This is a genomic window from Cohnella sp. AR92 (assembly GCF_003990975.1).
Taxonomy (GTDB): Bacteria; Bacillota; Bacilli; order Paenibacillales; family Paenibacillaceae; genus Cohnella.
The window spans coordinates 117844-173249 of record NZ_RZJR01000005.1; the positions used below are offsets into that span (position 1 = coordinate 117844).

At 56.5% G+C, this 55406-nt stretch carries 59 protein-coding genes, 1 pseudogene and 1 other annotated feature (2 of these 61 only partly in view); of the genes and pseudogenes, 28 read left to right on the top strand and 32 right to left on the bottom strand.

Features of this window, described 5'->3' with window-relative positions; all coding sequences use genetic code 11:
• Positions 1-266 carry the final stretch of an MFS transporter gene (locus ELR57_RS09295; RefSeq protein WP_126958760.1) on the top strand. It extends 997 nt beyond the left edge of the window, so only the last 266 of its 1263 coding nucleotides appear in the window; the start codon falls outside the window, past its left edge; the stop codon is at positions 264-266.
• 46 nt (positions 267-312) lie between these two features.
• Here the strand turns inward: ELR57_RS09295 and ELR57_RS09300 are convergent, their stop codons facing one another.
• On the bottom strand, positions 313-1200 hold the full coding sequence (locus ELR57_RS09300) for an AraC family transcriptional regulator (RefSeq protein ID WP_126958761.1): 888 nt from the start codon (positions 1198-1200) through the stop codon (positions 313-315).
• 297 nt (positions 1201-1497) lie between these two features.
• Here ELR57_RS09300 and ELR57_RS28250 point away from each other — a divergent pair, with 297 nt between their 5' ends.
• The gene (locus ELR57_RS28250) at positions 1498-1593 is read left to right on the top strand and encodes a putative holin-like toxin (protein ID WP_370452235.1); all 96 of its coding nucleotides are present in this window, start codon (positions 1498-1500) and stop codon (positions 1591-1593) included.
• 291 nt (positions 1594-1884) lie between these two features.
• Here the strand turns inward: ELR57_RS28250 and ELR57_RS09305 are convergent, their stop codons facing one another.
• Together ELR57_RS09305 and ELR57_RS09310 are read right to left on the bottom strand one after the other, a co-directional pair.
• Positions 1885-2166, bottom strand: coding sequence for a hypothetical protein (locus ELR57_RS09305; RefSeq protein WP_126958762.1), 282 nt, complete (start codon positions 2164-2166; stop codon positions 1885-1887).
• Positions 2167-2265: 99 nt separating this feature from the next.
• Positions 2266-3126, bottom strand: coding sequence for a LysR family transcriptional regulator (locus ELR57_RS09310; RefSeq protein WP_126958763.1), 861 nt, complete (start codon positions 3124-3126; stop codon positions 2266-2268).
• A 136-nt stretch (positions 3127-3262) separates the two neighbouring features.
• Here ELR57_RS09310 and ELR57_RS09315 point away from each other — a divergent pair, with 136 nt between their 5' ends.
• Both ELR57_RS09315 and ELR57_RS09320 read left to right on the top strand, forming a co-directional pair.
• On the top strand, positions 3263-3763 hold the full coding sequence (locus ELR57_RS09315) for a GNAT family N-acetyltransferase (RefSeq protein WP_126958764.1): 501 nt from the start codon (positions 3263-3265) through the stop codon (positions 3761-3763).
• 479 nt (positions 3764-4242) lie between these two features.
• Positions 4243-6147, top strand: coding sequence for a sensor histidine kinase (locus ELR57_RS09320; RefSeq protein ID WP_126958765.1), 1905 nt, complete (start codon positions 4243-4245; stop codon positions 6145-6147).
• Here the strand turns inward: ELR57_RS09320 and ELR57_RS09325 are convergent.
• On the bottom strand, positions 6144-6371 hold the full coding sequence (locus ELR57_RS09325) for an NHLP leader peptide family RiPP precursor (protein ID WP_126958766.1): 228 nt from the start codon (positions 6369-6371) through the stop codon (positions 6144-6146). The two genes, ELR57_RS09320 and ELR57_RS09325, sit on opposite strands and share 4 nt — an antisense overlap.
• Positions 6372-6587: 216 nt before the next feature.
• Positions 6588-6854, top strand: a binding site (T-box leader).
• Between the two features lie 118 nt (positions 6855-6972).
• On the opposite strand from ELR57_RS09325, the gene asd reads away from it, so the two are divergent.
• Positions 6973-8061, top strand: coding sequence for an aspartate-semialdehyde dehydrogenase (gene asd / locus ELR57_RS09330; protein ID WP_126958767.1), 1089 nt, complete (start codon positions 6973-6975; stop codon positions 8059-8061).
• Positions 8062-8143: 82 nt separating this feature from the next.
• Here the strand turns inward: asd and ELR57_RS09335 are convergent, their stop codons facing one another.
• The 11 genes from ELR57_RS09335 to ELR57_RS09385 all read right to left on the bottom strand — a co-directional run bounded on the left by ELR57_RS09335 (position 8144) and on the right by ELR57_RS09385 (position 15238).
• Positions 8144-8938, bottom strand: a complete 795-nt coding sequence (locus ELR57_RS09335; protein WP_126958768.1) for an ABC transporter permease — start codon at positions 8936-8938, stop codon at positions 8144-8146.
• Positions 8935-9864, bottom strand: a complete 930-nt coding sequence (locus ELR57_RS09340; RefSeq protein WP_192896554.1) for an ABC transporter ATP-binding protein — start codon at positions 9862-9864, stop codon at positions 8935-8937. Before ELR57_RS09340 ends, ELR57_RS09335 begins: the two co-directional genes overlap by 4 nt.
• Before the next feature lie 2 nt (positions 9865-9866).
• Complete coding sequence (locus ELR57_RS09345; protein WP_126958770.1) at positions 9867-10070, bottom strand: PLD nuclease N-terminal domain-containing protein; 204 nt, start codon at positions 10068-10070, stop codon at positions 9867-9869.
• Positions 10071-10086: 16 nt separating this feature from the next.
• Positions 10087-10272, bottom strand: a complete 186-nt coding sequence (locus ELR57_RS09350) for a sigmaY antisigma factor component (protein WP_126958771.1) — start codon at positions 10270-10272, stop codon at positions 10087-10089.
• Positions 10260-10655 carry a DUF5345 family protein gene (locus ELR57_RS09355; protein ID WP_126958772.1) on the bottom strand — a complete coding sequence of 132 codons (396 nt, stop codon included), beginning with the start codon at positions 10653-10655 and terminating at the stop codon, positions 10260-10262. The genes ELR57_RS09350 and ELR57_RS09355 overlap by 13 nt, the downstream gene beginning before the upstream one ends.
• Positions 10609-11187, bottom strand: coding sequence for an RNA polymerase sigma factor SigY (sigY, locus tag ELR57_RS09360; protein ID WP_126958773.1), 579 nt, complete (start codon positions 11185-11187; stop codon positions 10609-10611). Before sigY ends, ELR57_RS09355 begins: the two co-directional genes overlap by 47 nt.
• Before the next feature lie 153 nt (positions 11188-11340).
• Positions 11341-11655 (bottom strand): hypothetical protein, encoded by a 315-nt coding sequence (locus tag ELR57_RS09365; RefSeq protein WP_126958774.1) that lies wholly within the window; start codon positions 11653-11655, stop codon positions 11341-11343.
• Positions 11652-12017: a DUF6864 domain-containing function gene (locus ELR57_RS09370; RefSeq protein ID WP_126958775.1), complete on the bottom strand. Its 366-nt coding sequence runs from the start codon at positions 12015-12017 to the stop codon at positions 11652-11654. Before ELR57_RS09370 ends, ELR57_RS09365 begins: the two co-directional genes overlap by 4 nt.
• A 105-nt stretch (positions 12018-12122) precedes the next feature.
• Positions 12123-12491 carry a VOC family protein gene (locus ELR57_RS09375; RefSeq protein ID WP_126958776.1) on the bottom strand — a complete coding sequence of 123 codons (369 nt, stop codon included), beginning with the start codon at positions 12489-12491 and terminating at the stop codon, positions 12123-12125.
• Positions 12492-12519: 28 nt separating this feature from the next.
• A complete protein-coding gene (locus tag ELR57_RS09380) occupies positions 12520-12969 on the bottom strand; it encodes a MarR family winged helix-turn-helix transcriptional regulator (protein ID WP_238162466.1) in 450 nt (149 codons plus the stop codon).
• A gap of 184 nt (positions 12970-13153) precedes the next feature.
• The gene (locus tag ELR57_RS09385) at positions 13154-15238 is read right to left on the bottom strand and encodes a WG repeat-containing protein (protein WP_126958777.1); all 2085 of its coding nucleotides are present in this window, start codon (positions 15236-15238) and stop codon (positions 13154-13156) included.
• 186 nt (positions 15239-15424) lie between these two features.
• Between ELR57_RS09385 and ELR57_RS09390 the strand changes: the two genes are divergently transcribed.
• The 3 genes from ELR57_RS09390 to ELR57_RS09400 all read left to right on the top strand — a co-directional run bounded on the left by ELR57_RS09390 (position 15425) and on the right by ELR57_RS09400 (position 19093).
• Positions 15425-16876, top strand: coding sequence for a GGDEF domain-containing protein (locus ELR57_RS09390; RefSeq protein WP_126958778.1), 1452 nt, complete (start codon positions 15425-15427; stop codon positions 16874-16876).
• 27 nt (positions 16877-16903) lie between these two features.
• Positions 16904-18091 (top strand): EAL domain-containing protein, encoded by a 1188-nt coding sequence (locus tag ELR57_RS09395; protein ID WP_126958779.1) that lies wholly within the window; start codon positions 16904-16906, stop codon positions 18089-18091.
• A gap of 300 nt (positions 18092-18391) precedes the next feature.
• A complete protein-coding gene (locus ELR57_RS09400; protein WP_126958780.1) occupies positions 18392-19093 on the top strand; it encodes a hypothetical protein in 702 nt (233 codons plus the stop codon).
• 333 nt (positions 19094-19426) lie between these two features.
• Here ELR57_RS09400 and ELR57_RS09405 read toward each other — a convergent pair whose 3' ends face one another.
• Positions 19427-20176 (bottom strand): HAD family hydrolase, encoded by a 750-nt coding sequence (locus tag ELR57_RS09405; protein WP_158629973.1) that lies wholly within the window; start codon positions 20174-20176, stop codon positions 19427-19429.
• Positions 20177-20344: 168 nt separating this feature from the next.
• Here ELR57_RS09405 and ELR57_RS09410 point away from each other — a divergent pair, with 168 nt between their 5' ends.
• Genes ELR57_RS09410 through ELR57_RS09420 form a run of 3 tightly spaced genes read left to right on the top strand, consistent with a single transcriptional unit; the run spans position 20345 to position 23502 of the window.
• Positions 20345-21346, top strand: coding sequence for an ABC transporter substrate-binding protein (locus tag ELR57_RS09410; RefSeq protein WP_126958995.1), 1002 nt, complete (start codon positions 20345-20347; stop codon positions 21344-21346).
• Between the two features lie 30 nt (positions 21347-21376).
• Complete coding sequence (locus ELR57_RS09415) at positions 21377-22300, top strand: ABC transporter substrate-binding protein (protein WP_126958782.1); 924 nt, start codon at positions 21377-21379, stop codon at positions 22298-22300.
• Positions 22297-23502, top strand: a complete 1206-nt coding sequence (locus ELR57_RS09420; protein WP_126958783.1) for a phosphotransferase enzyme family protein — start codon at positions 22297-22299, stop codon at positions 23500-23502. The genes ELR57_RS09415 and ELR57_RS09420 overlap by 4 nt, the downstream gene beginning before the upstream one ends.
• On the opposite strand, the gene ELR57_RS27830 is transcribed toward ELR57_RS09420, so the two are convergent.
• Positions 23493-23660, bottom strand: a complete 168-nt coding sequence (locus tag ELR57_RS27830) for a hypothetical protein (RefSeq protein ID WP_158629974.1) — start codon at positions 23658-23660, stop codon at positions 23493-23495. The two genes, ELR57_RS09420 and ELR57_RS27830, sit on opposite strands and share 10 nt — an antisense overlap.
• 68 nt (positions 23661-23728) lie before the next feature.
• Between ELR57_RS27830 and ELR57_RS09425 the strand changes: the two genes are divergently transcribed.
• From ELR57_RS09425 to ELR57_RS09455, 7 genes are all read left to right on the top strand, one after another.
• The gene (locus ELR57_RS09425; RefSeq protein ID WP_126958784.1) at positions 23729-24481 is read left to right on the top strand and encodes an ABC transporter permease; all 753 of its coding nucleotides are present in this window, start codon (positions 23729-23731) and stop codon (positions 24479-24481) included.
• 5 nt (positions 24482-24486) lie between these two features.
• Entirely contained in the window at positions 24487-25269 is a 783-nt protein-coding gene (locus tag ELR57_RS09430) for an ABC transporter ATP-binding protein (protein WP_126958785.1), read from the top strand.
• A 34-nt stretch (positions 25270-25303) separates the two neighbouring features.
• Complete coding sequence (locus ELR57_RS09435; RefSeq protein WP_126958786.1) at positions 25304-26155, top strand: MerR family transcriptional regulator; 852 nt, start codon at positions 25304-25306, stop codon at positions 26153-26155.
• On the top strand, positions 26148-26981 hold the full coding sequence (locus ELR57_RS09440) for a sulfurtransferase (RefSeq protein ID WP_126958788.1): 834 nt from the start codon (positions 26148-26150) through the stop codon (positions 26979-26981). The genes ELR57_RS09435 and ELR57_RS09440 overlap by 8 nt, the downstream gene beginning before the upstream one ends.
• A gap of 138 nt (positions 26982-27119) precedes the next feature.
• Positions 27120-28109, top strand: a complete 990-nt coding sequence (locus ELR57_RS09445; RefSeq protein WP_158629975.1) for a right-handed parallel beta-helix repeat-containing protein — start codon at positions 27120-27122, stop codon at positions 28107-28109.
• A gap of 186 nt (positions 28110-28295) precedes the next feature.
• Entirely contained in the window at positions 28296-28955 is a 660-nt protein-coding gene (catA, locus tag ELR57_RS09450; RefSeq protein ID WP_126958791.1) for a type A chloramphenicol O-acetyltransferase, read from the top strand.
• A gap of 168 nt (positions 28956-29123) precedes the next feature.
• Positions 29124-30185: a hypothetical protein gene (locus tag ELR57_RS09455; RefSeq protein WP_126958793.1), complete on the top strand. Its 1062-nt coding sequence runs from the start codon at positions 29124-29126 to the stop codon at positions 30183-30185.
• A gap of 65 nt (positions 30186-30250) precedes the next feature.
• On the opposite strand, the gene ELR57_RS09460 is transcribed toward ELR57_RS09455, so the two are convergent.
• Positions 30251-31177, bottom strand: coding sequence for a DMT family transporter (locus ELR57_RS09460; RefSeq protein WP_126958795.1), 927 nt, complete (start codon positions 31175-31177; stop codon positions 30251-30253).
• 117 nt (positions 31178-31294) lie between these two features.
• Here ELR57_RS09460 and ELR57_RS09465 point away from each other — a divergent pair, with 117 nt between their 5' ends.
• Together ELR57_RS09465 and ELR57_RS28485 are read left to right on the top strand one after the other, a co-directional pair.
• On the top strand, positions 31295-32737 hold the full coding sequence (locus ELR57_RS09465) for an aminotransferase-like domain-containing protein (RefSeq protein WP_126958996.1): 1443 nt from the start codon (positions 31295-31297) through the stop codon (positions 32735-32737).
• Between the two features lie 334 nt (positions 32738-33071).
• The gene (locus ELR57_RS28485) at positions 33072-34319 is read left to right on the top strand and encodes a hypothetical protein (RefSeq protein WP_158629976.1); all 1248 of its coding nucleotides are present in this window, start codon (positions 33072-33074) and stop codon (positions 34317-34319) included.
• Positions 34320-34481: 162 nt separating this feature from the next.
• On the opposite strand, the gene ELR57_RS09485 is transcribed toward ELR57_RS28485, so the two are convergent.
• The gene (locus ELR57_RS09485) at positions 34482-35153 is read right to left on the bottom strand and encodes a hypothetical protein (RefSeq protein ID WP_126958801.1); all 672 of its coding nucleotides are present in this window, start codon (positions 35151-35153) and stop codon (positions 34482-34484) included.
• A gap of 101 nt (positions 35154-35254) precedes the next feature.
• On the opposite strand from ELR57_RS09485, the gene ELR57_RS09490 reads away from it, so the two are divergent.
• The gene (locus tag ELR57_RS09490) at positions 35255-37498 is read left to right on the top strand and encodes a GAF domain-containing sensor histidine kinase (RefSeq protein WP_126958803.1); all 2244 of its coding nucleotides are present in this window, start codon (positions 35255-35257) and stop codon (positions 37496-37498) included.
• Complete coding sequence (locus ELR57_RS09495; protein ID WP_126958804.1) at positions 37495-38139, top strand: response regulator transcription factor; 645 nt, start codon at positions 37495-37497, stop codon at positions 38137-38139. The genes ELR57_RS09490 and ELR57_RS09495 overlap by 4 nt, the downstream gene beginning before the upstream one ends.
• A 149-nt stretch (positions 38140-38288) precedes the next feature.
• Here the strand turns inward: ELR57_RS09495 and ELR57_RS09500 are convergent, their stop codons facing one another.
• Positions 38289-38789: a MerR family transcriptional regulator gene (locus ELR57_RS09500; RefSeq protein ID WP_126958805.1), complete on the bottom strand. Its 501-nt coding sequence runs from the start codon at positions 38787-38789 to the stop codon at positions 38289-38291.
• A gap of 179 nt (positions 38790-38968) precedes the next feature.
• On the opposite strand from ELR57_RS09500, the gene ELR57_RS09505 reads away from it, so the two are divergent.
• Positions 38969-39829 carry an SDR family NAD(P)-dependent oxidoreductase gene (locus ELR57_RS09505; RefSeq protein WP_126958807.1) on the top strand — a complete coding sequence of 287 codons (861 nt, stop codon included), beginning with the start codon at positions 38969-38971 and terminating at the stop codon, positions 39827-39829.
• Positions 39830-40012: 183 nt separating this feature from the next.
• Here the strand turns inward: ELR57_RS09505 and ELR57_RS09510 are convergent, their stop codons facing one another.
• From ELR57_RS09510 to ELR57_RS09550, 9 genes are all read right to left on the bottom strand, one after another.
• Positions 40013-40861, bottom strand: coding sequence for a sulfurtransferase (locus ELR57_RS09510; RefSeq protein WP_370452236.1), 849 nt, complete (start codon positions 40859-40861; stop codon positions 40013-40015).
• Between the two features lie 61 nt (positions 40862-40922).
• Positions 40923-41696 carry an ABC transporter ATP-binding protein gene (locus ELR57_RS09515; protein WP_126958808.1) on the bottom strand — a complete coding sequence of 258 codons (774 nt, stop codon included), beginning with the start codon at positions 41694-41696 and terminating at the stop codon, positions 40923-40925.
• Between the two features lie 18 nt (positions 41697-41714).
• The gene (locus ELR57_RS09520) at positions 41715-42749 is read right to left on the bottom strand and encodes an ABC transporter substrate-binding protein (protein WP_238162468.1); all 1035 of its coding nucleotides are present in this window, start codon (positions 42747-42749) and stop codon (positions 41715-41717) included.
• A 35-nt stretch (positions 42750-42784) separates the two neighbouring features.
• Positions 42785-43567, bottom strand: coding sequence for an ABC transporter permease (locus ELR57_RS09525; protein WP_126958810.1), 783 nt, complete (start codon positions 43565-43567; stop codon positions 42785-42787).
• Between the two features lie 53 nt (positions 43568-43620).
• Positions 43621-44997 (bottom strand): LLM class flavin-dependent oxidoreductase, encoded by a 1377-nt coding sequence (locus tag ELR57_RS09530; protein WP_126958811.1) that lies wholly within the window; start codon positions 44995-44997, stop codon positions 43621-43623.
• A 52-nt stretch (positions 44998-45049) separates the two neighbouring features.
• Positions 45050-46039 (bottom strand): aldo/keto reductase, encoded by a 990-nt coding sequence (locus ELR57_RS09535; RefSeq protein WP_126958812.1) that lies wholly within the window; start codon positions 46037-46039, stop codon positions 45050-45052.
• A gap of 119 nt (positions 46040-46158) precedes the next feature.
• A complete protein-coding gene (locus tag ELR57_RS09540) occupies positions 46159-47019 on the bottom strand; it encodes an ankyrin repeat domain-containing protein (protein ID WP_126958814.1) in 861 nt (286 codons plus the stop codon).
• A gap of 193 nt (positions 47020-47212) precedes the next feature.
• A complete protein-coding gene (locus ELR57_RS09545; RefSeq protein WP_126958815.1) occupies positions 47213-48385 on the bottom strand; it encodes an acyl-CoA dehydrogenase family protein in 1173 nt (390 codons plus the stop codon).
• Between the two features lie 182 nt (positions 48386-48567).
• On the bottom strand, positions 48568-48951 hold the full coding sequence (locus ELR57_RS09550) for a hypothetical protein (RefSeq protein ID WP_126958817.1): 384 nt from the start codon (positions 48949-48951) through the stop codon (positions 48568-48570).
• A 155-nt stretch (positions 48952-49106) separates the two neighbouring features.
• On the opposite strand from ELR57_RS09550, the gene ELR57_RS09555 reads away from it, so the two are divergent.
• The 3 genes and pseudogenes from ELR57_RS09555 to ELR57_RS28490 all read left to right on the top strand — a co-directional run.
• Entirely contained in the window at positions 49107-49919 is an 813-nt protein-coding gene (locus tag ELR57_RS09555; RefSeq protein ID WP_126958818.1) for a methyltransferase domain-containing protein, read from the top strand.
• Between the two features lie 64 nt (positions 49920-49983).
• On the top strand, positions 49984-50319 hold the full coding sequence (locus ELR57_RS09560; RefSeq protein WP_202866406.1) for a DUF3139 domain-containing protein: 336 nt from the start codon (positions 49984-49986) through the stop codon (positions 50317-50319).
• 247 nt (positions 50320-50566) lie between these two features.
• A pseudogene (locus tag ELR57_RS28490) lies at positions 50567-50644 on the top strand (CapA family protein); the annotation flags it as partial.
• Between the two features lie 58 nt (positions 50645-50702).
• Here ELR57_RS28490 and ELR57_RS28270 read toward each other — a convergent pair.
• Positions 50703-50876 carry a hypothetical protein gene (locus ELR57_RS28270; protein ID WP_158629977.1) on the bottom strand — a complete coding sequence of 58 codons (174 nt, stop codon included), beginning with the start codon at positions 50874-50876 and terminating at the stop codon, positions 50703-50705.
• A 462-nt stretch (positions 50877-51338) separates the two neighbouring features.
• Here ELR57_RS28270 and ELR57_RS09570 point away from each other — a divergent pair, with 462 nt between their 5' ends.
• Both ELR57_RS09570 and ELR57_RS09575 read left to right on the top strand, forming a co-directional pair.
• Positions 51339-52352, top strand: a complete 1014-nt coding sequence (locus tag ELR57_RS09570; RefSeq protein WP_126958821.1) for a lysylphosphatidylglycerol synthase domain-containing protein — start codon at positions 51339-51341, stop codon at positions 52350-52352.
• On the top strand, positions 52342-53544 hold the full coding sequence (locus tag ELR57_RS09575) for a glycosyltransferase family 4 protein (RefSeq protein ID WP_126958823.1): 1203 nt from the start codon (positions 52342-52344) through the stop codon (positions 53542-53544). Before ELR57_RS09570 ends, ELR57_RS09575 begins: the two co-directional genes overlap by 11 nt.
• A gap of 515 nt (positions 53545-54059) precedes the next feature.
• Here the strand turns inward: ELR57_RS09575 and ELR57_RS09580 are convergent.
• Positions 54060-54668 carry a TetR/AcrR family transcriptional regulator gene (locus ELR57_RS09580; protein WP_126958825.1) on the bottom strand — a complete coding sequence of 203 codons (609 nt, stop codon included), beginning with the start codon at positions 54666-54668 and terminating at the stop codon, positions 54060-54062.
• Positions 54669-54819: 151 nt separating this feature from the next.
• A protein-coding gene (locus ELR57_RS09585) for a 3-hydroxyacyl-CoA dehydrogenase (protein ID WP_126958826.1) crosses the window boundary here: on the bottom strand, positions 54820-55406 show its 3' portion. The gene runs 313 nt beyond the window's last position; 587 of the gene's 900 nt are visible here — the last part of the coding sequence; its start codon lies beyond the right edge, outside the window; the stop codon is at positions 54820-54822.

Here is a 55406-nt window from a genome sequence, read left to right on the forward strand (position 1 = left end):
CCACGGGCATGACCTACATTCTGCAGAAGGAGACGCCGCCGGAATCGATCGGCCGGGTCAGCGGCATCTTCGACTCCTTGAACAGCGTCGTCTTCATCGTCGCTCCCTTAACGGGAGGCGTTCTAATCGGATGGCTGGGGGCTCCGAATACTTTTCTGGCTGCGGGATGGATGGTTGGGGGAATTGGCTTGTCAGGTATCTTCTTGCGGAGGCTGCTGTGGGGAGTGAAGAAGGGGGTAGAGAGTATGGCCGCGGATCAGCCATAAGGTCGCCCCAAGCACTCTGCCTAGTTGAGCAAACCGTTATCCTGCCTTATTTCACTTCGGAGAGCTTGCGCACGACCGGTATCCAGATCTCGCTTCGGTACGTTGGCGAAGACGTATCCCTCGATTCGTTCCAGAGAATCTCCGGCCCCGGCGCCAGCTCATATCCGGAGGTCGGGAACCACTCGGAGTAGATGCGTCCCCATACATTCTGCAACGTGCTTGGAAAAGGCCCGACTGCTTCGAACACGGCCCATGCGGATGGGGCAACCTCCAATTGCTTCAAGTGAGGAGGGCACTCTTCGGTCGTCGCTGCTCCGATATAATGGTCCAGCTCTCCCCGCTCCTCCATGCGGCCCTCGTCGAAGTTCACGGACGCGCTGACGATCCCGCTCGGCTCCGTGTTCGACAGCTCCTTGAGCAGTCTGATCGTGTCCATGTCCAGGCTCGCCCACAAGGCGGCTATCTCCGGATTGACCCCCTCGAAGACGATCGGTACTCTCCTCCCGATGCCGACGATCCTGAAGGCTCCCTTGTTCACCACGCGATAGTTCATTTCGCTTCCTCCCCGTATCGATAGTTGGAAGGTCATGGGCGGATAGGCCTTCAGCGAACGGCCGCTGCCGCGGGCTTCGGTCGGCGTCATGCCGTGCAGCAGCTGGAACGCCCTCGCGAACGAGTCAGGCGACTCGTACCCGTACTTCAGCGCCACGTCGATCACTTTAAGGCTGCTTCCCTGAAGCTCGAGCGCCGCGAGAGTCAGCCTTCGGCGGCGCACGTATTCCGACAATGGAATCCCGGCCAGGAACGAGAACATCCTCTTGAAGTGGTATTCGGAACAAAGCGCCCGCCTTGCAACCTCTTCATAATCGATCTCGCCAGCCAGGTTCTCTTCGATGTACCTCAGCGCGCCGTTCATATGCTTCAGCGAATCCATTATTCGACCTCCTCTACCCTTAGGGTAACGGTAATTCGAAGAGGCCGTCCTGCAATCCGTGCACCGATCTGCAGCCTGCCTTTATCGCAGTTATATCATCTAGATGCCTTCCGGCTTGCGGGCGGGCCTGGTTTATTCGTCAACGGGATCGGCTCATTGGCGTAATCTGTCGGAAGATGTTGCGGAGAAGAGTGGTTATTTCGAACGATTGAACGTTGGAAGCGTTAACGTTATGATTATTTTGTACAATTGAATGCCTTGGGTGGGCATGGTGTCCCTTCGAAAGGAGGTGATGCCATGGATCTAAAAGACGCAATCCTCATCATGATCAGTTTCGCATCCTTTGTTATTGCTCTTTTAACTTACATCGCTAACAACTATAAGCGAAAGTAAAAAACCCACCCCAAGGATTCCAGCCAAAGGTGGGTTCTTCGTTCCCTATCGCTTGAAGGGACATCCCATCCAAGCCGATTGTACGCGGGCCGAGTGTTACCAGCACTCGGTCTTTCTTTTGCCATTCTAGCATATGCGGGTAGCGGAAGACAATTGCCTGAGTCCCTTGAATGCAGGTTTTCATTTCGGGTAACATCGAATTTGCAACCCTTTCGGCCGTGATGGATCATTGGAACAGCGAAGCCCCCGGCATCCGGCGCCGGGGGCTTCGTTCGGTCTCCCAATCCTTATTTACAGCTTCGCGCGGATGTCCTTCAGGTACTTGATGACAACGGCCAGTGCCCCCAGGTAATAGCCGACCTTCACGATCCAGCCCGTCTCGTCCATAGACGATATCCCCGCCAGCACGAGCAGCGGCAGCACGCCATAAACGATGTCTTTCAAATAGCCCAGCACCGGTTCGTTCGTCAGCTTGCCCCCCTTCAGCACCAGGAACATATCGACCAGAAAGTCAACGGCCATCGCTCCCAGCACGATCCACAAGGCCACTTCCATCCAATGCGTCAGCATCATGAACGGATCCTCCTCCCCTCGTCGAGTAAATAACGTCCTATCCACAAGATATGCTGTCGAAGACAAGCCGGATACGGACAGACAAGGAGATGGAACCGCTTATTCTGCCGAGCCGATTCCCAGCAGTCGGAGTCCAAGCCGAACGCTTGCATGGTCTCTCTTCTCCGTCAGGTAGCTTGCGTATGCCTTAACGGGAGGAGGCGGCTCCTCCAGAGGCAGCCGGAACAGCCGCCGATCGTCCAAGTAAGGCTGAGCAATGGAGCGAGGCAGGAATCCGAATACGGACCCTTGCAGCAGCAGCGTCAGCAGGATCGTCGAATGGTCCAGGGCAAGCGAAGGAATGTAGCCGGAACCGACAATGCCCGCGAACCACTGCGGAAACGAAGCTCCCCACTCGATATGGCAGTAGTCGGGAGAATAGAAGTCCGCCTTCCCCGCCGCCCCCTTCTCCTCTGCCGACACCAGAAGGATCTCGTCCTCGTACAGCAGCTGCCGCGACACCTTCGGATGATCGGGAGGATCGTACCGAATCGCCACATGAACGGTTCCGTCCAGCAAGAGATCGTGGATCATATAACCCGGGTCGATATCGCTCAGGAATTTGATCGCGGTCTTCGGATGCTCCCGGCGAAAAGAAAGAAGGCGCTCCAGATAGCGGTAATGCCAGACGGCACCCGGTCCGCTCATGATCAGATAATCTTCATATTGCTCGGACAGCGTCGTCTTGCTCTCCTCGAACAAGCGCAGCATCCTCTCCGCGTAAGGCACAAAGGCGCTTCCCGCTTGAGTCAGGGAGACGTTCCGGTTGTCGCGATCGAACAGCGTTCTGCCGATCTCGGCCTCCAGCGCCTTGATTCTCGCCGTAACGGCGGACTGGGAGATATGCAGATGCTCGGCCGCTTTCGTGAAGTTAAGGGTATGGCATACCGCCAGGAAGGCTTCCAAGTGAGATAAATCCATTCGCCGCCCCCCCCAATCATTCGTATTTCGAATTAATCCAATAAATAAGATTCGTTATACAAATTATACTTCCGCCTTTATGATCGAGCTATACGGTTGTTTGAAGATCATCCGAATAAAGGCAGGGATTGCGAAAATGAATGAACTCGGGATCAGGGAAGTCACTTCTGTAGAGGAATATGTCGCGGAGCTCTCCGAGCTGTTGATCGCCGTCGTCGAGGACGGAGCGTCCATCGGGTTTCTTCCGCCGCTGAGCCGGGAGGATGCCGAAGCGTATTGGGCGGGCGTGCCCGATCCGAACGTGCGGCTATTTATCGCGGTCATCGATAACCGAATCGTCGGGACGGTTCAACTTCAACTGTGCGGCAAGGCGAACGGGCGACACCGGGCGGAGATCGCCAAGCTCATGGCTCACCCCGATTATCGCCGGAGAGGAATCGGCCGGGCATTGATGCAGGAAGCGGAGAAGAGCGCAAAGCAATCCGGCATCACGACGCTCGTTCTGGATACGAGAGACGGCGATCCGTCCAACCTGCTCTATGCCTCGCTCGGGTTCGTGCTGGCGGGAAGCATCCCGCAGTATGCCCGCTCCGCGGACGGCGAGCTTCATGCCACGAATTTGTATTATAAGCTTTAAGACTAGCGCGAGGGCTGTCCCGTCTACCAAGATTAAGGGGGGGCCGAAGGAGTATTTAACTGTAACGGAAGTGAGAGCCCTTATTCGGCTTCTAAAGCCGGATTTCAAAATTTAACGGAAATACGAGACGCTTAGCCGGGGATATATGGCCGAAAAGGCCGTTTCTCGTTAAATAAGAGCCTCTGGTTCCGTTGGATTCCCAGGAGGCCGATTTTCGGCAAAATAAGGGCTGTCAGTTCCGTTAGCCCCTCGACCGGGCGCTCGACCCTGAACCTCCAGCCGGTCATCCGCTATATTCCCCCGCTTGCGCTTATATCGAGACCGTCAATCATCTGGTTGACGGTCTATGTCTGTTAACCTATCCCCTCCGCCCCCAATGGACAGGAAAAATTTTCATCAAAACTAGCAATCGTGAAGGATTATGACGAAAATTGTCGAAGTTGTAACTCAAATACAAGTTCGTTTCATGAGGTGTAGGTATGAACGCAATCCGCTTAAAGGCGGCCGCTCTTCTTGTGCTCGTCCTAGTATCCTTCCTTGCTGCGCTTCCGGGAATCGGGCATGCCAAATCGGCTGAAGCAGCGGAATCCCAAGCGTCCACGATCTCAGGCTGGGAGATCCAGTGGATCGGCGAAGACGCTCCCATTGAGCAATCCCCCTCGCTTACCGAACCGTGGCACGCCTCTAACGCGAAGGATCCCTTGATCGCGATTCCGGAAGGGAGCCGCGGCGCCTGGGTACATCTGACTATCCCCCCTACCTCGGATTGGTCCGTTCCCGGGCTTCTTATTAAGCAAATATACGGGCTTGATCTGTCCGTTTATGAAAACAGCCGCTTAATTTACCATTCCGAACGAGACTTCTCTTTCGACCGGAATGTACTGCTTTTTGCACTGGAGAAAAGCTCCCAGCCCGAGGACCTCTATATCCGAATCGAATCATTGGATCGGGCCGGGCCGGTTCGAGCCGCTCAGATTGGGGAGTTCAACCAGTTATCCGAGTCCTTTACCCGCGGAGAACTTCCGAGCATCCTGCTCGGCGCCGCCATTGCTTTCCTTGCTCTGCTTATGCTTCTGATCTCCGGGTATCTGGACGCCCAGCAACGAAGAGCCTGGATAACCCTCAGTCTGATCGCGTTGACTTCGAGCGTCTTGATCCTTACATACTCTACGTTAACCTTTGTCATCTTCAAGGATTTCGGCAGCCTTCTGTTGTTTCTGTTCGATTCCTCCATGCTGGTGTTTTTCCCGGCCCTTCATTTCTATGTTGCTTCCGTCTTCGACGAAATCAAGCCGTTCTACCTTAAATTCGGCAAATGGTTCGCTGGCTATTCGGCTTTCTGCTTTGTCATCTTGATTCTGAACGAATGGATGGGCGATTCTTTCTTTTTCTACTACAAGCTCTTTACCTTCTGGCTGCTCGCGCCCATGATTCTGATCCACCTGGTTCTGGTCGTTAGCCAATCGATCGCGCACTCTTTCCGCGGCAATAGGGATAGTCTCATCGTTTCCTTGGGCTTGCTGTCTCTGGCGGTCGCCGGAATCATGGATTTAATGATGATCTATACGAGCGAGACCGTCCCCGTCTTCTACCGTTGGAAGTTCGGGATCGTTCTTCTGATCCTTGCCTTGGTGATCGTGCTGGCCAGAAAAATATCCTCGGGACACCATAAACTAATTGCTTATTCCAGGGAACTGGAGCTCCATAACCACCAATTGCAGCGCACGGAGAAACTGAAATTCGTCAGCGAGCTTGCCGCGTCGGTCGCCCATGAGGTTCGCAACCCGTTGCAGGTAACGCGAGGCTTCCTTCAGCTGATATCCAGCACCTCCGACCAGAAGAACAGGGATCACTTCTCGATGGCGATCAACGAATTAGACCGGGCTTCCCTCATCATCTCGGACTTCCTGACCTTCGCCAAGCCGGAGCTCGATACGATTGCCGAATTGAACATTCATGAGGAGCTCACCATCGTGGAGACGATCATGAGCCCTCTTGCCGCCATTAACGGGGCCGTCTTCCGAATGAAGGTTCCCGAGAACCTCCTGATCCTGGGCAATCCATCCAAGTTCAAGCAGGCCTTCATGAATCTATTGAAAAACAGCATAGAGGCGCTTAACGAGGACGGAATCATCGAGGTTGAAGCTGCGGTCGAGAACGAGAAGGTCCTGATCCGCATCTCGGATAACGGGGAAGGGATGGACGAGGAGCAAATCGTTCGATTGGGAGAACCGTACTACTCTACCAAATCAAAGGGCACCGGACTGGGCCTCATGGTCACTTTCCGGATCATCGAGGTCATGAAGGGTACGTTAGAATTCCGCAGCGTTAAAGGAAAAGGAACCGAAGCGTTCATTCGGTTCCCTCTCGTTAAAGCCGACTAGCTCCAAACATACTTCAGATTGTTCTCTGCGGTCGGCTCGGGAGGAAGCACCAGGTAGTAGGTCTCCGTCGTTTCTTCGACGACTTTCAGGTCGACGTCCGCCGGCAGGTCAATGCCGAATTCCTTCTTCAATGCGCTCTTAGGATCGGCCAACAGCAGCTTCTTGAATTCCGGATCTTCCCAAGCTTTCTTAATAATCTGCACTTTCAACGATTCTACGGACACTGGCTGCACGACCTTCCTAGGCAAATTGGATTACAAGCCCATTCTAGCACAAAAAGCCTATTATTCGACAATAATTTATATCTTTAGACATTGTTGGTACCGATTCGATCGAGCGGGGAACGGTCCGTTCCATCGATATAATTGATCGGGCGGGCGCGCATTTTTTTCGAGAAACGTATTTACCAGCCGCCTGGTTATCTGTTAGAATAATTCAAACTAAATGCGATGAAGAGAAGAGTAGATAAATGGATTCTTTCCCAGAGAGCTCCGGTTGCTGTGAAGGAGCAGAGAATCCCTTATCGAAAAAAGACTCTGAGCAGCGTGCCGGAACCGGTCTTCGGATACGGGGGTGGCGCGCCAGGAGCTCCTGTTACAGAGCTAGAGTATCATCCTGATCCGTTCAGGCCGTACTCGAAGAGGCGGACATGGCGACATCTCCGCGAATCTGGGGTGGTACCACGGGAATCCAATCTCGTCCCTAAGACTGTAGCCAGTCTTGGGGGTGGGATTTTTTTGTTGTTTCAAAAGCCGCTTGCCGGCATGTAATATCAGTAGTAGGAATGCTTTATCCGGCACAACAAACCCGAGAGGAGATTGACGAATGACGCAAGCACTGAAGGTCGGCATCGTTGGAGGAACGGGAATGGTGGGACAGCGGTTCATCCAACTGCTGGACGGACACCCTTGGTTTAAAGTAACGGCTATCGCGGCCAGCGCAGGCTCGGCCGGCAAGACATACGAGCAATCCGTGCAAGGCAGATGGAAGCTCTCCACTCCGATCCCGGAGGACGTGAAGTCCATCATGGTTCAGGATGCATCCAAAGTGGAAGAAGTCGCTTCCGGCGTCGATTTTATTTTCTGCGCGGTCGACATGAAGAAGGATGAGATCAAGGCGCTTGAGGAAGCCTACGCCAAGACGGGAACGCCTGTCGTCTCGAACAACTCGGCTCACCGCTGGACGGAAGACGTGCCGATGGTCATTCCGGAGATCAACCCGGGCCATCTCAAGGTAATCGAAGCGCAGCGCAAGCGTCTCGGCACCTCCACCGGCTTCATTGCCGTGAAGCCGAACTGCTCGATTCAGAGCTATGTGCCGATGCTGAACGCCCTGCAGGAATTCAAGCCGAAGACGGTTGTCGCGTCGACTTATCAAGCAATCTCCGGCGCCGGCAAGACCTTCGCCGACTGGCCGGAGATGCTGGACAACGTCATCCCGTACATCGGCGGAGAAGAAGAGAAGAGCGAGCAGGAGCCTCTTCGCATCTGGGGTACCGTAGAAGACGGGAAGATCGTGAAGGCGAGCGAGCCGGTTATTACGACCCAGTGCATTCGCGTACCGGTCTTGGATGGCCACCTCGCAACGGTGTTCGTCAACTTCGAGAAGAAGCCTTCTAAGGAGCAAATTCTAGAGGCTTGGAAGAACTTCAAGGGACGCCCGCAAGAACTAGAGCTGCCGAGCGCGCCCAAGCAGTTCATCACTTACTTCGAAGAAGAGAACCGTCCGCAGACGAATCTCGACCGCGACATCGAGGGCGGCATGGGCATCTCCGCCGGCCGTCTGCGCGAAGATTCCCTGTACGACTTCAAGTTCGTCGGCCTCTCGCACAACACGCTCCGCGGAGCGGCGGGCGGCGCCGTGCTGATCGCCGAGCTGCTGACGGCGGAAGGCTATATCAAGGCGAAGCAATAAGATCGGATTGGCCAAAAGCCGTAGTCCTCGCTGTCGAGGACTACGGCTTTTTCGGCTTTGCGGGGCCGCCGTCGCTAGGTCGCTAGGCTTCGGACGGCCTTCTCTTCATCGAACGTATGGCGACGAGAAGCGCGGCGGCGATAACGGCCGCCGTCACGGCCGCGGTCAGCCATACGGAGCCGATGCCGCCGCCGAGCGGCCTCGCGGCGGCGTTCAAGCTGCTCGCCGCAAGCGTCGATAAGCGGCCGGGGTTCCAGCTCTGCTCGAACGGAAGCGAGCCGGCCGCGACCGAGAGCAGTACGGCAACCGCCAGCGAGCTGAAAGCGGCCGCGGCGGCGCTCCGAAGGAGCGAGCTGAACAGGAGGGTCAGCGTGCTGACGAGGGTAAGCCATAGGGCGTATAGCAGGGCGCTTGCCCCGACCTCCCGCCACCCGACCGGCTCGAACAGCGCGCCCGTGTAGTACCAGGCGGCTCCATAGCCGACGGCGAACGAGACGATGGCGAGCAGCACGGCCGCCGCCCACTTGGCCGTGACGAACGAGGCGTAAGAAACGGGCTTGACGAGAATCATCGCCGCCGTGCCCGCGGATCGTTCTCCCGACAGGATCCCCATGCTGGAGAGCGCGACGAGCAGGAGGCCGATCACGCCGAATTGCGACAGGGCGCTCGCCAGAACCTCGAACGGCTCCGGCGTCGGGAACTGGAGGACCGCGCCCTCCGGGAGATTGCTCGCATTGGCGAGAATGTCGGGCATGAAGAAGGTCGTGACCGGCTGGGAAGCCCCAAGAAGGATAAAGCTGGCGGGAAGCCATAGAGTCCGGTGACTGCGAACCATCTCCAGCCATTCTTTCCGGAACAGGACAAGCCATTTCGTCATGAGCCCGACACCGCCTTCAGGAAGAGATCCTCCAGCGTCGTGTAGCCGATCTCCAGCTTCGATACGCGGACGTCCGCCGCGTTGTCGGCCAGCTCCCTAAGCACCGAGCGCCGGGCGGTTTCAAGGTCTCCGGCGAACAGCCGGACGCCCGTCTCCGTCGCCGAAGCGGCCTCGAGGCCGTCCGGCAGCCGCTTCAGCCATCCCGCCAGCCACTCCCGCGAACGAAGGTCGCCCTCGGTTTCCAGAGACAGCACCGGTTGGCGATTCGCTTCGCGAATGTCGCTGAGCGAGCCTCCCGTCGCCAGGCGCCCCTTGCTCAGAATGAGAATATCGTCGCACAGCTCCTCGGCGTCATGAAGCACGTGCGTCGAGAACAGCACGGTCGTCTCGCTCTTCAGCTCGCCGAGCAGGGTCATGACCTCGCGGCGGCCGATCGGATCGAGCGCGGACACCGGCTCGTCCAGCACGAGCAGCTTCGGCCGATGGATGAGCGCTTGCGCGAGACCGAGCCGCTGCTTCATGCCGCCGGAATACCCGGCGATCCGGCGCTTGCCGGCGGTGTCGATACCGACGCGCTTCAGCAGCATGTCGGCGCGCGAAGCGGCCTCCTTCGCGGACAAGCCGCATAGCTGTCCGGCGTAGACGAGGAATTCGCGCCCGGTCATCCAGCCGTAGAAGGCCGGCGTCTGCGGCAGATAGCCGATCCATTCCCGGCGATCCTGGCCGGGCTTCATCCCTTCGAAGCGAATGGTCCCCGAAGTCGGCGGCAGCAAGCCGGTCAGCATCCGGATCGTCGTCGTCTTCCCGGCTCCGTTCGGGCCGAGCAGCGCCACGCAGCGGCCTTCCCCGATGGCGAAGCCGATCCCGTCTACCGCCGTCTCTCTCTCGAACCGCTTCGTCAATTGGTCAACGGTAAGCAAGGCCATCGTCAATTCAACCTCCTGCCGAACAGGAAGAAGGAGATGGAGCCGAACAGGCTGAAGAACACGATGATAAGCGCCCACAACCACTTCGGTCCCCGCGTGCGTTCGGCTTTGACCAGCACGACAAGAGCGGTGATCATCAATATCGCTTGCAAGATCGCCAGAGGAACGATCAAGGAAATCAGCTGCGTATTCGTTAAATGATCCATATCGATTAGCTCCTTTTTAACTTCTCTTTCTGCGTACGATCAACCAGTAGAAGATCAGCGGCATCGGGCATTGGATCAATCCCCAGATCGCCCAGAACCAGGGATACCGGCTGCGATGCCGCGCGTCCATGTATAGCCAGGTGGATTGGCATAGCAGAATAAGAAAGACGCTGAAGAGAATGACGATGTCTAGTTCGTCCATCTGCGTTCCGCCTCCTTGTTCTTGCGGGTCAGGAATAGGAAGACGGCGGCGGCGGCTATGGCGGCGACTTGAACGACGGCGAACGCGAGGACGTTCCACTGGAGCAAGCCGAACAGCACGCCGATGACCAAGAGGCCGATCAGCCACAGCCTCGACAGCTCGCGCCACAGCTTGCGGCCGGTCTCCTCCCGATGCTGAACCACGAGCTTCTCCAACTCGAGAAGGTGGGGCGGCGGCGGGTCGATGCCGGCGTCCCAAGCGCGCAAGGAATCGCCGAACAGCGATTCAAACTCCTGCGCGTCTTCCGCTTCCGTCCTCGTTTGCTCGATCTCTCTCCTATTCGGCGGTACGCTGCTGCTCTGTCCCGTTCGGCTTCTCGCCATCTTCGTTCAACTCCTTTCGCAGTCGGTTCAACCCGTTGTGAAGCCTCGACTTCACCGTTCCCAGCGGGATGTCGAGCCATTGGGCGATCTCCTCGTAGGAATAACCGTAATAATACTTAAGCAGAATCGGCACGCGAGTATCCGGCGGCAGATCGGCCAACGCATCCAGCGCTCGCGGCCATTCCTCTTGGGACATAGCCGCTTCGAACCTTATCGCCTGCAGCGCTTGCTCATCGGTTCTCCACTTGCGTTCCCGCCCTTTGCGCCTCATCTCGTCCATGTACAGCCTTGTCCCGATCGAGATCAGCCAGGTCGAGAACTTGGCCTTGGCCCGGAACGTGCCGATTCGCTCAATCGCCTTCAGCATCGTCTCCTGCACGAGATCCTCCGCCAGCGATTTGTTCATCGTTACCTTCAGCATGTACCGATAGAGCACCGTATAATTCGCTTGCAGCAAGCTAGCCAGCGCCTTCTCATCGCCCCGGACGGCCAGCCGGATCGCGGTCGATGCTTCGGTTTCGTTCAGGATCATCGCTGCCGGGGCTCCTCTCAGGAAGTGGGTAGATGGATTGGATTCGGTCGTATGACGCTCGAAGACGTCGTTTTGTTCACGGTCGTTAAAAGTTATTTTTGCCCAACCATAACAAAAAACCGGGACGCCGCCAACTGGCGGTTCATCCCGGCCTTATTCCTTGCTCTCCTTCGATCGCGAGCCGATCAGATAACCGATGATCGTCGATTCGACCGGTAGGACGACCATCGTCCACATCTCCTTCAATCCGAAGTCCGCCGAACGGTACTTCGCGGGCGTCAACGTATAGACAAGCGCGATGATCAGGACCGCGAGCGCGATCGTCCCTACGATATACAGCCGGACGTTCTCGCCCGATCCGTAGAATTTGCCCAAGAAGCCCAGCTCGGCCTTGCGCTTCTCGCTCTCCGCGTTGGCCGCGATGATCCGGCTGACGACCTTCGGATCCTGCACCTCGAGTTTATTCACGCTCCGGGAACCCCCTCCCCGGCGAAGAACGTGAACGCCAGCATCCAAGTCGACAGGTCGTAATGGATGTTGACCTCGTAGCGCAGCGACAGCTTGCGGTTGTTCAGCACGCCGAGATGGATCAGGTCCCGGTTGCCGATCGGCTTGCCGCGCGGGAAGTTGACGCACGCGATCTGCACCTTGTCCTGGCGAATGAGCCGAACGTCCGTATCGAAGTCGTCCCGCTCCGGATCGTTCTCGATGCGGAACACGAAGGTGAGCGGGTCGCGCTCCTCCGACAGGACGATCTCGATCGGGTTCATGCCGTAGGCGAATACCCTGCCGTGGTACACGGCTTCGTAGCCTCCGGACGTAATGATCATGCCGCTCCCCTCCGTCTAGACCATTTGCGAACAAGCTCCCATGGTCTATTCTACGAAGAGAATCGCCTCCGAATGACTGAACGCAACACTTATCTTATTCTGCCTCTAGGCGCGATAGTAAGACAGCACCCAACACACGCCGTTCCGGTCCGACACGATGGCGAGCAGCCCGTTGAAGGGCGCCTCGTACGCTTCCGCTTTAATCGTTCCTCCCGTCGCCAATGCCTCGTATATGCTCCGGAACTCTTCCTCGGTCTCGATTCTCAGAAAGATCCGGACGAAGTCTCCTTTGAGCTCCGGCTTCGCCGCAGCCGTATCGGCGAACTTAAGGGTTGCCCCCTTCACATGCAAGTCCGCGTTCAGTACCACTTCCCCCTGCTTGCGCAGGATTTCGATCTCGCCGCCGAAGACATGCCGATAGAACTCGATCTCTTCCTTGCAGTTCTCCAATACGATAAACGGGGTCGCTATCATCCTTGTCTCCTCCTAAGGATTATTTGAATCATTCGGTCAGATTGCGAAGCACGATTTTCAGCAGGTCCAACAACAAGTCGTACTGCTCATCCGAAATTCCCTTGCGGGTCTTGCTTTTGACGCGCCGCAGCGCTTCCTGCACCTTCGGTACCGTCCCGCGTCCCGATTCGGTCAGATAAAGAAGCTGGTACCGGTTGTCGGCGGGATCGGGCTCGCGCCTTACGTATCCCTCCTCTTCCAGCTTGGAGATCGCCTTGGCCGTCGTCGTTTTGTCGATCAGCAGCTTCTCGCTAAGCGCCTTCTGCGTGATGGGCTGACCCGATGCGATCGCCATCAGGAAAATATATTGGCCGCTGCCGATCCGATAAGGCGCCAGCTCGGCGGAGATCAGCACCTGCATGTGCCGGTAGATAGCCGAGATATATTGGCCGTGCGATTCCGTTGTCCCGTCGTCCTTAGGCGTCCAATGCTCGCTCAACTCTTCACGCCCCTCAAATAGGATGGTATTGCAACTAATTTCAATTTACGCTCAATAGGATGGTATTGCAACTAATTTTGCCTATCTTTTTAGAATATTTTCAACAATAGCAAAGAGCACCTCATAAGGTGCTCTCTTTTGCCGTACCCTTCCGCATACCATTCCTGAATTCAGGAGGCAGATCTCACTTGGGAATCGCCGATTTATAATACCAGTTGCCCGTCGCGTCGATATATCCGTTCTCCGTCTTGGTGACGGCCCAGGCAAGCTTGTTTTTGTACGGTTGGATCTCGACATATTGGAATGCGGTCACTATCTTGCCCGTACTCTGAATGACCGCCCACAATCCGTTCTTTTTCACGCTTGCCAGACCTTCCTGATAAGTCTTGGCATCTTCATACTGTGCCGCGATCACCATCTTGTCAGACGTGTCAATATATCCCCATTTGCCCTTTAACTTGACCGGCGCCAGATTAGTTCCCGTAAATGCCCTGGCATCTTCGTACTTAGGCTTGATAACCCAAGTACCGCTTTTGTTGATATAGCCCCATTTGCCATTCTGCTTCGCCGCAGCCAGCGGATTCGAGAAAGAACCAACAGCCGCGAAGTTCGGCTTGATCACAAGCTTGCCCGCCGCATCAATGAATCCCCACTTGCCATTCACCTGTATGGCCGCCAAGCCTCCCTCGAAACGTTGGGCAGCCACATACTGAGGTTTGATTTTCAGTTTGCCGTCCAAGCCGATGTATCCCCACTTCTTGCCAACCTGAACAGGAGCAAGACCGCCCGAGAACGAATCGGCATTCTGATAGATGTCCTGACTAATGAATGCGCCTTGTGTATTGATAAATTGCCAGCCACCCTCCAGCTTGACCGCAGCTCGTCCCTGGCTGAAATCTTTAACAACGCTGAAGTCGCCAGCGAAAGCAGGTTTGCCTTGGAGATTGATAAAAGACCATAAGTTGTTCGAAGCTCGTTGGACAGCTGCGAACCCTTCGGAATACCCCTTGACTCGCAAGTATAATTGGTTGTCTTTGATGATTGCTGCTTTGTCGTCCAAGAATCCCCATGTGAAAATATTCTTCGGAATCGGCAATGCGTAAGTTACCGTCGGCAGCGTCAGCGGAACCGGTGTCGGAGGCAAGACATCCGCAGTGGAATTGGAGATCTCGCCGTTATGGTTATTCCCCCACTCGTAGAGCGTGCCGTCTTTCGTTAAAGCGACGGTTACTTCGAGCCCGCTCGCAATGTCTTTGATGTTCTTAATTCCCTTTAACATGACGGGCGTTCTTCTCGTCTCCGTAGTGCCATCGCCAACCTGACCGTAATCGTTCCGGCCCCACGCCCAGACAACCCCGTCTTTCGTAACCGCGTGGGTCTGGGAAACGGCAGTAATATCGGACAAGTCAGTCAACCGGAGAGGGTCAGGGGAATAGCCGTTCTCCGATAAGCCAACCCCTAAGTTGCCATAGTCGTTATAACCCCATTTGACGACCGTCCCGTCATTCTTGATGGCTATTTCGTCCGACAAGGCCACCACGTCGTCCAATCCCTCAAATAGAGTTGGCGTAGGGGTGGCATATCTCTGGCATGTCGCGCCGCTGCATGTTGTCCGATTCCCCCAAGTCCACACTTCGCCGTCATCCGTAAGAGCATAGCTGTCATAGAACGTCGCATAAATCGCTTTTATATGGCTTAAAGAAGGAATTTGAACGGGGACCGCTTCGTAATCGCTCATTCGCCCGATCCCAAGCTGACCGACATTATTCGAACCCCAGCCCCAGACCGTGCCATCCTTCTTAAGAGCTAAGGTGAAGTAGGCGCTGTCCGCAATGGCTACGACATCCATAATCCCCTTTACTTGAGTCGGCTTCCCGGGAATTCCCGCGCTTGAACTTGAACCAACGCCCATCATACCGAAAGAATTCGAGCCCCACTTCCACACGGTTCCATCCTCTTTAATAGCCGTCGAATGCGAATACCCGGCAGATATGAACTTCACATGATCGATCCCTTGAATCTGCTTGGGAGTAACGTAATAGCTCTGCAGGGTATCTCCTAATTGACCACTGATATTCGTTCCCCAGCCCCACACATTTCCGTTCGTGTCTAGAGCCAGGAAGTGGGAGTATTCCCCCGTCACGTCGGTAAATATCGGGCTCGAATCGCTCTGAGCCCCGACTTGGCCGGATACAAGGCCTGCGTTAATCAAGAACAGGCTGCAAAGCAGGAGTAGTAAAGGTTTAAAACGGATGGAAGCTGAACGCATATAGGCAATCTCCTAACTTGGGAAAATTTAGATTCTGTTCGAATTCGACGATCAGCCATCTATCCCTCCTTTTGTCCCTAATCATTTTTGACTAAAATCGATTATTTTTTGTTTTTGGGAGGGACAAATTACCTAGAGTTAACGTTTCGCCTCTACAATTAAGAGAGAGTTAGGAGGCGACTGCCGTTGGGCAAATGGATGAATAGTCTGCTGGACCAGGACGTCGTGCGAATCATCTCCGAAGGAGCGCGCAAAGGCGCCATCGGAGTGCTGATCGGACGATTGTCGCCGGAAGGGGCGTCCTGGTCGAAAAAGCAGCTGAAGACGTGGTCGGAGGGGCGTTCGGATTTGTTGTGGGCCTCGATAAGCGACCGGTTGCTGCTGCTTGCTCTCCGCCTGCCGGAGGACAAGCAGCGCTCGGAAGACCGGCTTGCCCAGATCGAGCTTCAACTGGGTCAGGTTGTTCGCGAGCACACGGGCGCCTACGTCCCGATCGGCTTCGGCTCTTCCTTGGTCCGAACGCATCCGCAGAACCGATATACCGAGCAGCAGCTGTTCGAGACGATCCTGGACGCGGCCATGCTCGCGCACAAGTCCCTGAACGCGGATGCCGTCAAGGTCGCCAAGCTGGAGGGGAGCGCCGGCGAAGCGCATGCGGACGAAGCTCTGGATCCCGAGACGGCCGGCATGGCGATAAGAAGGCTCGTATCGGCCCTTCCTACGATGGCCCCGAACATGCGGGTGTCGGCCGCCGCCGAATGGTTCGAAGCCCAGCCCGACTGCCACAGCATTGTCGTGGAATCGAACGGAACGCCGCAAGGCTTGATTACCCGGGAACGGCTTAACGGGATGCTGGCCTCCAAGTTCGGCGTTCCGCTCTACTGGAATCGGACTATCGACAAGATCATGGTGGCGAATCCCCTGGTCGCGGACGCATCCGCTCAGGTGGAAGCCGTCGCACGGCGCGCGATGAACCGGCCGGATTCCCAGCTGTACGACGCGGTCATCGTGACGGAAGGAAGCCGGTACCTAGGCGGTGTCACGGTCAAGGTGCTGCTGGAGTCCTTCGCTTCCCTGCAGGCGGAAGCGGCCCGCCGCGTGAACCCTCTCACGGGATTGCCCGGAGGGGACAGCATCCGCCGGGAGATCGAAGCCCTCGTCAAATCAAAGAAGCCGTTCAGCGTCTATTACGCGGATCTCGATTACTTCAAGTGGTTCAACGACAGCTACGGCTACAGCGCCGGGGACGACATGATCAAGTTCACCGCCTCCGTGCTGGGCTCCGTCCTGGAGGAATCGGAGGAAGCCTATTCATTCTTGGGACATATCGGCGGGGACGACTTTATCGCGATCAGCGACCGAACGGATCCCGACTCTTGCTGCCGATCGTTCATCGAGAGGTTCCATGAGGGCGTTGAGGCCTTCTACGGCTCCGCCCCTCCCGCTTCCGTGCTGAACCGGCATGGCGGAACGGTGGAGCAGCAGGGCGTGTCGCTCTCCATCGCGGTAGTCCGCTGGGACGGCACGCGGGCCGCGAGCCATGAACAGCTGTCGCAGTGGGCCGCGAAGGGCAAGAAGATCGCCAAGAACCGTCCGGGCAGCTCGTATGCGATATACGAGGCGTCATCCGAAGAGTAGCTTTATACACAGCGAGGAGGAAATGGAATGGCGCTGGGAACTTACCCTGGGCTGAATGCACCTCTGGTCCGAGATAGAGAGACGACCTTGATCTATTATTATTGGAGCGGCCATTCGAGAAGGGGCTCCCTTGCGGAGTCTAGGCTGAAGCAGCAAGCCGAGCGGCTCGTTCGGGAATGCTTCGGGGAGATGCATCTTCCTTATCGGCTGGAATGGGCGCATGACGACTTGATACTCTTCTTCGGCGCGCCTAAGGAGCTAACCCCCGCTCCATATAAGCGTTCGCTCCTAACAGCAGCTCTGGCCTATAAGAAGAAGCTTGAGGAGACGCTGGCGCGGCGAAGCATGTCCGAGGACGTTCGGCTTCATGCCGGATGCTCGTTCGGTCTCATCAAGAGAGGACAAGGCTCGGAGCGGAAGCGGCACGAGATGCTGCGGGAAGCGATGCAGAGCAGCAACCATCCGGATGCGCTGGAAGACGCGCTGCGTATGAGCGAGTTGGAGTCTCTGCTGGAAGCAAAGGCGCTGCGATGCGTGTACCAGCCGATCATGGATATCCGCCAAGGACGCCCGCTCGGCTACGAAGCGCTGTCCAGGCCGCAGAACTCTTCCGCGTTCGCCGGGCCTCTCCCCCTGTTCGAATTCGCGGAACGAGCCGGCATGGATTACGCCTTGGATCAATTGGCGCGGGAGCAAGCCATCTCCGGCAGCGCAGGCCTCCATTCCGGGGAGAAGCTGTTCTTGAATCTAACGCCGCAAATCATTAACGATCCTCAATTTACTCCATGGCAAACATTAGCGCTGCTCAAGAAACACCGGCTGACGCCGGATCAGGTCGTCTTCGAGATTACGGAACGATCCAGCATCCAGGATTTCGGCTCGGTAGAACGGGTGTTGGCGCATTATCGCAGCCAAGGCTACAAGATCGCCATCGACGACGTCGGAGCCGGCTACTCCTCGCTTCTCTCGATCGTCGAGCTGAAGCCGGACTACATCAAAGTGGATCGCTCGATCGTGAGCGGCCTGCACGCGGATACCTACAAGGCGCACATTCTCGAGACGCTTGTCCTGACGGCGACCCGGATGGGAATCGGCCTCATTGCGGAAGGAGTGGAGACGGAGGAAGAATTGAACAAGCTAAGGGAGATGGGGGTGCATTATGCCCAAGGCTACCTGCTGGGACGACCGGGAGAGATTCGCCAGCTCCGGGCATAATAATTCTCTGGCAGCCTGGGACGTTTGCGGCACTATTCGGGTAACAGGGTCAATAGCTGCGGGGCATTGAAGAAAACAAAAGCAGCAAAACCTTTGCCAGCATGAGGAGCTTGTGGCGCACTACGGGGATGAGATGCAGCGGTTGCGAAGCATAGAAGCAAAAAACTTGCCGGCCCGAGTGGGTTTGTGGCACACTAGGAGCATGAGACAATAGCTGCGAGGCAAAGAATGCCCCGTTTCCTTCCCATTGGGTTGGAGGCGGGGCTTTGTGCTTTTCGTGGCATGGGGAGGGATACGGGAATGAGTGCGGCAGCGGAACAAGAGAAATGGATTGAGGAGCATATGAAGCGGAGGAAGGGCGAGCGTCTGGACGCGTTAAGACGCGGACATGGGTTCGGAAACCGATTGTTCGCGGAGAAAATATGGTGGGCGCTGGTTGGGCATTTTAATGGGCTGCATCCGGAATATGAGGTCAAGGACTGGCGAGGGAGATCCTACTTCGTCGACTTCATGTGGATCGTGGGGGCTTGGCGCATCGTGTTCGAGATCATGGACTTCGGCTCGCACGGCACGGATCGCAGCAAATACCGCAGCGACCTGAACCGCGGGCTTTATTTGCAATCCCACGATTGTATCGTCTTCTATATCTCTCTGGACGAACTGAAGGAGAACCCGGATTTTATCCTTGCTGCCCTGCGGAACGCACTTGCTCCTTACCTGTTGGCGGAGCGCGGCGCGGCGATGAGCACTAAGGGCACGGAGAGCAAGGAGAACCGCTTCTCCAGAATCGAGAAGGAGCTGATGCGCTCGGCCGTTCGCCGCAATCGCATCCTGCGTCCCTCCGAGGCGGCCAAAGAGCTGGGGCTTCATACGATGACGGTCATCAAGCACTGCCGCATGCTTGTAGACAAGGGGAAGCTTCGCGCCGTGGAGCGAGGAGCCTCTCGTCGCGTCACGTTCTACGAGTACATCGGCGCCTTGCAGAGTCCGGATCTGGTTTGACAATTCTCCGGCCACCGCCCCAGCAATTCCTTTAAGCCAAGCTAATGGATAAGCGTCTCCGATGGACAAATGGGGCCAATGGATATGAAATTTCGAATACATTTTCCTAAGAAATAGCCCAAATCGGCAATTGTATATGAAAAATCATATACAATCTGCCCTAATCCCGGGACGACCTGGAATTGGATATGAAATTTCATATATAATCGTTCATTTCGCGTATTTCCCTCGAATTGTATTCGAAAAATCGAATACATTGTTCGGCGAGGGCCGGGGCGTGTCCTAATAGACCGGCAGCCTCTCTTTAAGAGCAGGTCCGCCGGTCTCTGGGCATTAGTCCGATCGGGAGTGCAGAGACGATTTGCCGTTGACGAAGGAAACGATTGTCCTGTCTTGAAGAGCCCCCGCCAACCGCCGCTCCAAGCCCGCAAGATCCCACTCCCGATCGAAGAAGCGAAGGGGCGCTGAGCCTGCCCTGAGCTCCAACCCGCCGCCTCCGACGATAATCGGAACGAGGCTGTTGTCGAGCAGAGGAACGTCCGCGACCGCATCGCCCATGCTGACCGCATGAATGGCCCCCGGAGCTCGGAATAACGGATGCCGCAGAATTCTCTCTTTTTCCGCGCCGTAATTGCATTCGACCCGGCCGGTCAGCCTCCCCTCCCGCTCCTCCAGCTCGAAGGCAAAGATGCCCTTGATGCCCAGCCTCTCTCCGTAAGCTCTCAACACTTCCGCGGGAGCCCCGCTGACGAGATAGATTTCGATCTCATATCGGTGCAGCAGCTCGAGCACGGGAATGACATCTTCGAAAAGAAAAGGCTCGTCCGCGGGAACAAAAGTGGAGACGCAAGCCCGGTAGTCGACAGACGGAACCCCCTCAAGCGCGGCCGCGAAAGCCTCGCACGTTCGTATCGTATATTCGGCATAGGCGATCTCTTTGGCCTTGTAGCTTTCTCTCAGCCGCTCGAATTCGGCAAGGATTGCTTCCCCCGCCAGTCCTTCCTTCAAGAGATGATCCGTCAGTCCATAGATCGTGTATCCCCGGTGAAGCGTATTGTCCCAATCTATCAGCGCGTATCGCACGGCCGTTCCTCCTCCTGTTGCTGCTCGCAATGCTCCCATAATCGCACATTCTCCAAACAATTACTTGACCCTCCAGCTAGGTGGAGGGTTATTATTTTTTCAAATCACTGTAATTCAATCGGAATTTAAAAATTAAGCTTTCGGAAAAGGGATGGGATGTCACCGATGATGAAAAGAGCTGCGAAAGTACTGGCAATCGGCGGGCTGGCTGCGGGACTGTTGACGGCATGCGGCAGCGATAACGAGGAAACAAGCGGAGCGAAGACGGAACCGGTTACCGTCATTCTCGATTGGACGCCGAACACGAACCACACCGGCCTATACGTTGCTTTGGAGAAAGGGTACTACAGCGCGGAAGGGTTAGACGTCCGTATCGTCCAGCCTTCCGAAGGAACGACCGCGACGCTGATCGCGGCCGGCAAGGGCGACTTCGGCGTGAGCTATCAAGAGGACGTCACCTATGCGCTGACGAGCAAGGATCCGCTGCCGATCAAAGCGGTCGCCACGCTGATCCAGCACAACACCTCGGGCTTCGCCTCCCCCAAGGATAAGAATATCGCGAGCCCCAAGGACTTCGAGGGCAAGGTGTACGGCGGTTGGGGTTCCCCTTCCGAAACGGCGGTGCTGCAAGCCGTCATGGAGAAAGCCGGGGCGGACTTCAGCAAGCTGAAGCAGGTCGATATCGGCAGCGACGACTTCTTCGCCGCTACTAGCAAGAACGTCGATTTCGCTTGGATTTTCGAAGGCTGGACGGGGATCGAAGCGAAGAACAAAGGCGTGGAAATCAACTACATCGCGGCCAAGGATCTCGACCCTGCCCTCGACTACTACACCCCGATCCTGATCGCGGGAACGAAGACGCTGAAGAACGATCCGGAGAAGGTTCGCAAGTTCCTGAAGGCGACGGAAGAAGGCTACCAATACGCCATTGACCATCCGGAGGAGAGCGCGGACATTCTGCTGAAGAATGCGCCGGAGATCGACAAGACGCTGGCCGTCGAGAGCCAGAAGTTCCTGGCTTCGCAGTACATCGCCGACGCGCCGGGCTGGGGGCAGATGAAGGAAGAGGTCTGGAACGCCTATGCGGGGTTCCTCAAGGAGAAGGGTCTTATCGAGAAGGATCTGGTCGCGTCCGACGCCTTCACGAACGAGTTCCTGCCTAAGAAATAACATCCTATTAAGAAGAGGGAAGACGACTTCATGAGAAACGTAAAGGTTATGCTCGAGTATTTCTACCCTTGGACGAACTCGGCGGGCTTCTATTATGCGAGAGAGCAAGGCTGGTACCGGGAGTCCGGCCTCGACGTCGAATTCACCGTGTACGACCCCGGGCGGGGAGACACGCTTGCTTATCTGGCTCGCGGAGAGGCGGACTTCGGAATCTTCCCGAGCAATCGGCTGCTTGTCCAGCGGGAGAACCAACCGGTCGTCGTCGGCATCGCGGCGATCAATCACCGGGGAATGGAGACGGTGCAGACGGTTCGAAGCACGGGCATCCGGCGGCCGGCCGATCTGGCCGGCAAGCGGCTCGCAATGAACCCGACGCCGCGCGGGCTTGCCATGATCCGGCAGCTAGTGAGCGCGGACGGCGGGGATCCCGACGCGGTCATCGTCGTCGACGCCGGAACCCGCGAGCTGACGCCGGACGCGATCGCCGCGGGAGAAGCGGACGCGACCTTCGGCAGCTACTGGGCTTGGGAGATTCTGATGGACACGGCGGTGCCGGAAGAAGAACGCATCGTCTGGCCGGTGGACGAGATCGGGGCTCCGCCCTACCACAGCTACCTGCTCGGAACGCAGGAGGAGCTGACCAAGCGGGAGCCGGACGTCGTTCGCCGCTTCCTGGAAGCGACGGATCGCGGCTACCGGGCGGTCGCCGCCGATCCGCTCGCCGCGGTGCCGATCTTCGAGAAGGTCGCGCCTTACTTCCCGAAGAGCCTGTTCGAACGCTCGCTGCCGCTCATCGCCCCGACCTGGCTGCATGACGGAGCCTGGGGCGTTCAGCGGGTTGAGCTGATCGAGCCTTACGCGGAATGGCTTGCCGAGCACGGCATTCTTCGCGATAAGGATGGCTGGAGAACGGCCTATACGAACGAGTTCCTTCCGCAAGAGGCCGCAAGATGAGCGCGCGAGTTCAAGCGACGGCGGCGACCTCGGTTCAAGCTGCTGAGAATGCAGCGACAACAAAGGCGGTTCAAGCTCACGGCATGGGCACGGAGCTTGTCCGCCCGGACTGGGCTCCGATCACGCTCGAGGAGACGAACCTGCTGTTCAGCCGCTACTCCAATATCGGAGAAGCGACGGCTCTCGTCTGGCACAGCCCTCGCCCCTTCTCCAGCGCGACGATCGCGGAGACGCCGGACGGCCGACTGTTCGTGAAGCGGCATCATCATACGATCCGGGACGTCGAAGGACTGGTCGAGGAGCATCTGTTCATTCGCCATTTGCGGATGGAGGGCTTCCCCGTCAGCGTCATCTTGGAAGGAATGGACGGGGCGACAGCCTACTCGATGGACGAGTGGACGTACGAGGTTCACCGGCTGGCGCAGGGGGATGACCTCTACCGGGACGCCGTCTCGTGGAGCCCCTTCCAGCGGGAGGCCCACGCTTATGCGTCCGGCGTAGCGCTCGCCCGGATGCATCTCGCGGCGGAACGCTTCGACGCTCCGGCCCGAGCGGTTCGTCCGCTCGTCTCCAGCTTCTCGATCTTCGGCTCCTCCGATCCGCGCGAGGCCTTGTCGGCTTATATCTCCCGGCGCGGCGCGCTCTCGAATTACTTGCGGGGACGCACTTGGGAACGGGACTTCGAGACGGTTCTATTGCCGTTCCATGACCGCCTCTCCCCGCTTCTCCCGGAGCTGAAGCCGCTCTGGACGCATAACGACTGGCACTCGTCGAACCTGCTCTGGCGCGAGAACGAGCAGGGAACGAAGGTGGCATCCGTGCTCGACTTCGGCCTCGCCGACCGCACTAACGCCGTCTATGACCTCGCAACGGCGATCGAACGCAACGTCATCGACTGGCTCTCGCTCCACGAAGGCAAACAGGACGGCCTCGTCGCCTACGCGGACCTAGAGGCGCTTCTGGCCGGCTATGAATCCGTTCGCCCTCTATGCGCGAATGAGCAAGCAGCTCTAGGAGCAATGCTCCCTATCGTGCATGCGGAGTTCGCCTTGTCCGAGATCGACTACTTCGCGGGCATCGTGAAGTCCGCCGGCAACGCGGACATGGCGTACGACCTCTTCCTGCTCGGACACGCGGAATGGTTCCGGGGAGAGCACGGGCGGGAGTTAATCGGGTATCTGCGGAATAGAAGCTATCGGTAAAGGGTTGCGACTGCCACGAGCATTCGGTAGCAATATCCCTGCAGCTTCCTCAAATGTTCGCCATACGTAACGTACGTCATCTCCGATCGCACTCGTCCGTCTTCGCTAAGCTCGGCCGTAACCGCGCTGCCTCCGCCCCCGCGGATTCGTGTTGACAAGAAATCGTCCTCTTGCTAATTTATAAGTAAGCTTATCGGAATTATAAAAATTTAAGGCGTGACAACCTATGAATAGACTCATTCGAGCGGATCAACGGCTCTACCCGATCGTTGCCCTTCTGGCAGCCGTCGTTCTCTGGCAGCTGGTCGTGTCCCTGGCCGACGTGCCGATGTATATTCTCCCCTCTCCTCTGGATACGGCGAACGCCCTGTTCGAGGACTTCGGCGTCATCGTCGGCCATGTCGGCACCACCTTGTATGAATCGGTCGTCGGCTTCCTGCTGTCCATCGCGCTGGCATTCGCTCTCGCCATCCTGATGGACAGCTTCGCCGTCGTGAAGAAGTCGCTCTATCCCATCCTCATCGTCTCCCAGACCATTCCGACGATCGTCATCACGCCGATCCTGATCATCTGGTTCGGCTTCGGCCTTCTTCCGAAGGTGCTCGTGATCGTGATGGTGTGCTTCTTCCCCATCTGCATCAGCTTGGTCGACGGCTTCGAGAAGGTCGATCGGGACTACGTGAACCTGTTCCGTTCCTTCAAGTCGAGCAAGTTGCAAACTTTCCTGCACTTGAAGCTGCCCTATGCCATGGTCAACTTCTTCTCGGGGCTGAAGATCGCCGCGACCTACCTGATCATGTCGGCCATCATCTCGGAGTGGCAGGGCGGGACGAAAGGCATCGGCGTCTACATGGTAAGAGCCAAGAGCGCCTATGCGCTCGACAAAGTGTTCGCTTCCATCCTGGTCATCGTCCTGATCAGCATCGTGCTGATCTCTCTGATCAACTGGATCGGCAGACGGGCAACTCATTGGAGATAGAGGTGATGGCGTTGCATGCGATACAAGCGGCGCAAGAGCAAGTTCGCGCGGAGAGCGCGGTCCTCCGCCATGTCGGCGAAACCCTGATCTCCCTGGACCGCGTAAGCAAGAGCTTCGGGGAAGCGGAGGTGCTGAGGGACGTCTCCCTTCGCGTTCGCAGAGGCGAGTTCGTCTCCATCCTGGGACCCAGCGGCTCCGGCAAAAGCACTCTTTTCAACCTGATTACGGGACTACTGAAGGAGGATAGCGGCGAGCTGTCGGCGAACGGGGAGATCGGCTACATGCAGCAGAAGGATCTGCTGCTCCCTTGGAAGACCGTCATGGACAACGTCACCCTCCCCCTTCGGTTGAAGGGAACCGACAAGAAGCTCGCTCGCGAGCGGGCGGATGCGCTGATCGATCGGGTCGGCCTGCGCGGTTATGAGGACCGTTACCCGAGCCAGCTGTCCGGGGGCATGAAGCAGCGGGCGAGCTTTCTGCGGACGTTCCTCGCTTCCGGCGAGATCATGCTGCTGGACGAACCGTTCGGGGCGCTCGATTCCATGACCAAGGGCGGCATGCAGACGTGGCTGCTGGAGGTCCAAGAGGCGTTCGGGGCGACGATTCTGTTCATTACGCACGATATCGAGGAAGCGATTCTGCTCTCGGACCGAATCTATGTGCTGTCTTCCCGGCCGGGCGTGGTCAAGGATGAGCTGACCGTCGGCTTCGGGCTCGGCGACAAGCGGGAACGGCTGCTCGACCCGGAGCTGCTGCGGATGAAGGAAGCGATCAAGAAGCTGCTATAACCGGTTGGAAAATACATCGTTAGGGGGAGCAAGCATGGCGGAATGGCATACGATCGGAGAAGTGTCGAAGCTGTGCCGGATTCCGATCCGCACGCTGCGCTATTATGACGAGATCGGGCTGCTGAAGCCGGATCGCCTATCGCCGGACAACAACTACCGCTACTATTCCAAGGAAGGCCTGCGCAAGATCCCCCTGATCAAGTATTACAAGCAGCTCGGCTTCAAGCTCGAGGACATCGGGCGCATGCTGGATCGCCAGAACTTCGACGTGCTGGAAGACTACATGGCGAAGGAGCTTCTTGTCGTCGAGCAGCAGATGGCGGAGCTTCAGAAGAAGCACTTCGCCATCAAGGAATGGCATCGGCTGCTCAAGCAAGGAGAATCGCTGCTGGCCGAACCGCCCAAGGAGAAGGAGATCCAGATCGCAAGGTTCCCCCTCTACCGCACGATGTCGTTCCGCTACGAGGTCAAGGAGCAGCAGGCCTCGGACATGGAGGTTCTGTACAGCAATCTTTTCGTCGAGTTGTGCCATCGCCATAACCTCTTCGCCTACGGCCCGTTCATGCTGTACTTCGAGGACTTCGGGCGGCGCGTGAACCATACGTTCACGGGCGTCGACTGCTACACCGCGGTCATCGACGACGAGTCGAACGCGGGCTTGACGACCGAGGTCGGCGGCTTCCAAGCCATCAGCGTCGTCCATCGCGGCGACTATCGGACGATCGGCCAGACCTATCGCGAGGTTCAAGAGTGGGCGGATCGGCAGGAAGTCGAGCTGCAGGGCGCATCTTACGAACGTTACATCATCGATCCATGGAGCACGGCGGACAGCGACAATTACGTCACGGAGCTGATCCTGCCGATCGGAGGGAATCCACATGTCTAACATCATCGCGGTATCAGAGGCAGCAACGCATCTTGGAAAATCGAACGTCGTCTTCGCCGACGTTCGTTTCGTGCTGGGGCAGCCGGAGGAGGGCCGAAGAGCATACGAGGAGAGCCATATTCCGGGCGCTGTCTTCTTCGACCTGGACGCGGACTTGTCCGGTCCGAAGCAGAAGCACGGCGGCGGCCGCCCCGTCCCGCCCCTGGACGAGCTCGCCCGCAAGCTGGGCGCGGCTGGAATCGGCGATGACACGGACGTCATCGTCTATGATGATCAAGGAGGAAGCATCGCCGGCCGGCTCTGGTGGACGCTCAAGTACCTCGGCCACGAGCGCGTCAGGCTGCTGGCGGAAGGCTTCTCCGGCTGGCGGGATGCGGGTCAGCCGGTGACGGATGAGCTTCCAGTTCCAGCGGGTAAGGAGTTCGTCGTTCGCACGAATGAAGCGATATTCGCGGACATTGAGGATGTGAAGGCTGGCGCAGGCAAAGAAGGTCACGTGCTGATCGATTCAAGGAAGCCCGACCACTTCACGGGTGAAGACACCAGTAAGTACGCCAAAGCCGGCCACATCCCCGGCGCGATAAACCGCTTCTGGGAAGCCGGCTCCCCCGGCGGCATCTTCCAGAGCGCAGAGGTTCAACGGGAGCGCTTTAAGGATCTGCCAGCCGAATCGGAGATCATCGTCTACTGCGGCGGCGGGGTAACGGCTACTCCTAATGTGCTGGCTCTGACGGAGGCTGGTTACAAGAATGTGAAGCTTTATGTCGGGAGCTGGAGCGACTGGACGTCGTATGACGAGAATCCGGTGGCGGTGGGGGAGGAGTAAATGACGGCGCAGGGCAATCCCCTGCGCCGTCTTTTTTTGTTCCGCAAGCGAGTCGCAAATAGGCGATTGTTCCATGCGATTCTTAACGCCTTTGAATTTATTATAGGCAGGAATGGATTTATGGAGGCGAAAGCGCGCATGGCGATTATCGACGTGTATCCCGGCAGTCCGACGGCCATACAGGACGCGGTTGCGGCGGCGAATCCGGGCGATGTGGTTCTGGTGCATAAAGGCGTTTATTCGGAACGCGTGCGGCTGTCGACCGACCAAAGCAATGTTCGCATCGTGTCCCATCGGAAGAATCTCGCGATTCTGGACGGAAGGCACGCCTTGTCTGAGGCATTCGCGTTAGACAACGTCTTTGGAGCCGAAATTTCCGGCTTTGCGATACGAAACTATCTGTCGAGCGGCATTACGATTGCTACCGGCAAGTCCAATCGCGTGATTCGCAATTGGATAAGCGCCATTAGCGGCGGCAGCAACCCGACTGGCCTATCCGTCGAGCAATCCGTCGGCAACCTGTTAGCGAGAAATACCGTAGTGCGAATCGGCAAAGCCGGATCGGGCATAGGTACGGGCATTCGGTTAAATGGGAGCACAGGGAACTGGACGATCGATAATTGGATTCGAAGAAACTCCGCCCATGGGATCGAAATAAGCGGCAGCGGCCATAACGCAATATCGGGCAACCGGATATTCGGCAACCGCGGCGAAGGCATTATGCTGAACGAGCTCGACAATACCTTGATCCTGGGCAACCGCCTCGTCCGCAACGGCAGCAATGGCGTTAACAGCCAGGGCACGAACAGTTTGATTTTGAATAGCACCATCATGGGTAACAGACAGAACGGCATCCTATGGAATTCGAACTACGGCTTTGCGGGATTCAACGAGATCACGGACCAGCGTCAAAGCGGGATCAACGTCAACTCGGATTTCAACGATATCCAGGCCAATCGCATGGTGCGGAACCGACTCTACGGCGTTTTTATCCGCTCCGCGCATAGGGCCAACTTCTTGTTCCGCAACCGATTTAAGAACAACAAGCCCCGCAATATCAAAGACGAGGGCGAGAACAATTCGATTATCCCAAACCGTTTACACGATGATCGAGCCGCCCGCCGATAAAATCGCCCTTCAAATACCTGGCTGGAAAATGATAAAATATGGACATGCAAGCCGCAATGCTCAGTCACGCCGGATCACCCCTTGAGGTGAGTGAGGTTTACAAAATAAACAAGGAACGTGATCGGGATATGGTTAAAGCAGTCGATTATCCCTCCTAGAATAATAAAATTTTAGGAGGGTAAAAAAATGAATTTTAATCGGATCGATATGGATAGTTGGGCCCGAAAGCCTTATTTCGAACATTATTTAAACCATGTTAGATGCACCTACAGCATGACCGCCGATCTCGATATCTCTTTGTTGCAGGCAGAACTGAAGCGCACGGGAATGAAGCTATATCCTGCTTTGATTTACATGATTACGACAGTGGTTAATCGCCATAACGAATTCCGAACGTGCTTTAATTCGGAGGGTTTGTTAGGCGTTTGGGATCGGATGTCTCCTAGCTTCACCATATTCCATGAGGAGAGCAAAACCTTCTCAAGCATATGGACTCCGTTCAGCGAGGAGTTTCAGACGTTCTACGGAAGTTACCTTCTAGAGACCGAAAAGCATAAGAATGCTAAGCAGCTTTTCCCTGACACGAACGAGCCTTCGAACACCTTTCCGATCTCCAGCATTCCGTGGGTTAGCTTTACTGGGTTCAACCTGAATGTTTACAGCGGAGGAGATTATTTGCTGCCCATATTCACGATTGGCAAGTACCATTGCCAAGATGAAAGGGTTTTGCTGCCGTTGTCGGTGCAATTCCATCATGCCGTTTGCGATGGTTACCATGCAGGCTTAATGTTTAATGAGCTTCAAGAATTGTCGGTGGATTGTAAGGGCTGGTTAACAGGTAAGTAAGCACACCAAATAAAACGTTCAACGGGATGCTAGTCACGTATCGTGGCTTCATCCCGTTTGTGTTTACGCCACTAACGGCGGCTTGAAGCACCATACCACCGTACATTATCTGCATTAATTTGTTAATATAATGAAATAACGCTGCTATTCTCTTGAGGAGAAATATAAATGCCGAAGTGGATCGTCCTTCTGTTAGCGGGAATTTTGCTTTTGTCGGGTTGCAAGGATTCTAATGTTCAAAAGGAAACGGCTGTGCAAGAGGAGACAGCTGCCCCAAGCGTTACGGCTGTCAGTCAATCAACACCGGAGCCAAGTGAGAGCCCGAATCCTGTGCCGACCGTGCCGGATTCTTTCCGGAAATACTACGATTTCGTAGATGGGGAACATTTAGGAAATCTTATTTTCCACGCAAAAGAAGACTTAGATGGGGATGGAACGGACGAGATTATACTCGCTTTCGGATGGATCAGCGAAGAAGACCCCCTGGACTCGTGGGTATCGGACCTGGTCTTCCTGAGAGAGACCGACGGGCAGCTCACGAAGCTTGGCGATAATTGGGCCGCTCAAGCCTATGGTATCTATAAGGTAGAATTGATTCGTTTGCAGGGCTCCAATAAGAAGTACCTTTGGTGCGGCCTCACGAACGGAGGATGGTTAAAGGGCGTTCAAATTATCGAATTCCAGAACAGCGAACCTCGGGAGCTCTTCTACATCGCGTCGGCAACCGGATCCGGAGAAGAAACGTTGACAGACGACAACCAAGACGGGTACTATGACGGCCTTATCAGCGACCGGAGCAGTTACGATGTTCTGTACTACGAAACCCAACGTTATTATCGGTGGACAGGCAAGGAATTCGTTTACGTCTCGACGCACACGGATGTTGGCGAATATCCGGGCTCCGTAAAAGAGACCATTCTGCAATATCTGGCACTTAGAGTTCTGAATATCGAGTATTCGCCCGAGATAGATGCAAGGTTAGCCGAGCTATGCACGGACACGGAAGCAGATCAAGCCGAAACCGCCCCAGACGTCTGGACGTCCTCTCTATTAGAGTCAATCCTCGAGATAGGCGACACGATCGATTTTCAGATCAAGGAGGCAGCCGATGCGGCGAATGCCATCGTGACTCTTAAGAGCGTCGAGTCCGATGAGCATATTGTCTTTACGTTTGATCTCCTCCATTCCGACGGGAAGTGGGTCATCGATCGTCTCGAACAATTGGAATGACTCTGAACGGGATGCTAGTCACGTATCGTGGCTGCATCCCGTTTTGTTTACGTCAATAATGGCAGCTAAAAATCTCGAGCCTCATAAAGCGCTTCCGTCCGCTTGCGAAGAAGCGGTCCCAAGCTGGACGCATTCGCGAGAATGGTGCCGATGATAACCGTCAACACTCCGGCAAGCGACAGCCACGTTAAGGATTCCCCATAGAACAGCGCTCCGATGGCAAGAGCGATGATGGGCGAAACGTACAGCCAGGTCGATGGAAAAACGGGATTCGTCTTCGAGACGAGCCAGTAGAACAGGCTGTGCCCCACCATCGAGCCGATGACGATCAGATAGAACAGCGGGCCGAGTCCCTTCCACGTGAACAGCGATTCCGCCCGGACATGCTCCGTAAAGGCAGACAACAGGAGCAGCAGCAGCCCGCCGTACATCATTTGGACCGCGTTGTGGGCGATCGGCGACTCCTTCGAATACCTCTGAGTGACGGGCTTGGAGTATAGCGTCCCCACGCAATAGGCCAGCTCGCCGACCAGGATTGCGGCGCAGCCGATCAACCACTTGGTCCCCGAAGATACCGTGAGGCTCGGAAGCATGATCAGCACGATGCCGGTGAAGCCGACCAGGCAGCCGATCGCGGTGATCCTTGACGGTCTCTGCCTCAGAACCAAGGCTTGGAGGACAAGAATAATAAGCGGACCCGTAGCGGACAAGACCGCCGCGATGCCGGATTCGACGAATTGCTCCGCCCAATACAACGCGGAGAACGTTCCGAACGTCATGCAAGCGCCGATAATCGCGAACTCTTTGCGCCACAGCAGCCTCCAATTTGCTTTTCCCCGCCCAATCATAAACAAGAACAGGATAGCGCCCGCTGCCAGAAAGCGGACTCCGGCCGAGAAGAAAGGCGGCACGGATGCATCGACGCCGATCCGGATCGCCAGGAAAGTCGTTCCGAAGATTAAGCAGATAAGCGAATAATTGAAGATGATCATGTTTATTTTCCTCCCCTATGCTGTATCATAATCGCAAGGGAATAGAACAGTTGACCGGGCATAGAACAGATGGCCGAGATATTCGGTAAACTATTCGTAGCTTAAGTGAGGGTGGGGATCGCGGTGAAGACTCTATCGGCTGATAGCCAGTCCGACAAATATGCCCAAGCGTATCATTACATAGCCGATCGGATCGATCGCGGCGAATGGGGCGCGCATGACAAGCTCCCTTCCGTCCGAATCCTCGCCCAAGAGTTGGGCATGCACCGGCTTACCGTTTTTCGCGCGTATCAGATGTTGAAGCAGAACGGAATCGTCTATGTGAAGGAGAAGTCCGGCTATTACGTCAGTCCTTCCGCCAAGCAGGGAGCCGATCCGTTCGAGACCCAAGCGAATCGGCCGGTCCCCTCCTCCAATCGGCTGAGCAACAGCATGGCCTCCATTCAGCAGAAGACGGCAGACTACCAGCTCTCCCAAGCGCTAATCGATCCCAATCTGCTGCCGAATGCGTATTTATCCGAATACGTGAAGCGAGTGTTCGACCTGTATCCGAAGATGATCGGTACCTACTCGACGCCCCAAGGCGACCAGGAGCTTCGCGAATCCCTCTGCACGCACATAAGCCGGCAGTTCGGCATCCCCGTAACGGCGGAGGCAATGACGATCACCACCGGAGCGCAGCAGGCGATCGACCTGCTTGCTCGTATCTTCGTGCGGCCGCTGGATGCCGTATTGATCGAACGCCCGACCTACAGCGCCGCGATCGATATCTTTCGCCAGCACGGAGCGCGGTTCCTGCCTGTCGAGATCGGCCCCGACGGGTACGACTTGGAACGGGTGCAGGAACTGATGGAACGATGCCGGCCCAAACTATTCTATTTGAACCCGACGTTCCATAATCCCACGGGCTTCACGGTACCCGCCGCCAACCGCAAACGCCTCGTCGAGCTGGCCGAACGATACCGATGCCTTCTGATCGAGGACGATGTGTTCCACGACATGTACTTCGGGCAGCCGCCTCCCCCGCCCCTTTACGCGTACGATACGGAAGGCTGGGTCGTTTACCTGCGCAGCTTCAGCAAGTACGTGGCTCCCGGTCTGCGCATATGCGGCGTCATCGGAAGCAAGGCCGTCACGGAGCAATTGGCGATCGCCAAGGCTCTGGCCGACAACGGCACTCCGCTCGTTAACCAGAAGCTGTTCCTGCATTACTTCCAATCCGAACGGATGATCCAGCACATCGAGAAGCTTCGTACGGCGCTGCAGCTCCGAAGAGACGTCATGGAGGCGGAATTAGCCGGAACCGGTTGGCAGTGGAGCAGCCCGAACGGCGGACTCAATCTGTGGATCCGCCTGCCCGATTCGCTGGACGGAAGCCGTCTACTTGAGGAGAGCCTTCGGCAATCCGTCTCCTTCGTTCCGGGAGAGATATGCGATCCCCTTGGACAAATGAAGTCTTTTATCCGGTTGAGCTTTTCTTACATGAATGAGATTCATATCAAGGAGGGGATTAGGCGGTTGCGGGAGGCGGCTAGCAAAGGAATGGACAGCGACAGATAACCTAGAAAGATTGGACATTTGACCGAAGGATATCCATCCAATCATGGGGACCTATCCACGTATACCCTATAAGGACAATAGTCGCGATAGGAGGGGCTGGGGTGGGTACGATTCGTAATAAGCGAAGAATTTGCCTCAAATCGCTGAATGCCTCCATCAGGGAAGTGCAGGAAGCCATTCGGTTCTTGGAACGCGCAAATACCGATCAAGCAGAAGCTGAAATCGGCGATTCGATTGTAGACATCTCAAGGACGCTCCGTTGTTTAAAGTTTAACGCGCCGCCTTCGAGGCCGAAGATACCGAAGAGGAAAATGGTCTTGAAGAGGCGATGCAGGTGAGCAGCCAGCTTACGAGCGTCCAGCAGCTTAAGCAAGCCCTTGTGGAGTTGAAGGAAGCAAGGTATCTCTTGCATCGCAACCGGGTAAGGCCGGCCGAGAGAGAGATTGTGGACTCCTTGGCCTTTCTCGGGAAGGCTCTGCGGTCCATTCAGCAGGAATTCGGAACAATCGTTACCGCCTTCCGGTTCACCGGAGGTCTTCAAACCTTCACCGCTCCTTCCGATGGCACCATCATCATCCAAGCTGTTGGAGCCGCTGGCGGCGGAATCGAGGATGAATACGGAAATATCGTGAAATCCGGCGCTTCCGGCGCTTCTCTGCAAGGCGACTATCCAATCTCAAGCGGAACAACGTTGGCCATACTGGTCGGCGGTTCGGGCGGTGCAAGTCGCAGCGCAGGCGGCGGGGGCGGCGGATCGTTCGTCTGGACGGGAACTTCATTTAGCGACCTTACTGAAGCCACATTGCTTATCGCCGCCGGCGGCGGAGGCGGCACTTCCGCTTCGGGTGGAACAGGAGTCAACGCAGTTGTAACCCTAGAAGGAACGGCTAGTACGGATGGAGATCCAGGAGGCACTCCTGGCAATGGCGGGAGTGCCGGTTCTGTTTTTCTAGACGAAGGCGGCGGGGGCGGCGGCGCTGGAATATTGACAAGCGGGGGTACTCCCGGCGGCCTCGAAGGCGGAACCGGCGGTACGGCTATAAACAGCGGCGGGGGCGGCGGAGGAGGAAGCGAACCAAGCGCCAGCGGCGGATTCGGCGGCGGGGGCGGAATGGGCGGCGGCGCTGGGGGCGGCGGCGGCTATAGCGGCGGCGGTGGAGGAGGTTCTGCCAAAGGCGGCGGCGGGGGCGGCGGGGGTTCATTCAATATCGGTGCTTCGCAGGCTAATGCCGTTGGTGTCGGGAACGCAGACGGGTTGGTCACGATAACATTCGTCCCCTGCAGCATTAAATTGACCATTACGAAGACGACCGCTTTAACTTATGCAATCAGCGGAACCGTGTCGGTATCGGGTGCTCCCATACCCGGAATGCCTGTAACCTTTACACCATTTCCGGGTTCATTCCTGCTATTGTCCATTGCCCCGAATCCAGCCATAACCGACGCTTCAGGGAACTTTGCGGCCACGATGACCTTCTCGAGCGTAGAGCCGAAATTATTCGGCTTTATCTCCTTGGAAGCCTCCGTATTGTTTGATGGCATAACCGTCTCCATTCGCCAGAACGCCAGTTCACCGGGGTAAGTGCGGGCGTAAATAGAACTATGGAAAAAGCGAACGTCCCTGAGCAAAGGCCAGATTTCCCAGACGGGGATTCTGGCCATGTTTTTACCCACTTGGCAATGTATAGACGGTGGAAACCATTGCTCGCGTTACGAGTTGGGCCATTCTGGGAGCAGCTTCTGTTTATGCCGCTAGCTGCTCTTCAGCCGGCACATCGGTCTTTTTCTCGAATGCAAGCTTCACGCCGAACATGACGAACACCAAATGAACCAGCGCAAAAGTTGGCAGATCAGGTGCGGACATACCGCCGCCCAGCAAGACCAACACAACGAGCGCGAAAATTCCATAACCCTTATGAAGCACTTTCGCTCGAATCGTTGCAATGCCCAATATCAATAAACCTAAGAAAATTCCTGGAATGATCGGGATAAACCAAGAATAGGCGGCCGGGTAATGCGCCATCTCCGTCATGTTCGACACCTGATCGTTCACGGTATTCAGCACGGCCTCATTACTAACCGAACTATAGATGATCGGATAGCCCATAACTTGCAAAGGACCATGGAATATCTCCAGCATCATTCCGACGAATAGCAGAGGAAAACCGATCCATCCCCATGTTTTTAGTTTAGCGGCCTGACGCAGATAGATCGCCGGCAGGCCCATCAACACGAATATGGACGCCCATGCCAATAAGACGTGTGTGTTTACCGCGATGTCAAGGAACCTCGGGATTTTATCCACCGATCCCGGCGTATCGCCAATATGAATCAACTGCCCTGCAAATCCCATCAAACCCCCGATTCCAAGCGACCATCCCGCAAACTTCAAATATCCTTTCGGAATACCAACCATCGTAATTCCTCCTCAAAAATTGTTTTGTGTTTCTCACATCCTTATCGTAAGGGTTGCGGCATTCCCGCCATAAGAGCGCAGCTTTCCCAAATGCCGGGAACATGCATTGGGAAAAACAGATTAACGGCTTTGCCGTGTTTACGCTGCGAAACAGCCTCTGTTATACTTTTGAGGAATCCTATGTAAAAAAATGGTTGGGTGGTAGCGCCATGTCCAAAATAAGTCGGTTGATTTCGGGATTCATATGCCTATGCGGTGTGGCGCTTTTTCTATATGCCATTTCAGATTATTATGTTCAACTGCGGGATCATTGCGTAGACCAAAGCTGCGAAGCATTCTACGATACGCCGCCAAGCTCCGAATGGCTGCAGGCACATGGGTTTAATGAAACTTGGTTCGCAGCCGCATATGCGGGCTTATACGGTTTGTTCGGAATCGTATATATCAGTGTCGGGCTGTTGATCTTTCGCAAAAAATCCAGTGAATTTATCGGCCAATTGACCTCCATCGCACTGGTTACACAAGCGTTTACGTTTAATGCGATTTCTTTTGGCATGCAAAATATCCATCCCGTTCTTACCTTTTGTCTCCAATTGTTCAACAATATATCCTTTGGCGCCTTATTTACATTATTTTTTGTTTTCCCGAACGGCAGGATTAATCCCGGCTGGAGTCGCTACGTCCTAGCGCTTATTCTGACGGTAGGCACGTTAAAGGGATTCTTTCCGGGCACTGCGGTGGATATCGAACAAATCCCTCCTTTGTTCGCCGCATGGACGGTCTTCTGGATGGTGTCTCTAATCGGGATTCAAATATACCGCTATCGCAAAGTGCTGGACGCTCTGGAACGCCAGCAGACAAAGTGGGCTGTATTCGGCATGGCCGTAGCCGTTTCGGGGCTGCTGCTAATCTCAATGATTCATATTTTTCAAGATGAGCTGCTGCAGAACAATCCCCTGTATCTCTACTTCTCGGATGTTGTGTTGTTGACGTGCATGATGGCCATACCGGTGGCCCTGCTTCTGGCTCTGATGCGACGCAGACTATGGGATATCGATCCGATCGTAAATCGCACGCTGCTTTACGGTTCTCTCAGTGCATTTGTCATCGTGATTTATATTGTTGTCGTTTGGTATATCGGCTTGATATTTCAATCGGGACCGCAGTGGCTCGCCTCTCTCATCGCTACCGGATTGGTAGCCGTACTGTTTGCACCCGTTAAAGAGAACATGCAGCGCCGTCTCAATCGCTTCATGTACGGTGATAATGAAGACCCTCTGCTTGTCCTGTCCCGGCTCGGCGAGAAGCTGGTGGATCGGCTTACTCCGCAAGATGCTTGGCAAGTCGTTGTTCACACGGTCAAGGAATCCTTGCGGCTGCCCTATGCCGGCCTGTCTCTCGTGCAGGACGGAGAAGCTCTGCTCGTGGCCAAGGAAGGAATCGTCCAAGAGCAGCTTGTTGAGCTTCCGCTCATCCACCGCGGCGATAAGATCGGGAATTTACTCGTATGCCCGCGCTCACCGGGTGAATCTTTTTCGCCTTCCGATCATCGTTTTCTGGAGATGCTGGTTCGCCAGGCGGCGGCGGTCGTGCAAAGTGCCAAGGCTTCGATTGATCTACAGAGGGTAGCGGAGGATTTGCGTGATTCGCGGGAACGGCTCGTCCTAGCCAGAGAAGAAGAACGTCGCAGACTTCGGCGGAATCTGCATGACGATTTGGCACCTCGTCTTGCCGCGCTTGCCTTCACCGCATCGGCGGCAGAGACGCTGCTGCAATCCGACCCCGCCAAAACCAAAGAAATTCTCATTGAGCTGCAGACCGTGATCCGCTCCAGCGTCGCTGATATCCGCACGCTTGTACATGATCTTCGGCCGCCTGCACTGGATGAATTAGGACTCATCGGGGCCGTCAACGAGCGCATTAACGACTTATGCCGTCCGGTAAATCCGCCGGTGGCAGGCAGCTCCTTAGCATCGCCGAACGGACTGCAGTTCTTTCTCCATGCTCCTGACCGGCTGCCGCAACTTCCCGCTGCAGTAGAGGTCGCTGCCTTTCGAATCATTACCGAGGCAATCGTCAATGTCGTCAAGCACTCGGGAGCAACCCGCTGTGACGTGCATCTGCGTGTGGACGGCCGGATTGAAATCGAAGTCACGGACGACGGACTGGGATTACGCGAGAAAACGGAGTGGCTTGGAAGCGGAGGGATCGGTTTAGGATCCATGCGCGAGAGAGCGGAGGAACTTGGGGGATTCTGCCGCATTGAGTCCTTACAGCCTAGAGGAACAAGGGTTCTGGCATACCTGCCGATTATTGAGGCGAATCAAGGGAGCGTGAGTGCATGAACCAGATTCGAATCGTCATCGTAGACGATCATCCGTTATTCCGTCATGGCGTACGTACCCTATTGTCGACCACATCGGATGTAGAGGTTGTAGGCGAGGCGTCGAACGGGGAAGAAGCGATCGAGCTGGCCCGGAGTCTGGCTCCGGATGTCATGCTCATGGACATTCGGATGCCCGGGGCAAGCGGGATCGAAGCAACTCGGGAAATCACATCCAAGATCCCTGGCATTCGGATATTGATCTTAACGATGTTCGAAGACGATTCGTTTGTCTTCACCGCCATGCGCAATGGAGCCAAAGGATACGTCCTCAAAGATGCAAACAAGGATGAGCTTCTAAGAGCCATTCGCGCCATTGCGAACGGAGAGGCCATTTTCAGTCCGGGCATCGCATCCAGGATGATTGAATATTTCGGAATGGCGCGGCCGGCAGCCAAGGAAGAAGCCTTCCCTGACCTGGCGGGAAGGGAACGCGAAGTACTGTACCTCATGACAGGCGGGGCTTCGAATGCCGATATCGCTCGTAAGCTGGGTATTAGCGGCAAGACGGTTGCCAACTACATTACCAATATTCTGAACAAGCTCCAGGTTGCCGATCGGCAGGAAGCGGTTCGCCTCGCCCGCGAGTCCAGGAGAGAATGAATTCTTGGACGTTCACAAAAGGTCAGTAAGCTGCAAGCTGGCATCGGTCACCCGACCGGTGCCAGCTTCTTTCAGTATTTGGTTGTCTCTCCTCCGTCCATGGGTCGGTCTCGATTTGGGGTTGCACCAAATATTCTTCATTTGTTAATTCAAACGGAAGCCGACTTGGCCGATTTGGCAGATACGGAAAAATAACTCATCTCGACGGGTGAGACGGACTTTGGCTTCGGTTCCCCCATTATTTTCCCTGAAACGCCGTCCTGGCTCTCATCTGAGCAGTCCCGGCGGTATCTCCCCTCCTCCAGCTTCATGTCGATAAAATCGACAACCTGTTGCAGCGAGGCGATTTGGCTGACGATATTTTCCCGATGGCTCCTTAATTGCTCCACCAACTCGGGATATTCCGCAGGATCGGCGTCGGCGGAGACCGCCAAAAACGGCCGCATTTCCTCTAGTGGCATCCCCGTTTTTTTCAGGCATGATATCAGCCGGATCTTATTGATATCCTCCTGATGGTAGACGCGATGCCCGTTGTCTTTCCGGTCCGCTCGGGGAAGCAGCGCGATCTTTTCGTAATAACGGATCGTATCCTCGGAAATTCCGGTTTTATCGGCGGTTTGCTTTATCGTAAAAATTTGCTCTGCCTTCATCCTGATCCCCTCCCAGAATTTGCTATTTGGTGCATTATACATCTTGGAGCTGACTCCAAGTCAAGTCTTTTATACTTGGGTCAAAATCATTGATTCCGCCCCTTGACTTGGAGTCGACTCCAACTTATAGACTGTACGCTATCAAGGGAAAAAATCCCGAATTCAGGAGGAGACGTACAATGAATACGAACCAACGCGACAATATCGCACTGGTTACGGGCGCAAGCGCCGGGATCGGGTTGGAATTAACCAGAAAGTTGCTGTCGGAGGACTGGCAGGTGGTTGCATTGAACCGTTCCGATTTTCCGGCGGATGATTTGAGAATTCAAAAAGCCGTCATGAACGGATGGCTTCGTATTTATAAAACAGCGGATCTCACCGATTATGCCAGCTTGAGAAGGACATTGGGAGAGATTAAAGACAAAGAGCAGCGGATCGATATTTTGTTCAACAACGCCGGCGGGTCCTTTTCAGAACTGAGCTATTCGAAACAAGGGCGCGAGAAGCATTATGAGCTGTTGACGGTGGTTCCGTATATCATTCTGATGGAATTGAGGGAACTCTTAAAAAACGGCGGCTTAAAAACGGTAGTCAATACTTCATCTTCAGCACTAAACTATGTGAAAGAGTTTAATATCGAAATCCTGGAGCGCCCCAAAACCTTCCGCAAACTGCTTGGTCCGTATGCCACTTCAAAACTGGCGCTTACGCTGTGGACTCAGGCTATTGCACCGCAGCTTGCCAAGGAAGGCATTAAGATCCGCAGCGTTGACCCAGGTGGCAATAATACGCTAAGAAAAGGTAAAGAATCCGGACTGCCTATAGTGGTTAGATTGCTTATGAAGCTGTTTTTCTCTCCACCTACTCATGGGGCCAGCCAGTTGTATGAAGGTGCTCTCGGGGAACACCGTAATGAGACCGGCGTGTTTTTGCTAAAAGGTCATACTGCGGAGATAAAATTTAATGATCAATCCCGGAACGTTTTGGAAAGGATTAATGCAATTTACGAACACGAATTTCTTAGCGCTGCAAAAGCTTGACGGCACGCTGAACGGCTAGAAGAATTCACCGCCGATAAGAACAACACACTCGTGGATTCTGTTACTTTCAGAGCCATTTGTTGACTCCGAGTTGACTTCGGGGCATAAAAATACATCGCCACGGCATATAAGCCGAATGGCGATGTATTTCAGGTCTAGATACCGTTATCCCTCTTACGGCTCTTACTCGTCCCCTGTGGCAATCAGATTCCCCTCATAGCTAATCCAATCGCTCCAGCTTCCTGCATACAACTTCACGTTCGCGTACCCGGCTTCGCGCAGGGCAAGCACGTTAGGCGTAGCCGAGATGCCGGAGCCGCAGTAGACGATGATCTCGCCGCTCGGCGGCAGATCGGCAAACCGCTCGCGAAGCCGATCTGCCGACTTCCAGGACCCGTCCGCTGCCAGCGCGTCCTTCCAGAAGTAGTTCAACGCTCCCGGAATGTGCCCCGCGACGGGGTCAAACGGCGCCTCGAGCCCCGCGTACTGCGCCGCGTCGCGCGAGTCCACCAGCTTCGCGCCGCCCCCGGCGGATGCGACGCGCGCTTCCTCCACGCCCGCGAGCCAGTCGGCTCTAGGCGCGGGAACGAATTCGCGCGGAGCGGCGACGACCGCCGACTCCGCAGACAACAAGCCCCCGGCGGCCGTCCAGGCCGAATAGCCGCCGTCCAGCACTTGCGCGCGCTCCGCTCCCAAGTAGCGGAGCACCCACCACAGCCGCGAAGCGGCCGGACCGTTGCCGTCTTCATAGGCAACAACAGCGGTCTCTCGGTCGATGCCGAGCGACCCGAACAGAGAAGCAAGCCGCTCCGGGGTCGGCAGCGGGCTGCGCCCGCCGTGCTCCCCGGCCGGATCGGTCAGATCCGCCTTGAAATCGATGAAGAAGGCGCCCGGCAGATGCCCCTTCGCGTAGGCTTCCCGGCCGTACGAAGGCTCCTTCGGATTAAACCGGACATCGAGCAACACGATTCGCTCGCCGTTCGCCAGCCTTTCCTTCAACTGCTCCACGCTCACAATATTGGACAACGACATGCCTTCCACTCTCCTCCTGTTTTTTTGCCAAGCATACTCCCGAACAGCGTGCATCCGACCCTCAAATCGTAAACTCCAAGCTGTCCGGAGACCTCACCTCGTGAATCGCGGCATAGATATCGTTCTGAATCTTCAGCAGCTCGATGTCATCGCGCCTTCGCGGGCGCGGCTTCGACACCTGGAAGATTCGGTTGATCCGCCCCGGCCTAGGAGAGAGCAGCACGACCCGGTCGCCCAGAAACACCGCCTCGGATACGTCATGCGTGACGAACACGACCGTCTTCTTCTCCGCTTCCCATATTCTCAGGAGGTCGTCCTGCAACTGAAGCCGGGTCAGATGATCGACCGCGCCGAACGGCTCGTCCATAAGCAGCACCTCGGGGCTGTTCGCAAGCGCCCGGGCGAGACCGGCCCGCTGCTTCATGCCGCCGGACAGGTGATGGGGATACTTCTGCTCGAACCCCTTTAACCCGACCAGATCGAGATACCGCTGCGCCGCCTCCCGGCGCTCGCCCTTCGCGACGCCGCGCAGCTCCAGCCCGAGCTCGACATTCTGATAGACCGTTCTCCACGGATACAGCGACGGATCTTGGAAAACAACGCCCCGCTCGATGCCAGGCCCCTTCAGCTTCTCGCCGCCGAACCAAACCTCGCCGGAGGTGGGCAGCTGCAGCCCGGCCAGAATCTCGAGCAAAGTGCTCTTGCCGCAGCCGCTCGGTCCGAGAATGCTCAGGAACTCGCCGTCCTCGATCGTCAGATCGATGTTCGAGAGCGTCTCCGTCGGAGTCGCTCCCCCGTATACCTTGGATACTCCGCGAATCGAGAATCCCGCCATACGAACACCTCGCTCCGCTTATTTTTTCGGAATGAACCGCAGGTCCAGCAGATCCTTCACGTCATAGATCTTATCCTGGAAGCCCAGATCGACTTGAACCTGCTGCGTATCCTGCAGGGCGTTCAGATCGACGTCCGGATTGTTCTCCCACAGCACGTTCTCGCGCTCGAATGCCTTGTCCACCGCAGCCGGATCGACTTTGACGTTCTCGAGGAAGAACTTCTTGTACTCGTCTAGATTGCTCTTCGCATATTCCTGCGACTTAAAGTAAGCGCGCAGCAGCTTCTCCACGAGTTCCGGATGCTTCTCGATAAAATCATCCCGAGAGGCGAGAACGCCGGTGTGGAAGGTCGGCAGGTAATCCCAGCCCTTCGCGAGGATTTTGCCCTTCCCCTCGACTTCCGCCAGCGAAGCGAACGGCTCGTGAATGATCGTGGCATCGACTTGGCCGGAAGTCAGGCTTGCGTAGGCCGCCTCGTTCACGCCGTTAGCCAGGTACGTAACGTCGTCCTTGCTCAACCCGTGCTTGTTCAGAATCGTCTGGGTGTAGACATCGAGCCCGCTGCCGAGAACGGCGGCGCCGACCTTCTTGCCCTTCAGGTCCTCGACTTTGTCGATTCCCGTGCGAGCGACCAGATAGAACGGTCCTTTCGTGCGGAACATCGAGGAGACGATCTTGATCGGAGCCCCCTTGCCCGCAGCTACGATAGCGTTCGTCGTTGCGACGTCGACGATGTCGACATCCTTGCTCGTCAACGCTTCGATCGGCTTCTGAGTGGAGATGAGCTCCACGTCCAGCCCTTCGTCCTTGAAGAAGCCCTTCTCGATGCCGAAACGAACGGCCAGTCCGCTCACCCCGTTAAACGGAGCGTACCGGATCTTCTGAAGCTCCGCGGGCGCCGAAGCTGATGCCGACGCAGATGGAGCAGCGCTTCCGGAAGCCGAAGGGGAGACCGCACCTCCCGAGTTATTGTTGTTGCCTCCGCAGCCCGCGATAACGAGCGCAAGCGCCGCCGTCACGATTCCGGTTCCCATCCACTTTCTCTTTAACATGGTTTCTCTCTCCTTATGAACGATTCATTTTTTAATTACGATGACTTCCACTTCAGCACGATCCGCTTCTCCAGCAGATCGATCGCTCCGATAATCAGGACGGAGACGATCGTCACGACCGTAATGATCGCGAATGCCTTCGCCGTATCGTACAGGGACGTCGCTTGCACCAGCAGGTTCCCCAGCCCGTCCTTCGAGGCTACCATCTCCCCGAACAGCGCTCCGACAAGGCCCGTTGCCGCCGATACCCTAAGCGAGACGAAGATGGTAGGCGCTGCGGAAGGCAGAATAACCTTGACGATGGTTTGCAGCTTGGACGCCTCGAACACTCTCGCCACCTTGAGGTGGGCCTCCGCCGTCTGCTTGATGCCCGTGATGGTATTGAACGCGATGGTAAAAAAGCAAAACAAGAACACGATCGCGACCTTGTGCGACAACCCGATTCCGAGCCAGAGCATCAAGAGCGGGATAATCGTCACCTTCGGGATGGCCAGAAGCGCCGACAGGAACGGACGGAAGAACGTCTCCGCGTACGGAACGAGAACGAGCAACATCCCCGTCGCGATGCCGGTGAACGCGCTAAGCAGATAGCCTGCCGCGAATTCCTTAAGCGTGACGATCAGGTGGTGGAAAATCTCGCCGTCCGAGAACAGCTTGTAAATCTCCTCAAAGACCAGCGTCGGCTTCGACAGGTACAAGCTGCCGACGATCTCCGCCCGGACGAGGTATTCGATTACGCCCAGACAAGCGAGCAGCAACGCGACCTGTCCGACGAGAATGCGCCATCTGTAGTTCTTATTGCCTTGGTTGTTGCCCATGCGGTTGCACGCTCCTCTCCTTCCTTCCCGCCGCCTAGCGGGATTCTCCCCGGTTACTCGCTTGCGCCCTGCAGCGCCGCCTTCTTGGCGAAGCGGTTCTCGGGGCGGGACAAGCCGAAGTGCCCGCGGAACGTCTCGGCTTCATATTCCGTTCGGAACAAGCCGCGGCGCTGGAGAACCGGAACGACTAGGTCGATGAACAGGTCGAGTCCGCCCGGCATGTACGGAGGGCAGATGTTGAACCCGTCGGCCGCTCTTCCATCGAACCATTCCTGCATCTGATCCGCGATCTCCTCCGGGTCGCCGACGATCAGAAGATGGCCTCGCGAAGTGGCGGCGAAGTAGTGGAACAGCTCCCGCACGGTGATGTCCTTGCGGCCCTCCGCTTTCTGCGCCAGCGCGACCAGCCATTTCACCTCATCGCCCGGAAGCGTCGAGAGCGATAGGTCCGGCAACGGCCCATCCAGCGGGTAGACGGAGAGATCGATGCCGATTCTTGCGGATAGCTGCGCAAGGTCGAAGTTCGTCACGAGCAGGCTGTTCAGCTCGCGGTACTTGGCGCGCGCTTCCTCGGACGTCCGGCCGACGAGAGGCACGAGGCCGGGAAGAATGAACACCTCGTCCGGATCCCTTCCGTACTGCACGGCCTTCGTCTTGATCTCGGAGTAGAACTCCTTCGCGAGCTCGAGCAGGATCTGCCCGGTGAAGACGGCGCTCGATTGCTTCGCCCCAAGGTCCCGGCTGCGCTCCGACGTTCCGGCGTTCAACAGCGGAATCTGCCCTTGCGGCGGCCGCGCCACGTTCAGCGGGCCGGCCACGGAGAAGTGGTCCCCGACGTGGTTGATCCGATGCACCTTGCTTCCGTCGACGAACTCGCCGGTCTCCTTGTTCCGGACGAATGCATCGTCTTCCCAGGAGTCCCACAGCTCTTGCACGATCTTCACGAACTCGTCCGCGTAGTCGTAGCGCTTGGAGTTGTCCCAATGCTTCTCCCGGCTGTAGTTCTGCGCCGCCCGCACGTCCATGCCGGTGACGACGTTCCACGCGAGGCGTCCTCCGCTCAGGTAATCGAGCGACGCCGTTAGGCGAGCGACCGTATACGGCTCGGAATACGTCGTGTTCGCCGTTACGATAAGGCCGATCTTCTCCGTCACCGCCGCAATGTTCGCGATCATGGTGAACGGCTCGAGACGCACCATCTGCGACGGGAACGTATGCTGCATGTCCGCGCTTGTCGCGAGGGCATCGCCGAGGAAGAAGAAGTCGAACTTCGCTTCCTCTAATCGCTGAGCGACCCTATGCAGGAACTTCGGATCGAACGCGCCGGCGGCATTCGCTTCCGGCAGCCTCCACCCCGCCGGGTGATAGCCGGTCGAGAACAGGAACAATCCGAGATGAAGCTGACGCTTGGCTTGCTGGGATTGAGTCATGGTTTTTTTCATCCTCCCTAAATATAAAGTTTGCATATGTGAATACATGGTTTTATAGCGTAAAAAGACCGATTCGACGAGAGATATCGTCAATCTCCTTTAATTCTTCAGGCGTGAGCTTCTCGTGAACGTGCCGCAGCGAGTCGCGGATGTGTTCCGGCTTCGAAGCTCCGAGAATCGCGGATGTCACATAGGAGTGGCTCAGTACCCAGGAGAGGGCGAACTGCGCCAGCGTCCAGCCTCTCGCTTCGGCGAGCGGACGAATCCCGTCGACAAGCGCGTACGCCGGATTCGAGTCCAGCAGCAGCTCCAGTCTCTTCTCGCCGTGAGCCAGCCTGGAGTCGGCCGGGGGAGCTTCGCCCTGCCGGTACTTGCCGCTTAGAATTCCTCTCCCCAGCGGACTGTAGGAGATGACGCCGACGTTCTCCGATTGAACGAACGGAATGAGCTCCCGTTCGATTCCTCTCGTGATGAGACTGTATTCCGGCTGAACGCTCTCGAACCGATGCAGGCCGTGCAGCGCGCTGACTCCGTGCGCCTTCGCCAGCTGCCAAGCCGCGTAGTTGGAGCAGCCTAGGTAGCGAATCTTGCCTTGCCTCACCAGATCGTCAAGCGCACGCAGCGTCTCCTCGATCGGCGTCTCCGGATCGAACACGTGAATCTGATAGAGATCGACGTGGTCCGTCCGCAGTCGGCGAAGGCTGTTCTCAAGAGCACGATAAACATGATAGCGGCTCTGACCGCCGTCGTTGATGCCATTCCCTACCCGGGCGCTGAATTTCGTTGCGAGCAGGATCTCGTCGCGGCGTCCGCGCAGGAGCCGGCCCAGGATCTCCTCCGATTCTCCGAACCGCGACCGGTCGTTCGTGTCCATCCCGCTTCCGTATACGTCCGCGGTGTCGATCAGGTTGATCCCCGCTTCCAGCGCCGTGTCCAGCACCTCTCCGGATGCCCGCTCGTCGATCCATCGCCCGAACGCCATCGTTCCCAGGCTCGCTTCGGATACTTTGAGCCCCGTTCTTCCCAATCTCCGGTATTGCATCGTACATCCCTCTCCTTCGGATACGACAAAAAGGACAGACGTAGGGCGCTTCGCAAATTCAGCGTCTCTCCGTCTGTCCGGTCGAGTTGTCGTATGTAATTGGTGGCGTTGCTTGTCGGTTACACTCGCAGCAGTTCCGCGGAAGCCGTATGCCCGAGCGACACGGCAAGCTCGTACGGCGTCTCGCCGTTCGCGTTCTTCTCCGTCTTGTCGGCCCCGTAGCCTAAGAACTTCTCGATTAGCGGCGCTTTGTCGAAGTAAGCCGCTACGTGCAGCACGTTGAAGCCTTTTCTCAGCTCGCCCTCGCACTTCGCATGAATGTCGGCTCCGTGCTCCATCAGCAGATCTACGAGATGTCCGTAACCGCCGAACACGGTAGCATGGATTGCCTTGTTGTTGAGACTTCCATCGCGGCTTCGAGCATGCACATCCACTCCGCGGCTGAGCAGCAGCTCCACCGTCTCGGTGTTGCCGAAGTGCACGGCAAGAGAAAGCAGCGGGAATCCGTCATGGCTGTAACTGTTCAGCATCTGCGGAGATTGGTTCAGCAATTCCTCCACTCTCGAGTTGTACCCCACGGCGGCGGCTTCGAACACGTTCAGCCTTCCTGCCCCGTTCTGAAGCAGCAGCTCCTTGATGTCGTTGGCCCTTAAGAGCGCGGCCATCAGTACGGGAGTTTCTCCTTGCGGACTGCTGGCATTGACCAGGCTTGCGTCGCGGTGGATCAGCTCGGCTACCTTGTCGATGTCCCGGTGCTTAACCGCTTCGAACATCTCGCTCTTCAGCCGCTGCAGATTGTCCGCCTGCTCCCGCGCCCGAACAAGCAGATCGCGAGAGGCCCGCACCCCTACATTCACGAAGTGGACTACCGCTCTCGAACGATTCGATTCTAGTCCCGACTCCACGAGCAGGTCCACAGCCTTGAGGACCTCGTCGTCCAGCCGGATAGAGAGTACGGCGGTGCTTTTTCTCTTCGGCATCGTTTCCTCTTCTATTGCTTGTAATTATAATTACAAAATTACTATAACATGGCTCTCTCTATTTGAATAGCCTTTTATTCCGATTATTTTAGACGGGATTTTAGACTTTCACGAACGCCATTCTTCCCGGGTTCTCTCCTCCCCTCTAATTTTCTGTGCAAAACGAGGGTAATAGCAAAGAAAGCGAACGTCCCTATTCCCGGGTACGTTCGCTTTCTTGTATCGCCCTCTGATGCAGCAGCCGCATCACCGAATCCTCCATCGGGGGATTCGAGAGCCCGAACCTTACGTCGCGATAGAGCCGCTGCAGAGGATGATCTTGCCTCAATCCATGCGCTCCGGTGATTCTCAGCGCCTTGTCCACGACGGACAGGGCGGTCTGGACGGCGAATACCTTCACCGCGCCGAGCTCGGCAAGCCAGTAATCCGGATTGCCGTCCGATTCCTCGTAGCGCGCGGCGACGGAATAGAAGTAGTGTCTCGCTGCGGACAGCTCCAGATCGATCGCCGAGAGGTGCTGGCCGATGTTCGGAGCGTAGAGGATCGGGCGATCGAGCGTATTGGGCTGGTAGTCCGCCGCGAAAGCCAACGCTTCCGCCCGCGCGGCGAGAGCAATGCCTAGGTAGCAGGCCGGGACATGCAGCAGATAGGGATTGATCGATGGACCGCTCTTCTGCGTGGAGCGGAACACGAGGGCCTCCTCCGGAAGCTCGACATTGTCCAGGACAAGATCATGGCTCCCGGTTCCGCGCATCCCCATCACGTTCCACGTGGGATCCACCGACACTCCCGGTGCTGACATCGGAATCAGGAAATCCGCATGAATTCCCTCCTCCTCCAGCGTCACTCCGACTATCGCCGTATCCAACGCCGGGGACAGCGTCGTAAACGTCTTGCGTCCGTTCAGCACATACCCGCCGTTCTCCGCTCGTTTCGCCGTCGTCTGATACCGGCCGCCGCGAGAAGGACTGCCCGTCGCTTTCTCCGAATTCGCGCGGTTCGTAAGCCCGCCTTCCAACGCTGACCGGAAGACCCGCTCCAGAGCAGCCTCCGACCAAGGCCGCTTCACTCCGAGCTCGAACACGACGCTCAGGTGCCAGCCCATGCCGAGAGCGATAGCCGGATCGCCTTGAGCCAGCCGCTCTTGATAGAGCAAGAACTCGTAAAGGCTGATCCCCGCTCCGCCGTACTCCCTCGGCACCGTCCAGCCAGGATAGCCGATCTCCCTTAGCAATTCGATATGATGATGGCTGAAGCCGTTCTCGAGATCTGTATCGTGCGCGCCTTTCTTCATCTTGTCGGCTGCTTGGCCGATGAGCCTGAGGCGCTCCTCCTGCTCCGGCGTTCTTGCGAAGCTAGTGCTCATCCTTCGCCAACCTCCTCACCTAATGCTAACTTTCCTGAGCCGCTAAGTATGCTTAAACGCTAACACCATTCCCATGCTCCGTCAACCTCGGCTGCCCAACGCCAAAAAGGCCGCTGAATCGTTCAGCGGCACCTCTCTATCTTCAATTCAGTTCGCAATAAACACTCGCGCTAATCTTGCCCCTACAAAGCCCCGCATTCCTGAGCAATACGCTCCGCTTCCGCGTAGTCTCCATCCGCCACGATGGCGACGAGCATGATGTCGCGGCCGGTGACGCGATTGTCGGGACCGCCCGAGCTCATCCCGCTGGCGCTGACGCTTGCGGCCGCAAGCACGGCGGCGTCTTTGTCGTCGAAGTCTCCGTTCAAGGTCAGATGAGCCAGGCTCGGAAAGTCGCCGGTGATGGTCCCGCCGATGCGGTCCAGGCTCTGGATGCCCGTACCCGAGTAGCCGTCGATCCTCTCGATGGCGTAGTCCGCCAGCTGAAGCGACTTCATTCTGCTCACGGCTTCCTTCGCCTGGTCGGGCGTGTTGAAGTATGCGAATAACGTTCTCTCCTCCGACATGCGGAATCTCCTCCAATCGCAAATATGCGTTGGTAGCATCCGCCTCGGCCGGATGAATTATGCACGCGCGGTTCCGCTATTTCCCAATACCCTCTTCCCATAGAGCTTAATAACCCCTATAATATGGAAAATCATCCACGAAGGCGGTGCGGAAAATGGCAGATGTATCCCAAGCTAGAGCTCATATGCCCGAAGGAACCAACGAGGTCATTAACCGGAGATCGCTGACTGCCTCGAATAAGAGGCTGGCCGAGCTGCTTCGGCCGGGGCTCTCCGTGCTCGACGTCGGCTGCGGGAGCGGCGCGATCACGGTTGGCATGGCGGAAGCGGTCGGTCCGCAAGGGGAAGCGATCGGCGTCGACGTGAACGAGAGGCTGATCTCGGATGCCAACCGCCAGCATGCCAAGCCGGACGGATCGCTCCGGTTCGAAGTAGCCGACATCTACGCGCTGCCCTTCAAGGAGCGCTTCGACGTCGTCACCGCCGCAAGAGTGCTGCAGTGGCTGGCTCGCCCGGAAGAAGCGCTGCAGCAGATCGTGGAAGCGGCGAAGACCGGCGGCCAAGTGCTCGTGCTGGACTATAACCACGAGAAGATCGCCTGGGAGCCGGAGCCGCCGGCGGCGTTCCGGCGCTTCTACGAGCAATTCCTGAAGTGGCGGGCAGACAGCGGCATGCGCAACGGCATCGCCGACGAACTCGCTCGGATGTTCGAAGCGGCGGGGCTGTCCGACATCGTCGTCACCGTCCAATCGGAGACGACAAGAAGGGGCGACCCCGGCTTCGATCAGGGGGCCGGAATCGGCATCTGGGCGGAGGTCGCGGCAAGCCGAGGCCATCAATTGGTGGCCGACGGTTACCTGACCGAAGCGGAGCGCTCAGCCGCCGAGGCTTCATACCGGAGCTGGGTCGCGACCGAGGCCGTCTCCCAAACGATGTACCTGCTCGCCGTGGAAGGCAAGCGCGCTTAATAACAAGGCTATGTTAGAATTCTAAGGGGAGAAGGTATGCGTAATTCTTAATCGAAATGCTGCGTTGTTAATTATCATTTTGGCAATAAGTATTCTTTCAACTGGTTGCAATATATCTTCAGGACCGCCGGAATCTGAAGAATCGGTTAAACAGAAAGTGGTCGCACATCTTATTTCAAAAGGCTACAAAGAAAGTGAGTTTAATATCGAAGTTAAATATTATAAATCAGGAGAAAGCAAGTTCGGAGGTCCTTACGCCATTAATGTCGTTTTTAACGATGAGCCGAACGTCATTTATGGTTACAAATATAACTATAAATCAGAAAACAAAGATATAACTCAAAATGGCGTTGCTCCAATGGAAGGGAAGAATGATAAAAACTTTAAACATGCTGAGTAATTCTTTATTAAGTCATCCACCTAACGAAGCACGATAACTTATTAAACCGCCCTTTTACGGGGCGGTTATTTTTTAACATTAAGATTTAACATAGCCAATAACAAAGAAGAGATGCCCTCGCGGCGTCTCTTCTCCTTTTTCAACCTTATGCTGCTCTCCCCAATGGATTCGGTACACCTTCTCGGACGCCCCTTCAGCTTCTCCTGCTTCTCGTGCAGCACCTGAGCCGCCCCCCCCGGTCCACGACATGCTGATCGGCCACGGCCCTCACCTGCTGCGCGGCATGGCGCTGTATAACGGCAAGCCGATCTTCTACAGCCTCGGCAACTTCATCGGCCAGAACGAGCTGATCTTGTTTATTCAAGGCAACATCGGACCATGCCTTATGCAAGCTTCACGAACGCCCGTCCCGTCTCCGCATCGACGGTCATCTCGGCGCCGAACAGCTTGGACAGCTCGGCGAACTTCTCGAGAATCGCCTTGGCGGCTTCGCCTTCCGCCAAGTAAGGACGTCCGCGGCGGTGCGGTTCGCTGCCGCGGGTCAAGGATACCGGCACGATCCCGAGGCCGATCAGCTTGCCCTCGTGGAATCCGCACAGCGGGACGACGGTCTCCTAGTAGGCCGGATCGGCCGGGAATCCCTTCGTGCCGCCCTCGTTGCGCGAGCGGAAGATCTCGCTCGGGGTCATGGATGGATCGACGCCGAATAGCTTGTACGTATCCATCGGAACCTTGCAGCGTAAGCAAGGGAAAAAGAGCAGAAGAGGCGCGTTACTCTTTTGCTCTTTTTATGCTCTCTATTTTCATGCTTATTAACTTCAAGCTCTCTATCGTCATGCTCTCTATCTTCATGCCTTTTATGCCCTCCACCGCCCTGCCTACTCCCCTTCCGCCTCGACGACTTCGTTCGCCATTCCGATAGCGAATTGACCCCAATCGGCATCGCCGTTTAACCTGCATTTACACTTCGGCTTTACAATGAAGGAATGGCTTCTACGCATACGTGAGGAGGCGTGGCAATGGCGGCATGGCGGAGGTACGCTCCGGCGGCGCTCAAATCGGCGCTTGCTGCGGTCATTCTCTATTTTCTGGCTCGCAACATTCCGATTGAGCCTTCGGAGATCGCGTCGTTCCTGTTCCATGCGAATGCCCGATTCTATGCTTCGCTGCTGTTGTTCTCGCTGTTCCTTATGCTGCAAGCCGGGATCTGGGTGCTCATCCTCCGGGCAGTGATGCCGAGCTCCCCGGATTCCGAACGATCGCCCAAGCTGCGAATGCGGGCCGGCCTCCGGGTATTCATCGACTCGCAATTCGCCAAATATATTCCCGGCGGGATCTGGAATTACGCGGGCCGCATCGTTCTTGCGAAGCGCGAGGGCGTTCCATTCGAAGCCCTGATCGCTTCTGTCGTCTATGAGAACGTTCTGCTCGTTGCCGCCGCACTCGTGTATTCGTTATTGCTGGTCGCGATGCTTGGCCTCGTGCCTGCGGTTCCGCTGGCTCTCGGCGCGCTGGCCTTGCTCGCCTTGGCTTATTTCTTCTATCCCCGCCTGGCCTCGGACATCTGGAGAGCGTTCGCTTTCGTCTCCCGATGGAAGGTCCTGCGCAACCTCTTAAAACCGTTTAAGAGGAGCGCGTCAGACAACGAGAGTGGTCCGCGAGAGCCGTTGACCGTCATGCCTCGCCATCGCTTCTTCGGGTGCTTGCTTTGTTTTCTGACCAGCCACTTCATCATGGGGACCGCCTTCTGGCTCATGACGAACAGCTTCGGCCAAGGCGAGATCCCAATTCTCTACGCTGCGGGGACTTTCGCCGCTTCGTGGCTGATCGGGCTGCTCAGCCCTCTTCCGGGCGGGCTCGGCGTGCGGGAAGGCTTCCTCGTGTACTTCCTGTCCCAGAAGCTCGATTCCGGCGCCGCGCTGCACATATCGGTGATCGCTAGGCTGTGGAATGTTCTTGCCGAGGTGCTGTTCTGGCTGCTCGTTCATGCGTACAACTATCTGCCAAGAAGGGTGAAGAGGGATGAAGCGTAGGAAAATCGTTCTCGTCACGGGGGTTTTCCCGCCGGGAATCGGGGGCATGCAGAATTATTACTACAACCTCTCCAAGCATACCAAGCACGACATCGCCGTTCTTGCGTCCGAATATCCGGGCAGCGCCGAGTTCGACCGGAGGCAGCCGTTCCGGATTCAAAGAGGAGACTTCCTGCGGAACGAAGGAGTCGACGCGAAGCGCTGGGGCAGCCTGTTCCGCCATGTCCGCCGGACGCTGCGCAGAGAAGAACCGGACGTCACGCTGTACGGCTACGTGCTAATCGGTTTTATCGGCTTGTTGTTCCGCGCGTTCGGGGGAAGACGATATATCATCTCTACTCACGGAATGGATATGCTGATGTTCCGCCGGTTCCTCTTGCTGAACCAGATCGTAAAGCTCATCCTCAGAAAAGCCGACGGGGTGCTGACGAACAGCGAATATACGAGGAAGCTCGTTCTGGATTACGGGGTGGAGCCAAGGAGAATCTCCATCGTGAATCCCGGAGTCGAGGCGCTCTACGAGAAGGCCGAGCCGAACGCCGAGTTAATCCGGCAGCACGGGCTTGAGGGCAAATACGTGCTGCTTACCGTTGGCCGGCTCGTTAGGCGCAAGGGCCACGATAAGGTGATCGAGGCGTTGCCCTCCATTCTGGAGCGCATTCCGAACGCGGTTTACCTCATCGTCGGCGACGGCCCCGAGCGGGAGCGATTGGAAGGGCTGGCCGCAACGCACGGCGTGGCGGATAGAGTCCGGTTCGCGGGAAGCGTGAGCGGCAGCGAGTGGCTGAACGAGTACTTCAATCTGGCGAACCAGTTCATCATGGTGGCCAGGGAGCTGAAGCAGGGCGACGCCGAAGGCTTCGGCATCGTCTACCTGGAAGCGGCGTCCGCCTGCGTCCCGGTCATCGCCGGCCGATCCGGCGGCGCCTCGGAGGCCGTGCTGGACGAAGCGACCGGCCTGCTGGTCGATCCGGAATCGACGAGCGAGATCGCGAGCGCGGTCGTTCGCATCCGGAGCGACGCACCGCTGCGGGAGAGGCTTGTCCGCGCGGGTTATCGCCGCGCCAAGACGCAGTTCCAGCACGAGACGCTGGCGGCGGCGTTCGACGAATACGTCGGGCGGGTGTGCGCCAGCCCGGTCAAGCGCCGCAAGACGGCCGACAAGCCGGCTGTCGGCAAGGTTCATCCGTAGCGCAATCAACTACACCGTTCGGCGTCCATGGCCTCCGAAATGGCTGCCTTACTCGCGCTTATTGCGGAGAGCTGAAACAGGGAAACGGCGGATGGATCTCCTTCAGGAAGCGGACGACGAGGCAGAGGACCCACCAATTAAGCGCGAAAGTGCACTTCTTTTCTCCTGCAGAGTACCATTGCCTCTAAATTAAGTGCATTTGTGCACCAAATTTCGGAATTCGTTTAATTATGAGCTCAACTAGGTGCATTTCCGCGCTTAATATGCCTATCGCGAATGGGACCTCACCAAAAAAAGGGCTGCCAGAAGGCAGCCCTGTTGGCGTTATATATGAAATTTCGAATATAAAAATCACAAACAACGCCAGATAACCGTTTCTATTCGAAATTTCATACCCATTTACCCGGTTTGCACGAATGAGGTCCAAATGTATGCGATTTTTCGAGCTTATTTATTCCGAAACCTTCCTTTCGGGAAAATAGATACGATTTTTCATATACAATCGACCCGAAAAATTAGTCTCTCCTTCGAATGCCGTCCAGCATGTAGCCGATCGCGAGATCCGCCGCTTCTTCCGGAGAGAAGTCGGTCTCCGACGGATTGAGGAACGGATTGTTCAGCGAGAACATCAGCGTCCCCATGACGAAGTTGATCGCCATATCCAGCGACCGGTACTCGACATGCCCCTGCTCCGCGCAAGCCTTCAGAATCTCCCGCAGCTGCTCCCAGGTCGGGAGGAAGACGTCCGTCAACGTATCCAGCCGCGGGCTCCTCAGCAGCAGCTCATGCTGCATGATGTTGAACAGCTCGCGCTGCTGATGCCGGAAGATCACGAACACGCGGCAGAAGCGGATCAGCTCGTTCATCGAATCGGATAGATCGTAATGCGAATTCGTTAAGATCTCCCGAATAGGGTCGAACAGCGCGGAGAACACCTTCTCCTTGCCGCCGAAGTGGTACGAGACGAGCGCGAGCGATACGCCGGCCTCGTCGCAGATCTGCCGGACGGTCGTGCCCTCGTAGCCATGAGTCGAGAACAGGCTCCGGGCCGCCCGCAGAATCTGGTCCTTCACTTCCCTGTTCTTGTCCCGATCGTCGTTGATCCGATTCTTGTCTTTGTTCATCTCTGATCTCCATTTACTCTTGTTCTCCGAATACCCTGCTTTGTCCATTATAGTAGTCCGAGGCGCCCGTGAGAAGCAAGCAAACCGAACGGGGAGCCGCCGCCGCAGGCCGAATCGCCGCGGGACCGCTCCCCTGATAAGAAATCAAGCGTTAGCTCTTGAGAAAGTCAGGCGCGCGGAAGGCCGGATTCGGATACTTGTAGAAGCCTTCTCCCGTCGCGACTCCAAGCTTGCCTTTGTCGATGTACTCGGTCTTGAGCAGGTCCGCGACCTTCTGCATCTCCTCGTCTCCCGTGGCTTGCGCCTTGGCGAGTCCGATGTTGTAGGCGGTCGTCAGGCCGACCACGTCGAGAATGCCGAACGGTCCGAGCGGGGCGCCGGTGCCGACCATCCAGGTCTTGTCGATCGTCGCCGGATCGGCGATTCCCTTGACCAGGAGGCGTTGACCCGCGTCCAGCAGAGGAACGAGCAGGGAGTTAAGAATGTAGCCCGGCTGCTCCTTCTGCAGAGGAAGGGCGACCATTCCGATTGCGCGCGCGAAGGCGATCACGTCATCGAACACCTTGGCGTCCGTGCCGGGATGCTTCATGATCTCCGCCGTGTTGTTCTTCCAGATCTCGTTCGCGAAGTGCAGCGCCAGGAATTGCGCCGGACGGCCGGTCGCTTCGGCGAATTGGCTCGGCAGCAGCGTGGAAGAGTTGGAAGCGAAGATCGTCTTCGCAGGAGCGACTTGGCCGA

Bases quoted from the DNA above. Each gene is read 5' to 3' on its own strand.
- ELR57_RS09300 (WP_126958761.1), bottom strand. From the start codon at position 1,200: ATGGATTCGCTGAAGCATATGAACGGCGCGCTGAGGTACATCGAAGAG.
- ELR57_RS28250 (WP_370452235.1), top strand. From the start codon at position 1,498: ATGGATCTAAAAGACGCAATCCTCATCATGATCAGTTTCGCATCCTTT.
- ELR57_RS09305 (WP_126958762.1), bottom strand. From the start codon at position 2,166: ATGATGCTGACGCATTGGATGGAAGTGGCCTTGTGGATCGTGCTGGGA.
- ELR57_RS09310 (WP_126958763.1), bottom strand. From the start codon at position 3,126: ATGGATTTATCTCACTTGGAAGCCTTCCTGGCGGTATGCCATACCCTT.
- ELR57_RS09315 (WP_126958764.1), top strand. From the start codon at position 3,263: ATGAATGAACTCGGGATCAGGGAAGTCACTTCTGTAGAGGAATATGTC.
- ELR57_RS09320 (WP_126958765.1), top strand. From the start codon at position 4,243: ATGAACGCAATCCGCTTAAAGGCGGCCGCTCTTCTTGTGCTCGTCCTA.
- asd (WP_126958767.1), top strand. From the start codon at position 6,973: ATGACGCAAGCACTGAAGGTCGGCATCGTTGGAGGAACGGGAATGGTG.
- ELR57_RS09335 (WP_126958768.1), bottom strand. From the start codon at position 8,938: ATGACGAAATGGCTTGTCCTGTTCCGGAAAGAATGGCTGGAGATGGTT.
- ELR57_RS09340 (WP_192896554.1), bottom strand. From the start codon at position 9,864: ATGGCCTTGCTTACCGTTGACCAATTGACGAAGCGGTTCGAGAGAGAG.
- ELR57_RS09345 (WP_126958770.1), bottom strand. From the start codon at position 10,070: ATGGATCATTTAACGAATACGCAGCTGATTTCCTTGATCGTTCCTCTG.
- ELR57_RS09350 (WP_126958771.1), bottom strand. From the start codon at position 10,272: ATGGACGAACTAGACATCGTCATTCTCTTCAGCGTCTTTCTTATTCTG.
- ELR57_RS09355 (WP_126958772.1), bottom strand. From the start codon at position 10,655: ATGGCGAGAAGCCGAACGGGACAGAGCAGCAGCGTACCGCCGAATAGG.
- sigY (WP_126958773.1), bottom strand. From the start codon at position 11,187: ATGATCCTGAACGAAACCGAAGCATCGACCGCGATCCGGCTGGCCGTC.
- ELR57_RS09370 (WP_126958775.1), bottom strand. From the start codon at position 12,017: ATGATCATTACGTCCGGAGGCTACGAAGCCGTGTACCACGGCAGGGTA.
- ELR57_RS09375 (WP_126958776.1), bottom strand. From the start codon at position 12,491: ATGATAGCGACCCCGTTTATCGTATTGGAGAACTGCAAGGAAGAGATC.
- ELR57_RS09385 (WP_126958777.1), bottom strand. From the start codon at position 15,238: ATGCGTTCAGCTTCCATCCGTTTTAAACCTTTACTACTCCTGCTTTGC.
- ELR57_RS09395 (WP_126958779.1), top strand. From the start codon at position 16,904: ATGGCGCTGGGAACTTACCCTGGGCTGAATGCACCTCTGGTCCGAGAT.
- ELR57_RS09400 (WP_126958780.1), top strand. From the start codon at position 18,392: ATGAGTGCGGCAGCGGAACAAGAGAAATGGATTGAGGAGCATATGAAG.
- ELR57_RS09410 (WP_126958995.1), top strand. From the start codon at position 20,345: ATGAAAAGAGCTGCGAAAGTACTGGCAATCGGCGGGCTGGCTGCGGGA.
- ELR57_RS09415 (WP_126958782.1), top strand. From the start codon at position 21,377: ATGAGAAACGTAAAGGTTATGCTCGAGTATTTCTACCCTTGGACGAAC.
- ELR57_RS09420 (WP_126958783.1), top strand. From the start codon at position 22,297: ATGAGCGCGCGAGTTCAAGCGACGGCGGCGACCTCGGTTCAAGCTGCT.
- ELR57_RS09425 (WP_126958784.1), top strand. From the start codon at position 23,729: ATGAATAGACTCATTCGAGCGGATCAACGGCTCTACCCGATCGTTGCC.
- ELR57_RS09430 (WP_126958785.1), top strand. From the start codon at position 24,487: ATGGCGTTGCATGCGATACAAGCGGCGCAAGAGCAAGTTCGCGCGGAG.
- ELR57_RS09435 (WP_126958786.1), top strand. From the start codon at position 25,304: ATGGCGGAATGGCATACGATCGGAGAAGTGTCGAAGCTGTGCCGGATT.
- ELR57_RS09440 (WP_126958788.1), top strand. From the start codon at position 26,148: ATGTCTAACATCATCGCGGTATCAGAGGCAGCAACGCATCTTGGAAAA.
- ELR57_RS09445 (WP_158629975.1), top strand. From the start codon at position 27,120: ATGGCGATTATCGACGTGTATCCCGGCAGTCCGACGGCCATACAGGAC.
- catA (WP_126958791.1), top strand. From the start codon at position 28,296: ATGAATTTTAATCGGATCGATATGGATAGTTGGGCCCGAAAGCCTTAT.
- ELR57_RS09455 (WP_126958793.1), top strand. From the start codon at position 29,124: ATGCCGAAGTGGATCGTCCTTCTGTTAGCGGGAATTTTGCTTTTGTCG.
- ELR57_RS09460 (WP_126958795.1), bottom strand. From the start codon at position 31,177: ATGATCATCTTCAATTATTCGCTTATCTGCTTAATCTTCGGAACGACT.
- ELR57_RS09485 (WP_126958801.1), bottom strand. From the start codon at position 35,153: ATGGTTGGTATTCCGAAAGGATATTTGAAGTTTGCGGGATGGTCGCTT.
- ELR57_RS09490 (WP_126958803.1), top strand. From the start codon at position 35,255: ATGCATTGGGAAAAACAGATTAACGGCTTTGCCGTGTTTACGCTGCGA.
- ELR57_RS09495 (WP_126958804.1), top strand. From the start codon at position 37,495: ATGAACCAGATTCGAATCGTCATCGTAGACGATCATCCGTTATTCCGT.
- ELR57_RS09500 (WP_126958805.1), bottom strand. From the start codon at position 38,789: ATGAAGGCAGAGCAAATTTTTACGATAAAGCAAACCGCCGATAAAACC.
- ELR57_RS09505 (WP_126958807.1), top strand. From the start codon at position 38,969: ATGAATACGAACCAACGCGACAATATCGCACTGGTTACGGGCGCAAGC.
- ELR57_RS09510 (WP_370452236.1), bottom strand. From the start codon at position 40,861: ATGTCGTTGTCCAATATTGTGAGCGTGGAGCAGTTGAAGGAAAGGCTG.
- ELR57_RS09515 (WP_126958808.1), bottom strand. From the start codon at position 41,696: ATGGCGGGATTCTCGATTCGCGGAGTATCCAAGGTATACGGGGGAGCG.
- ELR57_RS09520 (WP_238162468.1), bottom strand. From the start codon at position 42,749: ATGTTAAAGAGAAAGTGGATGGGAACCGGAATCGTGACGGCGGCGCTT.
- ELR57_RS09525 (WP_126958810.1), bottom strand. From the start codon at position 43,567: ATGGGCAACAACCAAGGCAATAAGAACTACAGATGGCGCATTCTCGTC.
- ELR57_RS09530 (WP_126958811.1), bottom strand. From the start codon at position 44,997: ATGACTCAATCCCAGCAAGCCAAGCGTCAGCTTCATCTCGGATTGTTC.
- ELR57_RS09535 (WP_126958812.1), bottom strand. From the start codon at position 46,039: ATGCAATACCGGAGATTGGGAAGAACGGGGCTCAAAGTATCCGAAGCG.
- ELR57_RS09540 (WP_126958814.1), bottom strand. From the start codon at position 47,019: ATGCCGAAGAGAAAAAGCACCGCCGTACTCTCTATCCGGCTGGACGAC.
- ELR57_RS09545 (WP_126958815.1), bottom strand. From the start codon at position 48,385: ATGAGCACTAGCTTCGCAAGAACGCCGGAGCAGGAGGAGCGCCTCAGG.
- ELR57_RS09550 (WP_126958817.1), bottom strand. From the start codon at position 48,951: ATGTCGGAGGAGAGAACGTTATTCGCATACTTCAACACGCCCGACCAG.
- ELR57_RS09555 (WP_126958818.1), top strand. From the start codon at position 49,107: ATGGCAGATGTATCCCAAGCTAGAGCTCATATGCCCGAAGGAACCAAC.
- ELR57_RS09570 (WP_126958821.1), top strand. From the start codon at position 51,339: ATGGCGGCATGGCGGAGGTACGCTCCGGCGGCGCTCAAATCGGCGCTT.
- ELR57_RS09575 (WP_126958823.1), top strand. From the start codon at position 52,342: ATGAAGCGTAGGAAAATCGTTCTCGTCACGGGGGTTTTCCCGCCGGGA.
- ELR57_RS09580 (WP_126958825.1), bottom strand. From the start codon at position 54,668: ATGAACAAAGACAAGAATCGGATCAACGACGATCGGGACAAGAACAGG.